Source organism: Bradyrhizobium elkanii WSM2783, from assembly GCF_000472865.1.
Taxonomy (GTDB): domain Bacteria; phylum Pseudomonadota; class Alphaproteobacteria; order Rhizobiales; family Xanthobacteraceae; genus Bradyrhizobium; species Bradyrhizobium elkanii_A.
On record NZ_AXAP01000044.1, the window covers coordinates 1 to 57,671 of the forward strand.

The following is a 57,671-nucleotide window of genomic DNA, read 5'->3' on the forward strand; positions in this document are numbered from 1 at the left end:
CACCCGCGTCCACCGCATCTCACCGCAACGTTCGTGACGATCGCGACCCGCCCCTCATTCGGGTGAGACGCGCGGAGTTAAATCACTGATTTGCCCGACGGCGAAAGCGGAATGTTTTTCGCGGCGTGAGTGGACAGGGCAAATCAGATTGAAATCGTTGAACAAATTTCCCTGACCGGAAATTCGCTCTTGCCGATTCCCATTCGCCGGCGATTTCGGCCAAACTCGTTCCCTGAAACACATCGAAAGTTCGGCGCAACCGTGGACCATAAGCCCGACGATGAGCGATTAGTCGCAGACGAAGGTCGCAGCCTGCTGGGCCTCGTAGCGGCGGCCCTCGTCGTTGGGGCCGTCACCGGATGTGTCGGGGCGAACTTCCGCCTCTTGCTCGAGCAGGCCGATCGCTTGCGCGATGCGGTAATCGCCTGGGCGCATGGCCACGGCGTCTTGGGATTCCTGATTGTCGTGGGCGCATGCGCTGGTGCCACCTTGCTCGCGGCGTGGATGGTGCGGCGGTTCTCGCCGCACGCGTCGGGCAGCGGTATTCCGCATGTGGAAGCCGTCCTGCACGGGCAGGTCCCGCCGGCTCCGTTTGGCCTGGTGCCGGTGAAATTCATCGGCGGTATCCTGGCAATCGGCTCCGGCCTGGCGCTAGGCCGCGAGGGGCCGACCGTGCAGATGGGCGCAGGCATCGCGGTCTTCACCGCGCGCATCTGCCGGCTCTGCTGGGCGGACGCACGCGTACTGCTGGCCGCGGGTGCCGGCGCTGGCCTGGCGACGGCCTTCAATGCGCCGATCGCTGGGCTCGCCTTCATACTCGAGGAGCTGATGCACAAATTCGACCGCCGCGTCGCTGTCGCGGCCCTCGCCACGCTGGCAACGGCGATCCCGGTTGCACGGCTGTTTATCGGCGACGCGCCCGATTTCCAGATCATTCCGCTGAACACTCCGAGCGCGGTATCCGCGCCGCTGTTCCTTGCGCTGGGGGCCGTCGCGGGCCTGCTCGCCGTTGCTTACAATCGCACGCTGCTTGCGTTCATCGCAGCTAGCGACCGGTTCGCGCGGCTGCCGATCGAGCTCCGAGCCGGATTGATCGGCGCAAGCGTCGGCATATTGGCCTGGTTTGCGCCCGAGCTGGTCGGGGGCGGAGATCAGATCACGCAGCGCACGCTGATCGGCCAGGATAGTCTTGCGATCGTCGCCTCCGCATTCCTGATCCGCTTCGGGCTGGGCGCGATATCATACGCCGCCGGCACGCCCGGCGGACTCTTCGCCCCTCTGCTGGTGCTGGGAGCCCAGTCGGGGCTGCTGTTCGGAGCAGCCTGCCGCCTTGTATTTCCGGAACTCGCGATCGAGCCGCATGCATTTGCGCTAGTGGGCATGGCCGCCTTCTTCGCGGGCGTGGTACGGGCGCCGGTGACCGGCATCGTTCTCGTCGCCGAGATGACGGGCAACGTGACGATGCTGCTGCCGATGCTCGGCGCCTGCTTCGTAGCGATGCTGCTGCCTCCGCTGCTGCACAATCCACCGATCTACGATTCCTTGCGCGAACGGACACTGCGCCTCGAGCAGCAGATCAGACGGGAATGAGCGGGTGGAGGGCGGTCGCGGAAATGCCTCCGTCATTCCGGAGCGATGCGATAGCATCGAGCCCGGAATCCATTTCACCACCAGCTCATGCGGCCCGATGGATTCTCTGATGTGCAATTGCACATCAGAGCTCGCGCCAAGAGGCGCGCCCCGGAATGACAGCAGTGTCAGTCGTGTGCTGCATCCACTGCCGCGAGCCGTTCGGCCTCGGCGATATCCTCGACCGTGTTCGCATTGAAGAAGGGGTCGAGCGGCTCGGTCGGCCAGCTCACGGTGGCGAGCCTGTAGCGGGCGGTCCAGCGGTCGATCTTCCTGACGTCCTCGACGACAAGGGCGTGGCGGAGTTCGTCGCGCAGCGACACGCTCCATAGTCCGATCACCGGATGCGACTGATCGCCCGAGGCCGCTACGGCGAGTTGCGCGTTCTCCTTCACCAGCGCGTCGTGCAGGCGCGAGACCAGGTCGCGCGGCAAGAACGGGCAGTCGCCGGCGGCGCTCAGGATCAGCGATACACCGGGCCGGTTTGCCGCCATCCAGTCCAGCGCCGCCAGGATGCCGGCGAGGGGCCCTGGGAAATCGGCGACGCTGTCGGCGATGACGGGCAATCCGAACGCGGCGAAGCGGGCGGGATCGCCATTGGCGTTGAGGATGAGGCCGTCGCATTGCGGCGCCAGCCGTTCGATGACGCGCTCCAAAATGGTGCGGCCGCCGATCGTGCGCATCGGCTTGTCGCCGCCGCCCATCCGCCGCGAGAGGCCGCCGGCCAACAGGACGCCTGGAATGCTAGTCGTCACGCGCTTCGCCCTTGCGCTTGTGCTTGGCGGATTCTTCCTCGACATAGTCGAGGTTCTGGTCGAACACGATGCGCTCCTGGCCTGACAGCGCGATGAAACGCTTGCCGCGCGTGCGTCCGATCAGTGTCAGGCCGACCTGCCGCGCGAGTTCGACGCCCCAGGCGGTGAAGCCCGAGCGTGACACCAGAATTGGAATGCCCATCCGCACCGTCTTGATCACCATCTCCGAGGTCAGCCGCCCCGTGGTGTAGAGGATCTTGTCGCCGGGGTCGACGCCGTGGCGATAGATCCAGCCTGCGATCTTGTCGACGGCATTGTGCCGGCCGACATCCTCGGTGTAGCAGATCGGCGTGCCCTCCTTGCACAAGACGCAGCCATGGATCGCGCCGGCTTCGAGATAGAGCGAGGGCATGGTGTTGATCGCATGCGTCATCTGGTAGAGCCAGGAGGTGCGCAATTCCGCCTTCGGCAGCGCCACGCTCTCGACCGCCTCCAGGAGATCGCCGAAAGCCGTGCCCTGGGCGCAGCCCGAGGTCTGGGTGCGCTTCTTCAGCTTCTGCTCGAAATTGGTATGATGCTCGGTGCGCACGACCACCACCTGCAGATCGTCGTGATATTCGACCTCGGTGACGACGTCGTCGTATTTGAGCATGTTCTGGTTGAGGAGATAGCCGAGCGCGAGATATTCGGGGTAGTCGCCGATCGTCATCATGGTGACGATCTCCTGCGCGTTCAGGTACAGCGTCAGCGGGCGCTCCATCGGCACCTTGATCTCGACGCTGGCGCCGGTCTGGTCTGTCCCGGTCACGCGCTCCGTCAGGCGCGGGTCGTCCGGGTTGGGGACGATCAGGGGAACGGGCGGTTTATCGATCCTCATCATGGCGATCAGGTTAGCATGACTTTCCCTGCCATCCGATATAAAGCACGAGACGACATTGCCTAGGGCATGATGCCATTTGGTTGGATCGGAAGCGAGTTCACTTCACCTCTCCCGCTTGCGGGGGAGGTCGGCGCACCCGGATCGGCGCTTCGCGCCGTCCGAGTACAGGCTCCGCGCCGGGTGGGGGCTCTCTCCACACGCTCGGACAGCGTGAATTGTGGAGAGAGCCCCCACCCCAGCCCTTCCCCGCAAGCGGGAGAGGGAGCGCAGCGCGCATCGCGGACGCAGTTCGACCTGATCTCGTCATGCTCTAGCTAGCCGATTCCGGCAGGTATTCGGAGAATGGAATGAAAGTGATCGGACTCGCAGGCTGGAGCGGCGCCGGCAAGACCACCTTGCTGTCGCGCGTGATTCCGCATCTGCTGGGGCAGGGCCTGCGCGTGTCCGTGATAAAGCATGCCCATCACGAGTTCGACGTCGACGTGCCCGGCAAGGATTCCTGGGTGCACCGCCAGGCGGGCGCGACCGAGGTGCTGGTCTCCTCAAGCCGGCGCTGGGCCTTGATGCATGAGCTGCGCGGCGCCGGCGAGCCGCGGCTGGCCGAGCTGCTCGCCAAGATGTCGCAGGTCGATCTCGTCGTGGTCGAAGGCTTCAAGCGCGAGCCGCTGCGCAAGATCGAGGTGCATCGTGCCGTCAACAACAAGCCGCTGCTGTTCCCCGATGATCCCGGCATTGTCGGGATCGCGACGGATGCGACGATTGAAACCCGGCTGCCGACCGCCCACCTCGATGATGTCACCGCCGTTGCCGCCATGATGCAGCGCGCCGCTGTTGCGGTGGACGAAATCCTGGCGAAGAGCGAGACCTGAAATGGCGCAACTGTCCGACGATTGCTTTGCCTTCAGCGGGCCGATGATGTCGGTCGGTGAGGCCGTGCGCCTGATCGCGACTCGGGTGACGGCGATAGCCGATATCGAGACCGTCGCGCTCGCGGAGGCCGACGGGCGCATCCTCGCCAATGAGATTTTAGCGCCGTTGCCGCTGCCGCCTTTCACCAATTCCGCCGTCGATGGCTATGCGGTCGCAAGCCGCGATCTTCCCACAGGTTCGGAACAGGCGTTTCCCATCAGCGGACGGGTGCAGGCGGGCGCCGCGGCGAATGCGCCGATCGAGCGCGGTCATGCTGTGCGCATCTTCACGGGCGCGCCGATGCCTGACGGTGCCGACACCGTGTTCATGCAGGAGGACGTCCGCGTCGAGGGCGACAAGGTCGTGTTGCCCGCCGGCCTGAAGCCGGGCGCCAATGTGCGGCCGGCCGGCGAGGACATCCCGCTCGGCCACGCCGCGTTGCAGGTTGGAAAGCGGCTGCAGCCGCAGCATGTCGCGCTGGCCGCCGCGTTCGGTCTTGTCAGGCTCGAGGTGATCAGGCGGATCCGCGTCGCGGTGTTCTCGACCGGCGATGAGCTGGTTTCTCCCGGCGAGCGCCGCGCCGGGCCGCAGCTTTTCGATTCCAATCGCGTCATGCTGATGGCGATGCTGCGGCGACTTGGCTGCGAGGTCAGTGACCTCGGCATTCTGCGCGACGAGCCTGCGAGCCTCGCACGCGCGCTGAAGGACGTCGCAGGCCAGCACGATCTGATCCTCACCACCGGCGGCGTCTCAACTGGTGAGGAGGATCACGTCAAGGCCGGCGTCGAGAGCGTCGGCCGCCTGGTGCTGTGGCGGATGGCGATCAAGCCGGGGCGTCCGGTCGCGATGGGCATCATCGGCGGCACGCCGTTCATCGGCCTGCCGGGCAATCCCGTCGCGAGCTTCGTCACCTTCGTTCACGTGGTGCGGCCAACCATCCTGGCGCTGTCCGGCGGCGCGCCGGAGCCGCTGGTGCCGATGCCGGTGCGGGCCGGCTTCACCTACAAGAAGAAGGTCGGGCGCCGCGAATATGTCCGCGTCAATCTGCGTAAAGCGCCGGATGGTATGCTCGAAGCGATCAAGTTTCCGCGCGAGGGCGCGGGGCTGTTGTCGTCGCTGGTCGACACCGATGGCCTGGTCGAGCTTGGCGAACACATCACACACGTCGAGCCCGGCCAGACCGTCGGATTCCTGTCCTATGCAAGCCTGATCTGAAGCCTTCGCGTAGCGATTGACGCTGTGCGAATGCTTCGCCATGGTCGGAAACATGACGACGACAAAACTCGATCTCACCGGTCTCAAATGTCCGCTGCCCGCGCTCAAGACGCGCAAGGCACTGAAGGCGGTCAAGCCGGGTGATTTTCTCGAAGTGCTCTGCACCGATCCATTGTCGGTGATCGATATCCCGAACCTGATCCGCGAGACCGGCGACAAGGTCGAGATCACCGAGCGGAGCGAGAGCCGCATCGTGTTTTTGATCGAGAAGACAAATGGGACGATAGAGAAAATCAATGATGCCTCGTCCGCATCGCAACAATAGCCGTGCGCTGCAATAATCGCTCTGGTTGATACCTACCTTTTTCCTATCGACACATTTTAGCCCTTCTGTCCCAATTGAACCTCTCCGCGGTGTCGCGGAGATCAACGACGCTCGGGCTACACACGAGCGACTCCGGGCGGGGCACGTCTTCATTTATCAGGTTGGCGCCGTCACTGAGCATATTGTGTCGCGTCGGGGGTTGGGAATTCCGAAAAGCGCTTGATGATCTCTGGCGCACAGAAAGAAGTCGTGGAGCGGCAGCGCCGGTTTCCGCGACGACAATTTGGTTGGGTCAACGAAAGCGAGCACGCTCGATTGAAGAGCGGCCGCAGGGAGGATCGGATGACGACGATTAGCAGCACCGGCAATGTGGCCGGCGCGGGGCTTGGTTTCCTCGACAAGGAGCACACGATTGCGACGGCCGGCTTCAACCGTTGGCTGGTGCCGCCGGCCGCACTCTGCATCCATCTGTGCATCGGCATGGCTTACGGCTTCTCGGTGTTCTGGCTGCCGCTCTCGCGCGCGATCGGATTGAATGCGCCGAAGGCCTGCCCCGACATCTCGCTGTGGCAGGAATTGTTCACCACCACCTGCGACTGGAAGGTGGCGAGCCTGGGGTGGATGTACACCCTGTTCTTCGTGCTGCTCGGCGTCTCCGCCGCGATCTGGGGCGGCTGGCTCGAACGCGTCGGTCCGCGCAAGGCCGGCTTCGTCGCGGCACTGTGCTGGGCCGGCGGACTCGTGATCGGCGCGCTCGGCGTCTACATCCATCAGCTCTGGCTGATGTGGCTGGGCGCCGGCGTGATCGGCGGAGTCGGCCTCGGGCTCGGCTATATCTCGCCGGTGTCGACATTGGTGAAATGGTTTCCCGATCGCCGCGGCATGGCGACCGGCATGGCCATCATGGGGTTCGGCGGCGGCGCCATGATCGGCGCGCCGCTTGCGAACCTCTTGATGAACTATTTCAAGACACCGACCTCGGTCGGCGTCTGGGAAACCTTCCTGGCGATGGGCGTGATCTATTTCGTGTTCATGATGATCGGCGCCTTCCGCTATCGCATTCCGCCGACAGGCTGGCAGCCTGAGGGCTGGACGCCGCCGGCCAAGGCCAACAAGATGATCTCGACCAACAACGTCCATCTCAAGGACGCGCACAAGACCCCGCAATTCTGGCTGATCTGGTGGGTGCTCTGCCTCAACGTGTCAGCAGGCATCGGCGTGATCGGCATGGCCTCGCCGATGCTGCAGGAGATCTTTGGCGGCAAATTGATCGGGCTGCCTACCATGGGCTTCAACCAGCTTGATGCGTCGCAGAAGGCGCAGATCGCCGGCATCGCGGCAGGCTTCGCCGGGCTCCTGTCGCTGTTCAACATCGGCGGCCGTTTCTTCTGGGCGTCGCTGTCGGACAAGATCGGGCGCAAGAACACTTACTATACGTTCTTCCTGCTCGGCATTGCGCTCTATGCGCTGGCGCCGACCTTCGCGGCGATGGGCTCGAAACTTCTGTTCGTGCTCGGCTTCGGCATCATCCTGTCGATGTATGGCGGCGGCTTTGCGACCGTGCCGGCGTATCTCGCCGACATGTTCGGAACGCAGTTCGTGGGCGCCATTCACGGCCGGCTGCTGACGGCGTGGTCGACCGCCGGCATCATCGGCCCGGTCGTCGTGAACTATATCCGCGAGTTCCAACTCGCTGCCGGCGTTCCGCGCGACCAGCTCTACAACACCACGATGTACATCCTCTGCGCCATGCTGATCGCGGGCCTGATCTGCAACTACCTGGTCAAGCCGGTCGATGCGAAGTGGCACATGAGCGAGGCGGAAGTGGCAAAACTGCAGGCGGCGAGCGCGAGTGCGGATGCGGCCGGTCCGCATGGTTCCTACGGCATCGGGTTCGGCGGACTGGATGCCAAGGCCGCGCTGTTCTGGGCCTTTGTCGGCATTCCCCTGGCTTGGGGCGTCTGGAAGACGCTGGAGAGCGCGGTCAAGATCTTCTGATCGAGCTTGGCGCCGCGGGCGATGCTTCTCGCTCGCGGCGCCTTTTGCCGTCCATTCATTTCAACGAATAGAACAAGGAATTTTCTCGATGTTTCGTATCGGAACTGGCGCCGTCGCCGCGCTGTTGATTACGAGTCTGCTGACTACGGCTTCGGCCCAACCCGCGCCTTCCGCGCCTGCTGCTTCGAGCGAGGCGAAGCCTTCCAGGGCGAAGCTGACGGCGCAAAAGCTAAAGGACATGAAGGCGAAATGGAGCGCCAACAGGGGCAAGCTGAAGGCGTGCCGGCAGGAGGTCAAAGCCAAGGGATTGGCGGGAGACGACCGCTGGTTCTACATCGAGGACTGCATGGGCAAGACGTGAGGATAGGCTTGCCGCTGGGAAACGGGGCTGGGGGGCATGCGTGGCGGCATGCCCTTAAATGCTTCTTCGGACGCGATAATTTTCTCTTGGCATTGGTCTTGGCATCTGGCATGCCAAAGATTAGAGTTGATCTAAAGAGCGGTAAAAACGAGATGCTTCAATGACTGTCCATGAGGTGCATGAGGTTCGCGCGTTCGAGCACCCTGGCGCCGGGCGGCGCAAGGCCAAGGCGACGCCGAAGGGACGCCAGATCGATCCGACGGCCGCGCATGACGTCGAGCAGTTGCTCGGCGACCGGCCGCGCCGGCGCGATCTGTTGATCGAATTCCTGCACCTGATCCAGGACAAGTATCACCAGATCTCCGCCGCGCATCTCGCTGCGCTCGCGGACGAGATGAAATTGTCGTTCGCGGAAGTGTTCGAGACCGCGACGTTCTACGCGCATTTCGACGTGGTGAAGGAAGGTCAGCCGGATGTCGCGCCGCTTACCATCCGCGTCTGCGACTCGCTCACCTGCGCGATGCTCGGCGGCGAAAAGCTGCTGGAGCAATTGCAGGACTCGGCCGGTCCCGGCGTCCGCGTGGTGCGCGCGCCCTGCGTCGGCCGCTGCGACACCGCGCCGGTCGCGGAAGTCGGCCACAACTTCGTCGATCAGGCGACGGTCGAGAGCGTGCTGGCGACGGCGAAGGCTGGCGAGACGCACGCGCATCTGCCTGATTATGTCGGCTACAACGCCTATGTTGCCGGCGGTGGCTACCGATTGCTGAACCGGCTGCGCGCGGGCGAAGTGTCGAACGACGAGATCCTGAAGGCGCTCGACAACGCCTCGCTGCGCGGACTCGGCGGCGCGGGATTCCCCACCGGGCGCAAATGGCGCGCGGTGCTCGGCGAACCCGGGCCGCGGCTGATGGCGGTCAATGGCGACGAGGGCGAGCCCGGCACGATCAAGGATCGCTATTATCTCGAGACCGATCCGCATCGCTTCCTCGAGGGCATGCTGATCGGCGCCCACGTGGTCGAAGCCGCCGACGTCTACGTCTACATCCGCGACGAATATCCGGCGGTGCGCGAAATCCTCGCGCGCGAGATCGCAAAGCTTCCGGCCGGCGGTCCACGCCTGCATCTGCGTCGCGGCGCCGGCGCTTACATCTGCGGCGAGGAATCCTCGCTGCTCGAGAGCATCGAGGGCAAGCGCGGATTGCCGCGGCACAAGCCGCCTTATCCGTTCCAGGTCGGGCTGTTCGGCCTGCCGACGCTGATCAACAATGTCGAGACATTGTGGTGGGTGCGCGACATCGTCGAGAAGGGCGCCGACTGGTGGAAGAGCCACGGCCGCAACGACCGTCAGGGTCTGCGCAGCTTCTCGGTCTCGGGCCGCGTGAAAAATCCCGGCGTGAAGCTGGCGCCGGCCGGCATCACCGTGCGCGAGCTGATCGACGAATATTGCGGCGGCATGGCCGATGGCCACACGTTCCATGCGTATCTGCCGGGCGGCGCCTCCGGCGGCATCCTGCCGGCGACGATGGACGATATCCCGCTCGACTTCGGCACATTGGAAAAATACGGCTGCTTCATCGGCTCGGCCGCGATCGTGATCCTGTCGCAAGCGGACAGCGTGAAGGCGGCGGCGCTCAATCTGATGCGCTTCTTCGAGGATGAGAGCTGCGGGCAATGCACGCCTTGCCGCGTCGGCACGCAGAAGGCGGCGATGTTAATGGAACGGCCGGTGTGGAACCGGGCGCTGCTCGAGGAACTGGGCCAGGCGATGCGCGATGCGTCGATCTGCGGTCTCGGCCAGGCCGCCTCGAATCCCCTGACCTCCGTGATTAAATACTTCCCCGACGAGTTCAAGGAAGCTGCGGAATGACGACGATCCAGTTCGAACTCGACGGCAAGCAGGTCGAAGCGAAAGCAGGCGAGACCATCTGGCAGGTGGCAAAACGCCAGGGCCAGGAGATCCCGCATCTCTGCTATTCGCCGGCGCCGGACTATCGCCCCGACGGCAATTGCCGCGCCTGCATGGTCGAGATCGAAGGCGAGCGCGTGCTCGCCGCCTCCTGCAAGCGCACGCCGTCTGTCGGCATGAAGGTGAAGACGGCCTCTAGCCGCGCCGTTGCCGCGCAGAAGATGGTGATGGAGCTTCTGGTCGCCGACCAGCCGGCGCGCGAGACCTCGCACGATCCTGATTCAAAGTTCTGGCACTGGGCGGAGAAGACCGGCGTCACCGAGAGCCGCTTCCCGGCGGCGGAGCGCTGGGAGGGCGATGCCAGCCACCCGGCGATGCGCGTCAATCTCGATGCCTGCATCCAGTGCGGTCTGTGCGTGCGCGCCTGCCGCGAGGTGCAGGTCAACGACGTCATCGGCATGGCCTATCGCAATGCCGATGCCAAGATCGTGTTCGACTTCGACGATCCGATGGGAGAATCGACCTGCGTCGCCTGCGGCGAATGCGTGCAGGCCTGCCCGACCGGCGCGCTGATGCCCGCCGTGATGCTCGACGAGAAGCAGACCCGCGTTACTTATCCCGACCGCAAGGTGGATTCGCTCTGTCCGTTCTGCGGCGTCGGCTGCCAGGTGACCTATCAGGTCAAGGACGAGAAGGTGATCTATGCCGAAGGCCGCGACGGGCCGGCCAATCACAACCGGCTCTGCGTCAAGGGCCGCTTCGGCTTCGACTATATCCACCATCCGCATCGCCTGACGAAACCGCTGGTACGATTGCCGAACGCCAGGAAGGACGCCAACGACCAGGTCGATCCGGCCAATCCGTTCACGCATTTCCGCGAGGCGAGCTGGGAAGAGGCGCTCGATATCGCCGCGCGCGGCCTCGTCAAGATCCGTGACGAGAAGGGCGTGAAGGCGCTCGCCGGCTTCGGTTCTGCGAAGGGATCGAACGAGGAAGCCTATCTGTTTCAGAAGCTCGTGCGCACCGGCTTCGGCTCCAACAATGTCGATCACTGCACGCGGCTGTGCCACGCGTCATCAGTGGCGGCGCTGACGGAGGGCCTGAATTCCGGCGCGGTGTCGGCGCCGTTCTCGGCGGCAATGGATGCCGAGGTGATCATCGTGATCGGCGCCAATCCGACCGTGAACCATCCGGTAGCCGCGACCTATATCAAGAACGCGGCCAAGCGCGGCGCGAAATTGATCGTGATGGATCCGCGGCTGCAGTCGCTGTCGCGCCATGCCGATAAGCATCTCGCCTTCAAGCCGGGAAGCGACGTCGCGATGCTGAACGCGATGATCAACACGATCATCACCGAGGGCCTGACCGACGAGCAGTACATCGCCGGCTACACCGAAGGTTTCGACGAGCTGAAGGCCAAGATCGTGGACTTCACGCCGGAGAAGATGGAGCCGATCTGCGGCATCCCGGCCGAGACCCTGCGCGAGGTGGCGCGGCTCTACGCCCGCGCGAAATCTTCGATCATCTTCTGGGGCATGGGCATCAGCCAGCATGTCCATGGCACCGACAACGCGCGCTGCCTGATCGCGCTGGCACTGATCACCGGCCAGGTCGGCCGTCCCGGCACCGGCCTGCATCCGCTGCGCGGCCAGAACAACGTGCAGGGCGCGTCCGACGCCGGCCTGATCCCGATGTTCCTGCCGGACTACCAGCCTGTCGGCCGCGTCGATCTGCGCGGCAAGTTCGAGGAGCTCTGGCAGAAGAGCCTCGACCCGGTCCGCGGCCTGACCGTGGTCGAGATCATGAACGCGATCCATGCCGGCGAGATCAACGGCATGTATATCGAGGGCGAAAATCCCGCGATGTCCGATCCCGATCTGCAGCACGCGCGCGAGGCGCTTGCCATGCTCGATCACCTCGTGGTGCAGGATCTCTTCGTCACGGAGACCGCGTTCCATGCCGACGTGATCCTGCCGGCTTCGGCATTCGCGGAGAAGTCAGGCACCTTCACCAACACCGACCGGCGCGTGCAGCTCGCGCGCGAGGTGATCAAGCCGCCGGGCGACGCGCGGCAGGATCTCTGGATCATCCAGGAGATCGGAAAGCGCATGGGCCTGCCGTGGAACTACAGCGGTCCGGCTGATGTCTTTGCCGAGATGGCCGAACTGATGCCTTCGCTGAAGAACATCACCTGGGAACGCCTGGTGCGCGAGGGCGCGGTGACCTATCCGGTCGACGACCCAGATAAGCCCGGCAATGAGATCATCTTCACCACCGGTTTCCCGACCGAAAGCGGCCGCGGCAAGATCGTGCCGGCGCATGTCATCCCGCCGGATGAACTGCCCGATGCCGAATATCCGATGGTGCTGTCGACCGGCCGCGTGCTGGAGCACTGGCACACGGGATCGATGACCCGCCGCGCATCCGTGCTCGACCAGATCGAGCCGGAGGCGGTCGCCTTCATGTCGCCGAAGGACATGCGGCGCATGCAGCTCTGGCCCGGCGATTTCATCCGGCTCCAGACCCGCCGCGGCGCCGTCGAGGTGAAGGTGCGCTCCGACCGCGACGTGCCTGTCAACATGGTGTTCATGCCGTTCTGCTACGCGGAAGCTGCGGCCAACCTCTTGACCAATCCGGCGCTCGATCCGTTCGGCAAGATTCCGGAATTCAAGTTCTGCGCCGTGCGCGCGGAAAAGGCCGAGCTCCGCTCGGCCGCGGAGTAGGCACTGCCGCCTTTATGCCGCTTCTATGCGGGATGGCGGCTGCGCAGCAGCGAAATGACACGATGGGCCAAGTGCGGACATCTGGCCGCAGCACGATTGGCCGATGGATTGATCTATCTCAAGGCTCTTTCCGAAACGCGGGCCCAGCTTATCTTCGCAAGGCAGCGACAATCGGGAGGTGAAGCATGTACCGGCATATTCTCATTCCGACAGATGGGTCGGAGCTGGCGGAGCATGGGGTGGCGCATGGGCTGGCGTTGGCGAAATCCCTTGGAGCCAAGGTATCTGTAATCTTCGTTGTGGAACCGTTTTCGGAGATGTCAGGGCGGTTCCTTGAAGCCGTCGCAAGATATGCTGAGCTGCGCAAGGAGCAGGCCACGAGCGCGTTGGATCGCGCGGCAAATGCGGCCAAGGAGGCCGGTGTTTCCTGCGAGACGATTCAAGCAGAGAACGGGCAACCGCATCAAGCCATCATCGCAGCAGCCGAGGACAAAGGCTGCGATCTCATCGTCATGTCATCGCATGGACGCAGCGGGCTTTCCGTGCTTCTCATCGGCAGTGTGACCAACAAGGTGCTGGCGCATGCGAAAACGCCCGTACTGGTTTGTCAGTAGCGACAAGTCGCCGGGGCGCTGCAGCGGCCGCACATTCTCTCCGAGAAAGTGGGACTACTGATCAGCGCCTACGCACGATCTCTGCGCAAACGCTGAAGAGGCCTGCCTGTATATCCGTTCTGAGTCATTCGCGTCGATTGAGCGATGCCGCAAGCGCGTCCGGTCTACCCTTAGCAGCAGGCGCCTTGGCGGCCGCCTCTGGCCACGAACGCACCGCCGCGGGACCCCGCGGCCTTACTTCGAGGCTTTGGTGATCTTGTGCTCCAAGTGGCCGGTCTCATGATCACGGCGGAGCTGGCTCAATGATGTCTCGTTCAGCTTAAGTAGAACCTCGCGGAGCTTCTCTGTGTCAGGATAGCCAGCCGCGAAACTCTGACCGTACACCTTGCGCAACGTGCGAATGAGGGTGTTTCCGTGTTTGGCGCTGATTTCTCCGTCCTTGTTGCGGTGGCGGTTGTCGAGAGTTGCCTTGCTCATGCTGCCCTCCATTGTGTCCGCGCCAACAGCATCCACCCGCCGAGACCAAAGCGCAACAACGCGTGCGCGGGAAATACACTTTGCGCTGCATAGCTTTTGGTGGCCGTGGGCGATTGGCTCGCGGAGTGCTTGCTTGACTCGTCCCGCTTCCGTTCAACGCGACCACGGATACTAAAGGCATGTTCGGGACGTGTTAGGTCAACGTTGCTGACGCGCTGTTAGACCGCGAGTCGCTCTGCCACAGCGCTCGTTTTTGCTTTCACCAGCCTGGGCCGGGAGCAACAGGATGCATTGCATTACGGCAAGCTCCACGCTAGAGCAGCCGTAACTTCTAGAGGTAAACACATGTCATATGCCTATAAGCTGAATGAAGACGTTCACCACCAGCCCCAAGGTCCGCGAGGACGTGCCTCAACTGAGGCGCCAATGATTTATACCATCGTTCAACTTATGCCCATTGAGGCAGATGGACGTCTTAGATACCGCATCAAGAGCAAGTCGGAGAATATCGAGCGAGTCGTTACGGAAGATCAGCTTTCGTATTCTCAGTGATTTAGCGTGCTTGATGACGGTAGGAGCCTAGTCGTGCTGAATGATCGAGAAAATATCCTGCGTGCGCTCCGCGAGAAGCCGCTCAAAGTGTACGAGGTCATGAAACGCGCCAATGTCGTGAATGAAGAAGCTTGCCAATCCCTCCTGTTGAAAATGCGAGACGAAGGCCTGGTGAAGTTCGATATCAACAAAGGGCGATGGCGCATCGGATGATTTGTGAAATCGCGGGCGACCGTCCAGCGTTGATCACAGAAGACTCGCTGCGGCGATTAGGAACACGTTCAGACTTGAAGGACTGAGCGTCCCGCAGCACCCGATGGCGGCAGATCAGCCCCGACGATTCTTCCTTGCCTTCTTTCCGAATGCGGCTTTCGCAGGCGACGCGTTTGCCGGCTGCCGCTGTCCAGCATGGCCGGACTTGTTCCGGTGTTTCTTTTTCTTCCCGAAACCCGGCTCGCTGGCAAATTTCGACCCGCTTTCGCGGTGAGGCTTGCCGCGTTGCTTCGGTCCTGTCGCGTCACGAGAATTGTCGCTTCGACGAGCATTGTGATCGAAGTCGCCGGCTTCGCGCCGAGGCGAGTGTGACTGCTTTTCCAAAGGTGCCTGATCTGGGGGAGTGTCTGCCAGCGGCTCGATGCGGATGTTGTCTTCCTTATCCGGACGTCGGATCTTGGCGGCGAAGGATCCTGCGACCCGCTCGGAAATTTCGAACTCGGTGGTGGTGTCCAGAATCCGGATGGCGCCAATGTCACGCTTGTCGATGCCGCCACGACGGCAAATCATCGGCAAGAGCCAGCGCGCTTCTGCATTCTTTTTTCGTCCGATAGCGGCCCGGAACCATACGCTGGCCTCCGCCATGCCGTGACGCGACGATGATCTTCCCGTTTTCGATCGAGGCCCGGTGGGGCGTTCATCGCCGCGCGATGTCCGGATGTGTTCTCGACCGCGGTCGTCACGAGGTCGGCTGCGATCCTGGCCGGGATCGAGAATGTCTTCGGGCGAAGGAAGCCGCGCGCGATAAAGCCGCGCGAGCGCCGCGGCGATATACTCGGCCGACCGCTCGGCAAGCAATGCCCGCGCCAGCACCAGATCGTCGGCGGTCGTCTCCTCGGTGAAAACGGCATCCGTGAGCATACGTTCATGATCGAGCCTGCGGATTTCATCGGCCTGGGGAGCCGTGCCCCAGACGACGTCAATGCCGGCCAGATTCAGCAGCAGTTCCGCGCGTCGTTTTCGGGCGGGCGGCACCAGCAGGATGCTCACGCCCTTGCGGCCCGCACGACCGGTGCGGCCCGAGCGGTGCTGCATGACCTCCGCGTCCTTTGGCAGATCCGCATGAATGACGAGGTCGAGGCTCGGTAGGTCGATACCGCGCGCCGCCACGTCGGTTGCCACGCAGACGCGGGAACGTCCGTCGCGCAACGCCTGCAGCGCCAGGGTTCGCTCGTTCTGCGTCATTTCACCGGAGAGAGCGACCACGGAAAATCCACGCTCGAGCAGCGCCGCCTGCAAATGCCTGACCGCATCTCTCGTGTTGCAAAACACAAGTGCGCTCGGCGATTCGAAAAAGCGCAATACGTTGACGACCGCGTGCTCGACATCATCAGGAGCAATCCGGATGGCGCGGTACTCGATATCGGCATGACCGCCTTCGTCGCCCGCGACCTCGATCCGAGAGGCCTGTTGCTGGTACTGTTTTGCCAGCGCAACGATGCCGCGCGGAAAAGTCGCCGAGAACAGCAACGTGCGGCGCGTGTCCGGCGTGGTCTTGAGGATGAATTCCATATCCTCGCGAAAACCGAGATTGAGCATTTCATCGGCCTCGTCGAGGACGACAGCCTTCAATTCCGAGATGTCGAGATGGCCGCGCCGCAAGTGATCGCACAATCGGCCGGGCGTCCCGACCACGATGTGAGCGCCCGCGGCAAGCTCGCGCTGTTCGCGGCGCGGATCCATGCCGCCGACGCAGGAGACGACGCGCGCATCCGCGTATTGATAAAGCCATGCGAGTTCGCGATGGACCTGCAAGGCGAGTTCGCGCGTTGGCGCGACGATCAAGGCAAGCGGCGCGGCCGCCCGCTGAAACCGCTCGACGCTGCCCAAAAGATCCTTTGCAATTGCCAGCCCGTAAGCGACGGTCTTGCCCGAGCCGGTTTGGGCCGAAACGAGAAGGTCCCGGTCGACAGCTTCTGCCGCAAGCACGGCGATCTGGACAGGGGTCGGCCGATCGTAGCTGCGCTCGGCTAAAGCTCGGGCGAGCGGCGGACTTGTGGTCGGGAATGACACGAGATGGAAACCTTTGTTGGCTCAGGCGCAGAACGTCGAGCCGAGTGACTTGAAGCTGCGTGCCCGGCAGACGGCACAGCCGCACGCGCGGCGATCTGATTCAGATGCTTTACGCCAAGAGAAGCCAGATCGCTACCCCAGGATGAGGTTGACGGTCAGGGATGAGCCGGCGCGACTTCCGCTCCGGGTCATTTTCGACCGACTCTATCGGCTTTGCCTGCGATGTGATGTCCGTTTGTCCCCAAAGCAACCAATGCCGGGACTTAGCCAAGAACTAGCGTTTGGCTGGATGCCTGTGCTTCAAACTTTCCCTACACAACTTGCTACGACCGCTTCGCTCGCTGGTGGCGCACCGGTGCGGCGGGCAAAGTATCCCGCACGCCAGACCATTCTTCGTCGCCGAGTTCGGCGATCGCCTTCCTGACCTCCGCCTTGGCGGCGTCGTTCAACTGAACGATCGGGAGACGCGTATTCGGCTGGATCAGCCCAAGCAGCGACAGCGCATACTTCAGCGCCGCTGGATGCTCGGTGGCGAGCAGCCCGGCAATCGGGACCAGGGGGCTGAACAGATACCCGGCCGATTGCGGTCGTCCTTCCTTGAGGCTTGCAAGAACCGCCTGGCACAGTTCCGGTACGAGGTTCGCGACTGCCGAGATGCAGCCGTGTCCGCCGGCGGCCATGAACGGCAGCGCGGTCAAGTCATCGCCTGACAGCAGGCGGAAATGCGGCGGCAGCGACGTGCGTATGCGGACCAGGCGTCCGACATCGCCGCTGCTGTCGCGCAATCCGATGAACTGCTCGGATTCAGCTAGGCGCTCAAGCGTTGCGCCGGAGAGTTCGCGAAGGGTGCGCGAGGGAACGTCGTGCAGGATGACCGGAAGTCCGGTCGCCTCGGCAATGGCGCGGAAATGCGCGTAGATGCCCGCCTGCATCGGCTTGTTGTAACAGGGGACCACCGAGAGCACGGCATCGGCGCCGGCGGCCTCCGCCTGCCGCGTCAGTTCGACGGCGCGGTCTGTTGCGTTGGATCCGGCGCCGGCGATGACGTTGATACGGCCATGCGCGACCTCGACGGCGCGGCGAACGAGGCCAGCCTTCTCTATCGTCGTCAGGGTCGGCGCCTCGCCCGTGGTCTCGCCGACCACGATCGCACTGGCGTCGGCTGCGATCTGACGCTCGCATAGTTGCACAAAGGCGTCGAAATCGACTTCGCCATCTTCGTCGAACGGCGTCGGAAGGTCGGGGATGTAGCCCGCGAGCCAGTCCTGTTTCATGTGTCGTCCTTCGGAATAGGAACCGCATTCAATATCTGGCGGCGCGTGAGCGCGTGCCGGGGAGTGGAGCATTGCTGCGCGGTGCCAATCCGCGCCACAGCCAGTTGTTGACCTTGGGCTTTCTGATGCGCGGCGGCGCCGTATCGATTTCGATTTCGACGGCGCTTGCAAATGCCCGCTTCAGGCGCGGATCCTCGATCCGCTCAAGATACTGACGTAAAGCGGCATCGGCGGCGTCGTTCTGCCGTGGAATGGCGCTGCAGAGGTCGGCACTGATCTTGCGGAAGAAGCTGAAACTCGGCTGCTCCTCGGAGCTGTGGCCGCCGCGATCAATCTCGGCGGCTATCGCCATCACGTTCAACCGATCGGCATTATCGAGCGTTACGGCAAAGCGCAGAAGCGCCAGTTGCCAGGCGCGCAGCAGTCTGCTGTGCCATTCAACCGGATCCTGCGATTCCATTGGTAACGCCTTCCCAGCCGCGCAAATGCTTCGCGGTTCACGCCGCTCTTTCCATTTGCACGAAACCCTGCCGGTGAGCGGCAAGCACGAGGCCGCGTTGGCACCTCACGCCTGCCTCGATCCGGAAGCCCATCTGCTCCAGCCTCCTTCGGATGTTGAGGCAGAATTCGCCTTCACGAGAGTCGATCAGGATCGCAATGGTGGCGTTCGTGCTGAGGAACTGCGAGACTTCCAGGAGCGCCGCCTCGATCGCCGCCAGGGATTTATCTCCCGTGAGCAGGCCGATGCTGTGCTGTCTCCTGGGCAGCCGGCAGGTTGCGGTTGTCGCGATCTGAACGAAGCCGCGCCTGCGCAGCGAAAGATAGAGCTCCATGGCTCCACTTCCCGCGATGATCGTGCGGTGCAGGTTGGACAGGTGCGTCAGTGTGATCATCGTATCGACGACCTGGTCGCGGTCGGCAACTAAACAAGGCTGCATCATCTGACTCCTCCTGAATATAGGCCGCGAATCGGATCAGGCGACGCGTCGCGCGGCTGTTGCTTGTGACGGCGCGGCGGAGGAACTTCTGTTCATGTCAAGTTCGAATTCGCGCGACAGTTCGACGATGGTTTCTGGATGATGCCCGTTCTCGAACAGCGCGTATTTGACTGCCTGGGAGCGATTGACGAACAGCCCGCCGTAGAGACCGTTCTGTTCCTGGGCGACCCACTGGCCGCGCCGGTTCCGTCCGATAAAGACGATAGGCGAAGCAGAGCTACACGATGGAGGTTCGTCGAGTTTGATGTTCACGAGTTTCATTTTTGTGATTCCTTCACGAGACTTGGTAACGCGTTCAATATCTTTGCGGGTGGATATGAAATCGAGGAGGGCGGGTAATCGATCTCATAAGAGACCTATAAGATCGCGAGGACTGTCGCGGGATCACCGGCCGGTTGCCGAGGCGAGCGCGCAAAGCGCGGCATAGGCTGCCATCTCGTCCCAATGGTTGAGATCGGCATCCATGAATTGCTCCCGCCGTATCAGGGCGATGACGGCACAGAGCACGGTGGACATCCAGAGCAGCGCGATGAAGCTGCGGCCAAAGCCGATGCTCCCGAACAGCGCGAAACCGCTCAGGATCAGCAACCGAAACACAAATCGAACCAGGACCTGGGCCGATTTCAGCTTTTGCGGCAGGTTTGGCAGTGGCTGCACGGCGCTGCTCGCTCAGGCGAAATTGTCGCTCAGCATCGGCTGGTAGAAGCCGTCGGCATGACGTTCGACGCTCGGCACGCTGGGCCGGCTCGACGGTGCGGCGATCTGCTGTGCCTCGACGAAGGCGCAGAGGATGGCGAGCGCCAGGTCGGCGTGATGGGTCTCGATCGATTGATCGAGCCAGTCCGGCAGTTCGCGCTCGCGCGATAGCGCGCAGTACCATTCGCCGTCGTCATAGGCGAGGCGACGAACCTGCCATTGCGGCAGTTCGAGGTCGAGCAGCGCCAGCGCTGCATCGGTCCACGCGCCCAGTTTGATCAGTGCCTCGACGCGCGCCGTCTTGTCGCGTTGCCCCTGCGAGGGAAAGCGTCGGCAATAGTCGCGGATGAGGTCGGACATCAGTTCGACTGTCACGCTACCGGCGTCCCGCAGCCGAAGGCCGAAGTCGGCGGTCAAGGGTTCTGAAAGCAGTGACATGGCGAGACCTATCAATCATGCGGTTTGACGAAATGCCGCAGGTCAAACGTGGTCAAAACGCCATTTGAAAACGAGATGGGGCGGCGGCCGGAAATATAGGGATTTCATAAAGATGGACGGGGCGCGCGATGCCGAACCTCACGCGTCGTCCCGACAAACGCCAGGACCCAGATCACCATTCTGTGTTTGGAAGCGTGCTGTGGCGGCCCCACCTCTTCGATACCGATACCGGGGGTTGTGGGTCCCGGCTAGGCCAAGGGCTCGTCGCGGCGTGCAAGCCTGAGAAGCGGATCTTTATAAGATTCCTATAACGACGCCGCAGCCTACATCTCGAAAACCTATGCGGCGGGTGGCACCTCACCTCGGAACCAAAACGGGCCTTTGTCGGCCCGTATGCATAGGAGCCTCCAATGCTTGATCTCGTCATGCTGGTGCTCGCCGCGGCATTTTTCGCAGCCGGCATAGGCTACGCCTACGCCTGCGAACGGCTGTGAGGGGGCGCGCCATGATTTTCGACTATTCGCTCGCCGGCCTCGTCTCGCTCGGCCTTCTCTTCTACCTCACCTATGCGCTGCTGCGCCCTGAGCGGTTTTGATCAGCGCCATGTTCATGCTCGGCCAGCTTCTCGTGGCAGATGCGGCGCTGACCATCCTGCTCGTCGGCGTGCTTGCCGTGCTGCTGCGATCAAAGCCCATTCGAAAGGTTTAATGCCATGACCGCCATCGGCTGGTTTCAGATTATTCTCTTTTGCGCCGTCGTCGTCGCGCTGGTCAAGCCGCTCGGCTGGTACATGACGCGCGTCTTCAACGGCGAGGCGACTTTCCTGTCGCCGGTGCTGCGCCCGGTGGAGCGCGGGTTCTACTGGATCAGCGGCGTCGACGAAAGTCGCGAACAGCACTGGCTGACCTATACGGTCGCGATGCTTCTGTTTCATATCGGCGGCTTCCTGATCATCTACGGCGTGATGCGGCTGCAGGCCGTGTTGCCGTTCAATCCGGCGGACCAGGCCGCCGTTGCCCCGGATCTGTCGTTCAACACCGCGGTCTCCTTTCTCACCAACACCAACTGGCAGAACTACGGCGGTGAAAGCACGGTGTCGTACCTGGTCCAGATGCTCGGCCTGACGCACCAGAACTTCCTCTCGGCTGCGACCGGCATGGTGCTCGCTGTGGCGTTGATCCGCGGCTTCGCCCGCGCCTCTGTACGCACGATCGGCAATTTCTGGGTCGATATCACCCGCTGCACGCTCTACATCCTGCTGCCGATCTGCATCGTCTATTCGCTGTTCCTGGTGTCGCAGGGCATGCCGCAGACGCTCGGGCCCTATGTCGACGCAACCACGCTCGAAGGCGCCAAGCAGACGATCGCCGTCGGTCCCGTAGCGTCGCAGGTCGCGATCAAGATGCTCGGCACCAATGGCGGCGGCTTCTTCAACGCCAACGCCGCGCACCCCTTCGAGAATCCGACCGCGCTGTCGAACTTCGTGCAGATGCTCTCGATCTTCGTGATCGGCGCCGCGTTCACCAACGTGTTCGGCCGCATGGTCGGCAACCAGCGCCAGGGCTGGGCGATCCTCGCCGTGATGGGCGTGCTGTTCATCGCCGGCGTTTTTGTCTGCTACTGGTCCGAGGCCAACGGCACCACCGCGCTGCAGGCGCTGGGTCTGTCCGGCGGCAATATGGAAGGCAAGGAAATCCGCTTCGGCATCGTCGCGTCCTCGCTGTTCGCCGTGGTCACCACCGCGGCGTCCTGCGGCGCCGTCAATGCCATGCATGACAGCTTCACCGCGCTCGGCGGCATGATCCCGCTGATCAACATGCAACTCGGCGAAATCATCGTCGGCGGCGTCGGCGCCGGTCTTTATGGCATGCTGCTGTTCGTCGTGCTGGCGATCTTCGTCGCCGGCCTGATGGTCGGCCGTACGCCGGAATATGTCGGCAAGAAGATCGAGGCGCGCGAGGTCAAGATGGCGATGCTCGCGATCCTGGTGCTGCCGCTGATGTATCTCGGCTGGACCGCCGTCGCCGTGGTGCTGCCGTCCGCGGTTGCTTCGATGGCCAATGCCGGCCCGCACGGCTTCACCGAGGTGCTCTATGCCTTCACCTCGGCGACCGGCAATAACGGCTCGGCCTTTGCAGGTCTCACCGGCAACACCTTCTTCTACAACCTCACGCTCGCCAGCGCGATGTTCGTCGGCCGCTTCTTCATGATCGTGCCGGCAATGGCGATTGCGGGTTCGCTGGCGCAGAAGAAGTCGGTCCCGCCGTCGGCCGGCACGTTCCCGACCACCGGCGGCCTGTTCGTCGGTCTCGTCGTCGGCGTGATCCTGATCATCGGCGGCCTCACCTTCTTCCCGGCGCTGGCGCTCGGACCGATCGTCGAGCATCTCGCCATGAACGCCAACACCCTGTTCTGATCGAATTGATTGGAGTCACATCCATGGAAACCATGAAACTGCAAAAGCAGGTGAGGGCGTCGACCATGCTCGACCCCAAAATCCTGGTACCTGCGATCAAATCGTCCTTCATCAAGCTCGATCCGCGGCTGATGGCGAAGAACCCCGTGATGTTCGTGGTCGAGATCGTCGCCGCGCTCACCACGGTGATCTTCCTGCGTGACCTCGTCACCGGCGCGGAGAACATCGGCTTCACTTTCCAGATCATCCTGTGGCTCTGGTTCACGGTGCTGTTCGCCAATTTCGCCGAAGCCGTCGCCGAGGGCCGCGGCAAGGCGCAGGCGGATTCGCTGAAGAAGACCCGCACCGAGAGCCAGGCCAAGCTGCTGGAAGGTTCGGGGCGGAACTATCGTCTCGTTCCCGGCACCACGCTCAAGGTCGGTGACATCGTGCTGGTCGAGGCCGGCGACATCATCCCGTCCGACGGCGAGGTGATCGAAGGCGTGGCCTCGGTCAATGAAGCCGCGATCACCGGCGAGTCCGCGCCCGTGATCCGTGAATCCGGTGGCGACCGTTCGGCGGTGACCGGCGGCACGCAGGTGCTGTCGGACTGGATCCGCGTCCGCATCACCGCGGCGCAGGGCTCGACCTTCATCGACCGCATGATCCGGCTGGTCGAAGGCGCCGAGCGGCAGAAGACGCCGAACGAGATTGCGCTGAACATCCTGCTGGCCGGCCTCACCATCATCTTCGTGTTCGCGACCGTGACGATCCCGAGCTACGCGGCCTATGCCGGCGGCTCGATCTCGGTCGTGGTGCTGGTGGCGCTATTCGTGACGCTGATCCCGACCACGATCGGCGCGCTGCTCTCGGCGATCGGCATCGCCGGCATGGACCGCCTGGTGCGCTTCAACGTGCTGGCAATGTCCGGCCGCGCGGTGGAAGCCGCCGGCGACGTCGACACGCTGTTGCTCGACAAAACCGGCACCATCACGCTCGGCAACCGCCAGGCGACCGCGTTCCGCCCCGTGCGTGGCGTCACCGAGCAGGAGCTTGCCGATGCCGCGCAGCTCGCCTCGCTCGCCGACGAGACGCCGGAAGGCCGTTCCATCGTCGTGCTGGCCAAGGAGAAATACGGCATCCGCAGCCGCGACATGCATGAGCTCGCCGCGACCTTCGTGCCGTTCACCGCGCAGACCCGCATGAGCGGCATCGATGCCGGCTCGTCCGCGGTCCGCAAGGGCGCGGTGGATGCGATCCTCAACTATATCGGCGGCGGCACCGCGCAGTCGCTGGCGAGCGGCAATGCCGTCCGCGCCCTCCAGGCCAATGTCAACACCGACGCCGCGCGCGAACTGCAGAGCATTGCCGACGAGATCGCCAAGGAAGGCGGCACGCCGCTCGCCGTGGCCAAGGACGGCCGGCTGCTCGGCGTCATCCACCTCAAGGATATCGTCAAGGGCGGCATCCGCGAGCGCTTCGCCGAGCTGCGTCGCATGGGCATCCGCACCGTGATGATCACCGGCGACAACCCGATGACCGCGGCGGCGATCGCGGCGGAAGCCGGCGTCGACGACTTCCTGGCGCAGGCCACGCCCGAGGACAAGCTCAAGCTGATTCGCGACGAGCAGGCCAAGGGCAAGCTGGTGGCGATGTGCGGCGACGGCACCAACGACGCGCCGGCACTCGCGCAAGCCGACGTCGGCGTCGCCATGAACACCGGCACCCAGGCCGCGCGCGAAGCCGGCAACATGGTCGATCTCGACTCCAACCCGACCAAGCTGATCGAGGTGGTCGAGATCGGCAAGCAGCTCCTGATGACCCGCGGTGCGCTGACGACGTTTTCGATCGCCAATGATGTCGCGAAATATTTCGCAATCATCCCGGCGATGTTCCTGGCGTTCTATCCGCAGCTCGGCGTGCTCAATATCATGGGCCTTTCGAGCCCGCAGAGCGCGATCCTGTCGGCGATCATCTTCAACGCCCTGATCATCATCGCGTTGATCCCGCTGGCGCTGAAGGGCGTGGCCTATCGCGCCATCGGCGCCGGCGCGCTGCTCCGCCGCAACCTGATGATCTACGGTATCGGCGGCATCATCATCCCCTTCATCGGCATCAAGGCGATCGACCTCGCGGTCGCAGCCTTGCACCTGGCTTAATGGACACCGTGATTGCGAGGAGCGAAGCGACGAAGCAATCCACGATCTTGCCCCGCGGCCCGATGGATGGCTTCGCTTCGCTCGCAATGACGAGAATTAGGAGAGACAACATGCTTAGAGAAATTCGTCCAGCCATCGTCCTTCTGCTGTTGTTGACGGCCGTCACGGGCCTCGCCTATCCGCTCGCGATCACCGCCATCGCTGGCGTGATCTTTCCGTCAGAGGCGCAGGGCAGCCTGATCGAAAAGGACGGCAAGGTCATCGGCTCCGCCCTGATCGGTCAGGAGTTCAAGGAGGACAAATACTTCCACGGCCGGCCGTCGGCGACGCTGGCGCCGGATCCGAACGATTCCTCCAAGACGGTGCCCGCGCCCTACAACGCGGCGAACTCCGGCGGCTCCAACCTCGGCCCGACCAGCAAGGCGCTGAACGACCGTATCAAGGAGGATGTCGAGAAGCTGAAGGCGGAAAATTCGTCCCAACCGGTGCCGATCGACCTCGTCACCACCTCGGGAAGCGGCCTCGATCCCGACATTTCGCCGGAGGCGGCGCTCTTCCAGGTGCCGCGGGTGGCAAAAGCGCGCAACCTGCAGGAAGCGCAGGTCCGCCAGCTCGTCGAAGCCAACACCAAGGGCCGTTTCATCGGCGTGCTCGGCGAGCCGCGGGTGAATGTCCTGGCGCTTAACCTCGCTTTGGACGGCGCTTCGAAATAAAGGCGGCTAGGCCGAATGACGTGACGCGACTATATTTGCTCTATGGCAAATGAGCATCGCGACCCTGAGAAGCGACCCTCGCCGGACGCGCTCCTGGAAGCCGCCCAGCGAGAGAACGATGCGTCCGGGCGGCTGAAGATTTTCGTCGGCGCCGCTCCCGGCGTCGGCAAGACCTACGAGATGCTGCAGAGCGCGCATGCCAAGCTCAAGGGTGGCGCCGATGTGGTGGTGGGTGTTGTCGAGACCCACGGCCGGGCTGAGACCGAGGCGCTGCTGCAGGGGCTCGAAGTAATCCCGCGCAAGCGGATCAGTTACAAGGACCAGGTGCTCGAGGAGATGGACCTGGATGCGCTGATCGCGCGCCGGCCGCAGCTTGCCATCGTCGACGAGCTCGCCCACACCAACGCGCCCGGCAGCCGGCATCCGAAGCGCTATCTCGACGTCGAGGAACTGCTCTCCCACGGCATCGACGTCTACACCGCCGTCAACGTCCAGCACATCGAAAGCCTCAACGACGTCGTCGCCCAGATCACGCATGTGCGGGTGCGCGAGACCGTCCCGGATTCGATCTTCGACCGCGCGGATGCAATCGAATTGATCGACCTGCCGCCCGACGATTTGATCCAGCGATTGAAGGAGGGCAAGGTCTATGTGCCCAAGCAGGCGGAGCGGGCGCTTCAGCATTATTTCTCGCCCGGCAACCTGACCGCGCTGCGCGAACTGGCGCTGCGGCGGACGGCCGAGCGGGTCGACGAGCAGCTGCTCAACCACATGCAGGCCAATGCCATCGCCGGTCCCTGGGCCGCGGGCGAGCGCATCCTGGTCTGCGTCAGCGAGGATCCACGCGCCGCCGGCCTCGTGCGCTACGCCAAGCGGCTTGCCGATCGCCTGCACGCGCCCTGGACCGCGATCAGCATCGAAACCCGGCGCAGCCTGCAGCTCTCTGACGAGCAGCGTGACCGGCTCGCCGATACGATGCGGCTTGCCGAATCGCTTGGCGGCGAGGCGCTGACGATCCCCGCCGTGCATCGCCGCATCGCCGATGATCTGATCAGTTTCGCGCAGTCCAGCAACGTCACGCATGTCGTGATCGGCAAGTCGTCGCGCTCGCGGTGGTTCGAGATCCTGCGCGGCTCCGTGGTGCACGATCTGGTGCGGCGCGCAGGCAATATCAGCGTGCACGTGATCGCCGGCGAGGATCTGCCTACCGGCCTCGACAAAGGGCCGGCGGTGCAGACGGCGGCGCGAACCGAGCCGTTCAACCTCAGGCCTTATTTGTACTCGCTCCTGATCGTCGGCCTCGGGCTCGGCGCTGCCGAACTTGTTCACCCCCGCTTCGGTGTCGAGAACGTCGATCTGGTGTTCCTCACCGCCGTCGTCGTGGTGGCCGTGCGCTATGGCCTGTGGCCGTCGCTGCTCACCAGCGTCGTGGCCTCGCTGTGCTACAATTTCTTCTTCCTGCCGCCGGTCTACACCTTCACGATCACCGACCCGACCAATATCGCGGCGTTCTTCTTCTTCATGCTGATCGCGCTGCTCGTCTCCAACGTCGCGGCGCGGGTGCGGGTGCAGGCCGATACCGCGATCAGCCGCGTGCGCATGACCGAGTGGCTTTACGCCTTCAGCCGCAAGCTCGCGGGCACCGCGACCCTGGACGACGTATTATGGGCGACCGCCTACCAGATCGCGCTGATGCTGAAGGTGCGCGTGGTGCTGCTGCTGCCGGAAGAGGGCTTGCTCGTCGTCAAGGCCGGCTATCCGCCGGAAGACCAGCTCGACGACGCCGATCTTGCGGCCGCGAACTGGGCCTGGTCGAACGATCGGCCGGCCGGCCGCGGCTCGGACACGTTGCCGGGCGCCAAGCGCCTGTTTTTGCCGATGCGGACCGGCCGCGGCCTGATCGGCGCCATCGGCATCGACAATGACAAGACCGGCCCGCTGCTGACGCCGGACCAGCGGCGGCTGCTGAATGCGCTGGTCGACCAGGGCGCGCTCGCGATCGAGCGCGTGCTGCTGGTCGAGGACATGGACAAGGTCAAGCGCACCGTCGAATCCGAGCGCCTGCGCTCAGCGCTCCTGACCTCGATCTCGCACGACCTGAAGACCCCATTGGCCTCGGTACTCGGCGCCGCCTCGACCATGCGCGATCTCGGCGGCAACCTCACGGATGCGCAGAAGCACGATTTGCTCGCGACCGTGATCGACGAGTCCGAACGGCTGAACCGCTTCATCGCCAATCTGCTCGACATGACCAAGCTCGAATCCGGCGCCATCGTGCCGAACACGGCGCGGCATGATGTCGGCGAAATTGTCGGCAGCGCGCTGCGCCGCGCCGGCAAGATCCTGGTGCGGCACAAGGTTTCGCTCGATCTCGCCGCCGATCTGCCGATGCTGGAGCTCGACGCGGTGCTGTTCGAACAGGTGCTGTTCAACCTGCTCGACAACGCGGCCAAATACGCTCCTGCCGACACCACGATCTCGATCCGCGGCCGGCGGGATCGTGATTCGATCGTGCTGCAGGTCATGGACGAGGGCAGCGGCATTCCGCCGACCGAACTCGAAAGCATCTTCGACAAGTTCTACCGTGTGCAGAAGGGCGATCATGTCCGCCCCGGCACTGGCCTCGGTCTTGCGATCTCCCGCGGATTCGTCGAAGCCATGCATGGCACGATCTCGGCCGCCAACCGCACCGACCGGAGTGGCGCCGTGCTCACCATCCGCCTGCCGATCCCGGCGGCTACCGCTGCGCTGGATACCGCTGCATGAACGCGACACCGATCAAGGTCCTGGTCATCGATGACGAGCCGCCGATCCGCAAATTGTTGCGGATGGGGCTGAACACGCAAGGGTACGAAATTCTCGAGGCCCCCAACGGCAAGGCCGGACTGGAGATGCTCGCGCAGGGGCCCGCGCTGATCATCCTCGATCTGGGCCTGCCTGATATCCAGGGCCACGACCTCCTACGCATGATCCGCGCGCGCAACGAAAGCGTGCCGATCGTGGTGCTATCGAGCCGCGGCGACGAGGCGGGCAAGGTGCAGGCGCTCGACCTCGGCGCCGACGATTATCTAACCAAGCCGTTCGGCATGGATGAGCTCTTGGCACGACTGCGCGCGGCGCTGCGCCATCAGTTGCAGGTGCAGGGTGAACGGCCGGTGTTTCGCACCGGTGATCTCTCGGTTGACCTCGTGCGCCGCATCGTCAAGGTCGGCGATCGCGAGGTGAAATTGTCGCCAAAGGAATATGAGCTGCTTCGTGTGCTGGTGCAGCACGCGGGCAAGGTGCTCACACATCGTTTCCTGTTGAAGGAATTGTGGGACGAACTCACCGATGCGCAATATCTTCGCGTCTATGTGCGTCAGCTTCGGCAGAAGATCGAGGCTGATCCCGAGCGTCCGCAATTCGTGCTGACAGAGACTGGGATAGGCTATCGCTTGCGCGCGGCGGACTGAGGCGAGTTGCAGAGGCGGAACTTTTTCGGAGTGAGGAAATTAATCTCCCTCAACCGGGAGGAATGCCAATGGCACGAAAATATTCCAGGAAAGCATCCGGCGACGTCAGGCGCGCGATGAAGAAGCGCAAGGCCGGCACGTTGAAGAGCGGCCGCTCAGGCCGCAAGGTCAAGAGCCGCAAACAGGCGATCGCGATCGGACTTTCGGAAGCGCGCGCCAAAGGCAGGAAGGTGCCGAAGAAGGCGTCGAAGAAGAAAGCTTCCAAAAAGAAAACGACGAAGAAGCGGAAGAGCAGCAAGAAGCGGAAGACGAAGCGCTAACTTAAGCTCCCGCCGCTCTACCTGTTTGCTCCGTCGTCGTCCCTGCGAAAGCAGGGACCCATAACCACAGGGAAGGGTTGTGGTGCGAGCAAGCAGTTGGAGCGGAGCACATAACAACTCCCTGTGGTTATGGGTCCCGGGGCAAGCCCGGGACGACACCGGAATTGTGGAGACGGCGCCATTCCAAACCGCGACCATTTCAATGGCTGCCTGGCTCGACGGTCGCTATGACTACCCCGCCTTGCGTGCACGCGCGGTCGAGCGATGCGCTTTTCGCGCTGCGCGGCGGCGGGAGGGCTGGCGGCGGGCGGTGGAATGGCTGCGCTTTTTGGCTGCCGAGCGGCCCTTCAGGCTCTGCTTCAGCGCATCCATCAGGCTGACGACGTTGCTCGGCCGCTCCTCGGGCTCCGGGGCCTCAATCGGCTTGCCGGCCGCCTTGCGTCGCACCAGTGCCTTCAGTGCATCCTCATAGTCGTCCTTGAATTTCGAGGGGTCGAAATGCGCCGCCTTGCTGTCGAGGATGTGGCCGGCGAGCTCGACCATATCCTTGGTGATCTTCGGCGTCTTGATGTCGTCGAAATAATCGGCCTCGTCGCGCAGCTCGTAGGGATAACGCAAGGTGGTGCCGAGCAGGCCCTTGCCGAGCGGCTCGATCGCCATGACGTGCTCGCGGTTGGTCAGCACGATCCGCGCCAGCGCGACGCGGTCCTGGTCCTTCATCGCGTCACGGATCACAGCGAAAGCGTCGGCGCCGGCCTTGCCGTCGGGCGCGATGTAATAGGGGTGGTTGAGATAACGCTTGTCGATCTCGTCCTTGGGCACGAAGCTTTCGATGTCGATTGTGTGGTTGCTCTCGATCTGGACGGATTCGAGCTCCTCCGGTTCGATCTCGACATATTTCCCTTTCCGTAGCTCATAGCCGCGCGCCTTCTGGTCGGCTTCGACGATGTCGCCGGTTTCGGCGTCCACCATCTGCTGCTTCAAGCGGTTGCCGGTCTCCTTGTTGATCATGTGGAAGCGGGTTTTCGCGACCGACGTCGAGGCCGGATACAGCAGCACCGGGCACGCCACTAGCGACAGCTTCAAGGTGCCTTTCCAATAGGCGCGAGGGGCCATTTCATTCTCCGGATATCTTGGAGTATGGGAACTTCAACCGATGCGAGGGGTTTTGGTTCCTGGTATATACCGCCGCAAGGCGGCGACCATTTGCGTGAGGTGCACCCGTGCTGCAGAGAAACCTGTCCACCTATCGCAAGAAACGCGACTTCTCCAAGACCGACGAGCCCTCCGGCGAGGTCAAGGTTGCGCCGTCCAAACAGCGCCGCTTTGTGATCCAGAAGCATGACGCCACGCGGCTGCATTACGACCTCCGACTCGAAATGGACGGGGTGTTCAAGTCGTGGGCGGTGACCAAGGGTCCCTCGCTTGATCCGCACGACAAGCGGCTTGCGGTGGAGGTCGAGGACCATCCGCTCGACTATGGCGATTTCGAAGGCACCATTCCGGAAGGCCAGTATGGCGGCGGCACGGTGATGCTGTGGGATCGCGGCTATTGGGAATCGGACGATCCCGCAGCCGGGTTCAAGAAAGGCGATCTGAAGTTCACCCTGGATGGCGACAAGCTGCATGGAAGCTGGGTGCTGGTGCGGATGCGCGGTGATCGTTTCGGCGGCAAGCGCACCAATTGGCTGCTGATCAAGCATCGTGACGAATACGCCAGCGAGGACGGGGAAAGCATCCTCGATGAGGACCGATCCGTCGCCTCCGGCCGCACCATGGAGCAGATCGCGGCCGGCAAGGGCAGGGCGCCGAAGCCGTTCATGCTGGCGAAGAATGGTCGCGCGAAGGCGAAGGCCGATGCGGTCTGGCAGTCCAATCGGGAGGAGACCGGCGCGGCGCGTCCGAGGACGAAAGCGCCGGCGCCCAAAACGCTGGCGTCGAAGTCGCGCGCTTCCGCCAAAGCCAAAGCAAAGAAGATCGAGCCAAAGAAGGTCGAGGCGATGCCGGACTTCGTTGCACCGGAGCTCTGCACGTCCGTCGATCGTCCACCCGGCGGTGCGGGCTGGTGCCACGAGATCAAGCTCGATGGCTACCGCGTGCAATTGCGGGTCGAGGACGGCGAGGCCACGCTCAAAACCCGCAAGGGTCTGGACTGGACCGACAAGTTCGGTGCGATCGCGAAAGAAGGCGGCAAGCTGCCTGATGTGATTGTTGACGGCGAGATCGTCGGGTTGGATAAGAACGCCATACCGAATTTCTCGACGCTGCAGGCGGCGATCTCGGACGGCAAGACCGATGATCTGATCTTCTATGCCTTCGACCTGCTGTTCGCCGAGAATGAGGATCTGCGCGCGCTGCCGCTGGCCGAGCGCAAGGCGCGGCTGAAGCGGCTCCTGGAAGCACGAAAAGGCAAGGGCAAGTTGATCCATTATGTCGAGCATTTCGAGAGCGGTGGCGATGCGGTGCTGGAGTCGGCCTGCAAATTGGAGCTTGAGGGCATCGTCTCCAAGAAGTTGGACGCGCCCTATCGCTCCGGCCGCTCCGAGCTGTGGACCAAGGCGAAATGCCGTGCTGGTCACGAGGTCGTGCTGGGCGGCTGGAAGACCACCAGCGGAAAATTCCGCTCGCTGATGGCCGGCGTCTATCGCGGCGATCATCTCGCATTCGTCGGCATTGTCGGCACCGGCTTTGGCCAGGACAAGGTCCGCCGGCTGTTGCCCGTGCTGAAGGCGCATGAATCCGACGAGAGCCCGTTCGGCGGCGAGAATGCGCCGCGCAAGGCGCGCGATATCCATTGGCTGAAGCCAGACCTCGTCGCCGAGATCGAATTTGCCGGCTGGACCGAGGGCGGCAATATCCGGCAGGCTGCGTTCAAGGGACTGCGGCAGGACAAGCCGGCCAAGGAGGTGGAGGCCGAAGAGCCGGCCAAGACCGAGATCGCCGAGCCGAAGCCGGGCAGGGCCGCGGCGAAGGCTGCGAAATCGGCTGCGGATAAATCCTCTGTTGTCATGGGCGTCGTGATCTCCAAGCCCGACAAGGAGCTGTGGCCCGACGCCTTCGACGGCGAGGGCGTGACCAAGCTCGATCTCGCGCGCTATTTCGAGACGGTCGGCGAATGGATGATCGTCCATCTCAAGGGCAGGCCGTGCTCGATCGTGCGCGCGCCTGATGGCATCAATGGCGAAAAGTTCTTCCAGCGCCATGCGATGCAGGGCATGTCGAACCTCTTGGAGCTCGCAAAGGTCTCCGGCGACCGCAAGCCCTATGTGCAGATCGATCGCATCGAGGGACTGGCGGCGGTTGCGCAGATCGGCGGGCTCGAACTGCATCCCTGGAATTGCGCGCCCGATATCTACGATACGCCGGGGCGACTGGTGTTCGATCTCGATCCCGCGCCGAACGTCGAATTCGCAGACGTCATCGAGGCCGCCAAGGACATGCGCCAGCGGCTCTCAGCGGTCGGCCTCGAGAGCTTCTGCAAAACCACCGGCGGCAAGGGCCTGCATGTCGTGGCGCCATTGCTGTATGGCGCAAAGGACCGCGTGACCTGGAAGGAGGCCAAAGCGTTCGCGCAGGCGATCTGCCAGTGGATGGCCGATGACGACCCCGAGCAATATCTGCTCAACATGTCGAAGAAGCTGCGCAAGGGAAAGATCTTCCTCGACTATCTGCGCAACGACCGGATGTCGACTGCGGTCGCTCCGCTGTCGCCACGCGCACGCGAAGGTGCCACCGTCTCGATGCCGCTGACTTGGGCGCAGGTGCGCGGCGATCTCGATCCGAAGAAGTACACGGTGCGCACCGTGCCGTCGCTGCTCGCGCGGAGCAAGGCCTGGGATGGCTATGACGATGCCGCCACGTCGATCAAGGCGGCGATGAAGAAGCTGGCAGCGAAGAAGTAGCGATGAGGTAGGTGGGCAAAGCGCAGCGTGCCCACCATTTCTTGCGGAGTGTGGATGGCGGGCACGCTGCGCTTTGCCTACCCTGCAGCCACCGTCGTCATGCCCCGCGAAGGCGGGGCATCCAGTATGCGGCGGCCTCTCGGCTTATGCATCGACGTCTCCGGAATACTGGATCACCCGCTTTCGCGGGTCATGACAGCGGAGAAACAGCGTCAGATCCTCCCGAGCAATAGCAGGATCAGCAGGATGACGATCACGAGTCCGAGCCCGCCGCCGCCGTAGTAGCCGGTGCCATAGAACGGCCCGCCGCCTACGCCGCTGAAGCCGCCCAGCAGCAGGATGATCAGAATGATGAGTATGATCGTTCCAATTGACATATAAGTCTCTCCTCAGCCCGGAGGGCCTGGTTGCCGCTTCTGCCCTTCTTGAGGAAAACGAACCTAATTCATGAAGGTTCCGGCTCTCCCGCCGCACGTATCGGCCTTCTGTTTAGCTGACGTGGCACTACATGCAGTTGATCAGAGGAGGAATTTTGCAATGTCTGCTCCATTGGTCGTTTCGATTCCGCATAGCCTTGGCCGCGAGGAAGCCATGCGTCGCCTGAAGACGGGACTCTCGCGCGCTGCGAACAGCGTGCCGGTGCTCAAGGTCGATGAGGAGCGCTGGGAGGACAATCGCATGGTCTTTCGCGTGCGCGCGCTCGGACAGGCCGCAACCGGTCACGTCGATGTCAACGAAGATAATGTCAATGTGGAAGTGACATTACCCTGGCTGCTGCAACGCTTTGCCGAAGTCGCGCAAACCGCGATCCGCAATCGGGGCCGTCTGCTGCTGACCAAACGCAATTGAAGCGCGGCGTATCCGCAGTGAACGCTGCGCTCCCTCTCCCGCTTGCGGGAGAGGTGGCGTCCCTTATTCAGGCGCGGACGCGCTTTCGGGTTGGCTTTAAGACGGCGGCGACTTTCGCCTTGAGGACGGCAACAGGCATATGCCTGAAGAGCGTGGAGAGCTGCAGCTCGTTCTCGCCGGCGTCGGTGACATAACCTTTAATCGTGACCGCGCCGTCGAAAGCCTCTGCTTTCGGCCAGACACGGCCGACTTCGGTGAAAGGCGCGAAGGACTTTGCAACGGCGACGATGACTGCATCCCGTTCCCATTGTCGCGCAAAGGCGATGATGTGATCGCGGTGTGCTCCACTCGTCTCCAGCGGCAGATAGTTGCCTTGCGTGAACACGTCGGGGAATTCGCTGCGAAGCCGCAGCAGGTGCCGGGTCCAGGCGAGCTTCAACCGACCGTCGGGCCATTGCTGGACAAGCTGCGCCCAGTCCGGCTCTTCCAACACGGCAAGCGCGGATGTGCGCGCGGCGAAGTCGACCGGACGGCGATTGTCAGGATCGACGAGGGAAAAATCCCAGAACTCGGTGCCCTGGTAGAAGTCCGGCACGCCGGGAAGCGTCGCCTTCAGCGTGAGCTGGCTCAGCGAATTCAGCGCGCCCAATAGCGACACCCGCCGTGCCAGGGCTTCCAGCGCGTTCAGGAAGTCGGCCGAGCGGGAACGGTCCAGGATACGCTCGAGGAACGTCTTGACCCCGGCCTCATAGACCTCATGCGGATTGAGCCAGCTCGTCTCCTGCTTGCCTTCGCGCGACGCTTTCAGCGCATAGGCCTGCATGCGCTCGAGGAAGCGGGGATCATCAGGTTGCCATGCGCCGAGCATTGCCTGGTAGAGCATGTATTCCGATGTCGCCGATGGTGCGCGAAATTCGCCTTCGACCACAAGGTGCGGCGCGTTGAGGACTTTCCAGCGCGATACCGCGCTGGTCCACTCACCGGGAATTTCAGCCAGCGCCAGGATGCGGGCACGAGCATCCTCGCCGCGCTTGGTGTCGTGGGTCGCGGTCGCGGTTATGCCGTGTGGCCCTTCATTGGCGCGCCTCTGCATCATCTGGTGAAATGCGTCGACCGACAGCGCTTTCGCGGCCGGATCGCCGCCGACTTCGTTCAGCGCGAGCAGGCGATGATAGCGGTAGAAGGTGGTGTCCTCCAATGACTTTGCCATCATCGGACCGGTGAATTGCTGCACCTTCTGCGCAAAGCGGCGGACGCGCGGCGCGCTGTGAGTGGCGCGGCCGGGCTCGATCAGGTCCATGGTCAGCGCGTCCTGGAGGAAATCGAAAATGCCTTCGTCGGCGGCGAACCAGTCGCCGCGCGCCCGCTCGATCGTGTGGGCGATCAAGGCTCGATCATGCGGCGTCGGGCCGGAGGCAGTGAGATAAGTGCGATAGACCGGGAAGTGCAGCACATAGAGCTCGAGCGCCTGCCGCAGGCTGTCGGCGGAAAAATCGCGCGTCGAGTAGTGGCCGTTCGCGATCCGCGCGAGCAGCCGCCACAGCACCGTGAACTCGCTGGTGAGCAGCGTCTCGAGCACGCGGCGCTTAGCTTCTTTCAGCACCGGCGCGAGCCTCGGCGAGCGGTTGCTGATCTGCCGCCAGATCTCGTCGAGCGGCGCCAGGCCCTTGCCGTCGACCAGGACTTGGGCGATCGCGTTCATCCATTCATAGCCGGTGGTGCCGTGAACGCCGGCAAGCGCGGGCAGCTTCTCATGCTCGCCGAGGATCTTTTCGATCACAAGATAGAACGGCCTGCCGCCGCCTTGCGCATGGCGGATCAGGCGGCGCAGCCGCTGGCAATATTGCGCGGGATCACACAAGCCGTCGATATGATCGAGCCGCAATCCCTGCAGCTTGCCTTCGGCGATCAATCGCTGCACGAGCAGGTGGATCGCCTCGAATGTGGCGGCATCCTCGACGCGGATGCCGGCGAGATTGTTGATGTCGAAGAAACGGCGATAGTTGATGTCGCTGGAGGCGAGCCGCCAATGGCCGAGCTTGTAGTGCTGGCGTTCGAGCAGATGATGCAGCGCGAGCGTTTGCGCCGGGCGGCCCTCGCCGGCGCGGTAGGCCGATAGCCCGCGCGCGATGATCTCGGCGGCATCTGCGATTGCCGTCAGTTCCGCCTTGAACCCCGGGGCTTCCTTCCGATTGGGATGCCGCAGTCCCGTGTAGCGCGACGCCAGCGCGAGGATGCCCTTGCCGGCATCGCTCTCGGCGGCGTCAGCCTCGCGCACGATCGTTCGCAGCACCTCGCCATAGCGCTCGGGTGCGATCGGCAGGCGGTGCTCGAAATACCAGGCGGAGAAGCTGCCCTCGCCGGCATCGTAGCGCAGCTCGATCTCGCCGCGCTCCAGCGCTTGCCCATAGGACGAACCTAGGATCGGCAGCAGCACGCCGCCGCGGGCGCGGTAGGGCAATTGCTCCCAGTCGATGTCGAAGGAGGCGGCGTGCGGCGAGGTGGGGCCCCACTCGAGCACGTCGAGCCACCAGGGATTGTCGTCGAAATGCACGCCAACATGATTGGGCACGAAGTCCAGGATCAGCCCGATATCGTGCTGCTTGAGCGCCGCATTTAAGCGCTCGAAACCGGCTTCGCCGCCGAGTTCCGGATTGAACTTGGTGTGATCGACGATGTCATAGCCGTGGGTCGAACCCTTGCGCGCCTTCATGAAGGGCGAGGCATAAAGATGCGTGATGCCGAGCGCCTTCAGATAAGGCACGACTTCGGCGGCGGCATCGAAGTCGAAATCGGCGGTGAGCTGCAACCGATAGGTCGCGATCGGAATCGCGGGGGGCATTCTTCTATCCGATGTGCCAGCACACCGACCAAGCGGGGATGTTATCGCCCAACGCGCTGCCCCAGATCAAAGTTCCCGTGGGCCGGTCTTTTGGCGTTGCAATCTCTCGGTTGCCGAGATTGGCGGTCAGCGACAGTTGCCTGCCGTCGCCCATGCGCCAATGCGCCGTCAGCAGGTCGGCCTCCGCCTGCGCGTCGCCGAAGCTGGCGCCGGCAAGCCGTGGCATGATTTCGCGGCGGCGCATCGCAAGCAGGCTCCTGACCAGCGCCAGCCGTGTCCGTCCCGGCTCGCGGTCGCGCTCCGTCCAATCCAGCACGGCCGACTGAAAGGTCGATTGCTGCAGCGGATCGGGAACCTCGTCGCCATATTTGGCATAGGCCCAGGCATATTCCTCACGCCGGCCCTTGCGGACGGCGTTGGCGAGATCGCCGTGGAAATCGCAGAAGAACGGAAACGGCGCCTTCGAGCCCCATTCCTCGCCCATGAACAGCATCGGCGTCATCGGCGCCAGCAGCGTGATCGCCAGCGCGGCCTCGATGGCTTTTGGATCGGCGAAGCTCTCGAGACGGTCGCCGAAGGGGCGATTGCCGATCTGGTCGTGGTTCTGCAGGAAGTTGACGAAAGAGGTCGGCGACAGCGCGCCGCTCGGCTCGCCGCGGCGGATGCCGCCCCAGAACGTCGAGACCTCTCCCTGGTAGACGTAGCCGGACGAGAGCGCGCGGGCGAGATCGTCACGCGGCGAGCGCTGGTAGTCGCCGTAATAGCCTTGCGCCTCCCCGGTCAGCATCACGTGCCAGACGTGATGATAGTCGTCGTTCCACTGCCCGCGATATTTGCCGCGCGGCGGGTCTTCGGTAGCATCGAGCAGGCTCGCACGATTGTCGCTGTTCTCGAGCACCAGGTTGATGTGCCGGCCGGCCTCCGCCGCAAGCCTGCCGACAGCGATGCTGAGATCATGCAGGATCGGAATTTCGCCTGTTTCCACGATGGTGTTGACGGCGTCGAGCCGCAGGCCGTCGAAGCGGTAGTCACGCAGCCAATGCACCGCGTTCCCGATCGCGAAGTCGCGCACTTGCTTGACGCGATAATCGATGGCGCTGCCCCAGGGCGTGTGCGCGTCGGTGAAGAAGCTGGGCGCGTAGCGGCCGAGATAATTTCCTTCGGGGCCGAAATGGTTGTAGACGACATCAAGCATCACCATCAGCCCGCGCTGATGGGCGGCGTCGATCAGCGCCTTCAAATCCTCCGGCCGGCCATAGGCGCTGTCGGGCGCGTACCACAGGACGCCGTCATAGCCCCAGTTGCGTGTTCCTGCGAAATCGGCGAGCGGCATCAATTCGAGCTCGGTGATGCCGCTCTCCACGAGATGGTCGAGCCTGTCGATGATCGCGCGATAGGTGCCTTCGGGTGTGAAGGTGCCGACATGCGCTTCGAGGACAACCGCCTCATGCCACGGCCGCCCGCGCCAGTCGGTGGCGCGCCATTGGAAAGCGTCGTGATCGATCACCTCGCTCGGGCCGAAGACGTCGTCGGGCTGGAACGCGGAAGCCGGGTCGGGGACGTCGACCTCATCATCGATGCGAAACTTGTAGCGCGCGCCAGCGGCGACTCCAGGGATTTCGACCTTGAACCAGCCATCGTCGCCGCGGCTCAGCGCATGCGGCTTGTCGAGCAGCACGTCGACGCGCTTGGCCGCCGGCGCCCACAGGCGGAACAGCGCGCCGTCCTTCGTCAGCAGGGGACCGAAATGCCGCTCATTCATGCCGAGCCCGCAAAGGCGAGCACCGAGCGGGAAGGCGCCTTGATGTCGGCGCCCGACGCGAAATCAACGGGCATCTGCTTGTTCTCGGTGGTGTTGAGCACCTGGCGCCAGTTCCTGTACTCGGGCATCACAGGCATCTTGAACGCGATCTCTTCCGGTGCGGCATTCAGCACAATAAAGATCGGCGCCTGCCCTTGTTCCATCGGTCCGAGCACATAAGAGAGAAAACGCCCTTCCGGGAAATTCCAGTCGGACTCCTTCATCTCTTCCGCCGCCGGCGTCAGCCACAGCACGCCGTAGGAGCCGTCGGCGCGGCGGCCATCCAGCCAGCGCTGCGAGCGAAGCTGGGCGAACTTGCGGCGCAGCTCGGTCAAATGGCCGACGAAATCGGTGAAGTCCTCGACCTCGTCGCCGAAATTGTCCCAATTGACCCAGCCGACCTCGTTGTCCTGGCAGTACGCATTGTTGTTGCCATCCTGCGAATTGCCGACCTCGTCGCCGGCGAGCAAGAGCGGCGTGCCCTGCGCCAATAGCAGGCAGGCGAGCTGGTTCTTCCGCAACTGGCGGCGCAGCGCGATGATGTCGGGATCGTCGGTCGGACCCTCGACGCCGCAATTGTTGCTGTGATTGTCGTTGGAGCCGTCGCGATTGTCCTCGCCATTGGCTTCATTGTGCTTCTGGTTGTAGCTGAAGAGGTCCATCAGCGTGAAGCCGTCATGCACGGTGATGTGATTGACGCTAGCGCGCGTCGCGCGATTGTCGTGATTGAACAGGTCCGATGAGGCCGTCATGCGGCGTGAGACTTCGCCGATCAGGCTGCCTTCGCCGCTCCAATAGCGCCGCATCGCGCTGCGATAGCGGTCGTTCCATTCCGACCATTGCGAGGGGAACGCGCCGACCTGGTAGCCGCCAAGGCCGAGGTCCCAGGGTTCGGCGACGAGCTTGACGGTGGAGAGCACCGGATCCTGCCTGACCGCGGTGAGGAAGGACGCGGCGCGGTCATAGCCGTTCGGTACGCGCGCCAGCGTGGTCGCGAGATCGAAGCGGAAGCCGTCGACGTGGCACACCTCGACCCAGTAGCGCAGCGAGTCCATCACCATCTGCAGCACGCGCGGATGGGTGAGCCTGACCGAATTGCCGCAGCCGGTGAAGTCGTCATAGTAGCGCGGATTGTCCGGCTTCAGCCAGTAATAGGAGGCGTTGTCGATGCCGCGGAACGACAGCGTCGGGCCCATATGGTTGCCCTCGGCGGTGTGGTTGTAGACGACGTCGAGCATCACCTCGATGCCGGCATCGTGCAGTCGCGCCACAGTGGTGCGGAAGGAATCGAGCGCATTGTCCTGCGCGTAGCGCGGCTCCGGCGCGAAGAAGGCGAGCGTGTTGTAGCCCCAATAATTGGCGAGCTTCTTCTCGACCAGGATGCGGTCGTCGATCAGGCCGTGGATCGGCAACAGTTCGATCGTGGTGACGCCGAGCCGCCTCAGATGATTGATCATCGCGGGCGAGGACAGTCCGCCATAGGTGCCGCGCAGGTTCGGCGCGACGTCCTCGCGCTTCTGCGTCAGTCCCTTGACATGAGCCTCGTAGATGATCGTGTCTTCCCAGGGGATGTGGGGACGGATTTCGCGGCGGCCCCAGTTGAAGGTCTCATCGACCACGACCGCCTTCGGCATGCCGCGGGCATTGTCGCGCCGGTCAAAGGAAAGGTCCTCGCGCGCGCTGCCGGTGCGGTAGGCGAAATGTGCATCGCTCCACACCAGCCGCCCCGCGAGCCGCTTGGCATAGGGATCGAGCAGGAGCTTGTTGGCGTTGAACCGGTGGCCGCGCTCCGGCGCGTAGGGGCCGTAGACGCGATAGCCGTAGAGCTGGCCCGGCGAGACGTCGTTGAGATAGCCGTGCCAGACGTCCTCGGTGCGCTCCGGGAGTTCGATGCGTTCGAGCTCGCGCCGGCCCTGGCTGTCGAACAGGCACAGCTCGACCTTCTCCGCATTCGCGGAGAACAACGCAAAATTGGTACCCCTTCCGTCCCAACTGGCGCCCAGCCGGGACGACGTTCCCCCAGTCAGTCGCATACGTCAGCTTTCAGGTACGAGGAAGATCGCAGCCAGCGGCGGAATGGTCAGGCTGAGCTCGGGCACAATGCCTTCATGCGTGACCACCTCACCGATATTGCCGACATTGCTGCCGCCATAGTGGGAGGAATCCGAATTCAGCACCTCGCGCCATTTCCCGGCAAAGGGAACACGAATGCGATAATCGTGATAGACGTTCGGCGAGAAGTTGACCACCACCAGGCAGCGCGAACGCGCGCTGTTGCCCTTGCGGATCCAGGCGAACACGTTGTGGTCGGCGTCATCGGTGATGACCCATTCGAAGCCGGCCGGATCGCAATCCAGTTCATGCAGCGCGGGGAGCGCGCGATAGAGCCGGTTGAGATCGCGGATCAGCGCCTGCACGCCGGCATATTTCGGTTGCGCGAGCAGATGCCAGTCGAGTGAATGTTCGTGAGCCCACTCGCGCTCCTGGCCGAACTCGCAGCCCATGAACAACAGCTTCTTGCCGGGATGGCCGAACATGAAGCTGTAATAGGCGCGCAAATTCGCGAAGCGCTGCCAGTCGTCGCCGGGCATGCGGCCCAGGATCGAGCGTTTGCCGTGCACGACCTCGTCATGCGAGAGCGGCAGGATGAAGTTCTCGGAAAAGGCGTAGTGCAGGCCGAACAGGATGTCGCCGTGGTGATACTTGCGGTGGACAGGCTCCTTGCCGATGTAGCGCAAGGTGTCGTGCATCCAGCCCATGTTCCACTTGTAGCCGAAGCCGAGCCCGCCGAATTCGACCGGGCGCGACACCTGCGGCCAGGCGGTCGATTCTTCCGCCGCGGTCGTCGCCTGCGGAAAGCGCCCGAACAGTTCGGTGTTGAAGCGGCGCAGAAAGTCGATCGCCTCCAAATTCTCGCGGCCACCATATTTGTTCGGGATCCAGCCGCCCGGCGGACGGCTGTAATCGAGATAGAGCATGGAGGCGACCGCATCGACGCGCAGTCCGTCGATGCCATAGCGGTCGAGCCAGAACAGCGCGTTCGAGACCAGGAAATTGGTCACCTCGGTGCGCCCGTAATTGTAGATCAGCGTGCCCCAGTCGAGATGGCGACCCTGCAGCGGGTTGGCGTGCTCATAGAGCGCGGTGCCGTCGAAATGGCCGAGGCCGTGCGGATCGTCCGGGAAGTGTCCGGGCACCCAGTCGAGCAGCACCCCTAACCCTTCGCGATGACAGGCATCGACGAGCGCAGCGAAGTCGGCCGGCGAGCCGAACCGGCTGGTCGGCGCGAACAGGCCGGTCGGCTGATAGCCCCAGGAGCCGTCGAATGGATGCTCGCTGACGGGAAGGAATTCGAGATGGGTGAAGCCCATGTCGCGCGCATAGGCCGGAAGCTGCTCGGCGAGCTCGCGATAGGTCAGCCACTCATTGTTGCCTTTGCGGCGCCATGAGCCGAGATGGACCTCGTAGATCGAGATCGGCGCGCCAATGCCGTTGATGCCTGGTGGCGCTGCCTGCGGATGCGGAATGTGGTCGAGGTCGACCACGATCGAGGCGGTCTTCGGGCGCAGCTCGGCGCCGAATGCCACCGGATCGGACTTCAGCGGCAGATGTTGGCCATTGGGGCCGATGATGTCGAATTTGTAGTGGTCGCCGGCGCGGGCATGCGGGATGAACAATTCCCAATAGCCAGGGCCGCGGACCCGCATCGGATGCCGCCGCGCATCCCAGAAGTTGAAATCGCCGACCACGCTGACCCGCCGCGCGTTCGGCGCCAGCACCACGAAGGCGACGCCCTCCACGCCGTCGAGCGTCATCGGATGCGCACCGAGCTTGTCGTAGATGCGCTGGTGGGTGCCTTCGCCGAGCAAATAGAGATCGAAGTCGCTCAACACCGGCGGGAAGCGATAGGGGTCGTCGAGATCGACGACATGGTCGCCGAAGCGGGCGCGGAGCTGGTATCGGCGCGAGCCGTTCGGCAGCGCGCCGGCGAACAGGCCAGCATCATGAATGCGCGCGAGCGGCGCGGTTTCGCCATGCTCGCCGATCGCCTCGACATTGGAGGCTTCCGGCAGGAAGGCGCGCACCACGCTCTGGTCGCCCTCGGAGTGGAGCCCGAGATAGCGGAAGGGGTCGGAATGGCGGCCCTCGATGATCGCGTAGGCTTCAGCAGGCAATCTGGTCATTGCGGCTCATGCGGTTGTTGCGCCAGGATACGGAGCATCCCGGTCAGCGGGACGCGCAGCCAGTCGGGCCGGTGCGCCAGCTCATATTCGATCTCGTAGAATGCTTTCTCAAGCAGGAAGAAGTTGAGCATCCGCTCCGCGGCTTCCGGATCGGCCGGCCACAAGGGCTGGCCCGCCATGGTCTCGCGATAGACGGCCAGGAACGTCGCGGTAGCCCGATCCCGCCAGTCGGCGAGCGCCAGCGCGAGCTTGCTTTGTTCGTCGGGTGCGACCTTGAGCGCCCTATCGAGCGCAGCGGTGACGGAGTAGTCGATCGAGCGGACTAGCCCGGCGACATCGCGCGCCGCCGGCGCCTTGCGCCGCCGCTCAGCGATGCTCCGCCGCGGCTCGCCCTCGAAATCGATGATGAAGATGTCGTCCTTGACGATCAGCATCTGGCCGAGATGGAAGTCGCCGTGATGGCGGATGTTTAGGCCGTCGATGTCTCCGGGCAGCAGCGCCTTCAGCCGGGCCGGCAAGCTATCCTGCTGCGCCAGAAACTGAGCCACCAGCGGGCGATCGGCCTCTTTCAGCGTATCCCGTCGCTGCGTCAGTGTCTCGAAAACGCGATCGGCACGGGCCAGGATGTCGTCGATCCAGCGCTGCACGTCTTCCGGCCTGGTCGGCTCCGGCACGAACTCGGGCAGGTCGCGGTTGCTCGCCAGCGCAATGTGCAGTTCGGCGACCCGTTTTCCCGTCTGCGCCATGTAGCGCAGATAGGAGATCTGCTGTTCGCTTTGCTTCGTCTCATGATTGGTCGCGAGCAGCCGCTGCTCCTCGACGAAGCGGTCGAGATAGGCTGATGTGACGGTCCATGCCTCGCCCTGGTTGGTGACAAAGGCGTGAACGATGCCGATCGCACTGTGCTTCTCACCCTCGACGAGCTCGACCGTGCCGAGCAGCGCCGGCGTGTTGGCGAAGCCCGCGACGTCGGTGAGGAAGCGTCCCATCTCGATCTCCGGATTGATGCCGGGCTCGAGCTTGCGGTAGATTTTGACGACGTAATCCTCGTCGACCAGCGCCGTGCTATTGGACTGCTCGGTCTCCACCGCGCGGATGCGCTGGGGCTGTTTGATCGGCTTGTCCGTGAAGCGGCTGGTCGGGCGGAATTCGAGGCGCAGCGCGATGCCGAGCTCCTCGTCCTCGACCGTCAGCGACTGCGCCAGATTGCGGAGCAACAGCGCGATGAAGATCTCGTCGGTCGCAACATCGAGCAGCGTGCCCTCGCGCGCGCCTTGCCGTACCGCGGCTAGGGCGCGCGGATTGTAGCGCTCGCGGTCGAAGCGCACCCATTCGATCCGGATCGGCAGCACGTAGCGTGAGGTGGCGCCGCGCCGAGTCGTCTCGAAGAAAGCGAGCCAGGGGCGGTTGTCGCCGATATCGCAGAAGGGAATCGCGGAGACGAGCTGCGGCTGGATTGCCTTCGACAAACTCTCCGGATACCAGCGCGCCCGCGACAGGTGGCCCGGCAGCACGTCGCGCTCGAACACACCGCGGGCACGCGCCAGCGACACCCAGGTCGAGTTCAGCGGCACGACCAGCGTCTCGAATTCCGGCACCGCGCGCCGCGGGATGGCGATGGACTTGTCCGGCTCCTGGAGCTGGAACCAGTAGAAGCCATACGGCGCGAGCGTGACCATGTAGGGCAGTTCGCCGATCGTCGGGAAACGCGTTCGGCCGAGCATCTCCAGGGGAATGCGTCCCTTGAAGGCGGAAAGGTCGAGCTCGGTCGCCTGCGCCGAGCGCGACAAATTGGCGACGCAGAGAATAACCTCGTCCTGATACTGCCTGACATAGGCGAGCACCGAGCGGTTCTCGGGGCGGATGAAGGTCATGGAGCCGCGGCCGAAGGCCAGCGTCGACTTGCGCACCGCGATCAGGCGTTTGGTGGCGCTGAGCAGCGACGACAGGCTGCGCGACTGCGCTTCCACGTTCACGGCCTCGTAGCCGTAGACGGGGTCCATGATCATGGGTGCGTAGAGCCGCGCCGGGTCGGCGCGGGAGAAGCCGCCATTGCGGTCCGGGCTCCATTGCATCGGCGTGCGGACGCCGTTGCGGTCGCCGAGATAGATGTTGTCGCCCATCCCGATCTCGTCGCCGTAATAGATGATCGGCGTGCCCGGGAACGAGAGCAGGAGCGAGTTCATCAATTCGATCTTGCGCCGGTCATTGTCCATCAATGGCGCGAGGCGGCGGCGAATGCCGACATTGATGCGGGCGCGGGGATCGTTGGCATAGGTCGACCACAGATAGTCGCGCTCGACATCGGTGACCATTTCCAGCGTCAGCTCGTCATGGTTGCGGAGGAACAGCGCCCATTGGCAACTGGCCGGGATGTCGGGCGTCTGCCGCAGGATGTCGGTGATCGGAAAGCGGTCCTCCTGCGCGATCGCCATGTAGATGCGCGGCATCAGCGGGAAATGATACGCCATGTGGCATTCGTCTTCCCGGCCGAAATATTCCTGCACGTCCTCCGGCCATTGATTGGCTTCGGCGAGCAGGATCTTGCCCTTGGCGTAGGTGTCGAGCTCGCGCCGCAGCAGTTTGATGATGGCGTGAGTCTCGGGCAGGTTCTCGTTGTTGGTGCCTTCGCGCTCGCAGAGATAGGGAATGGCGTCGAGCCGGAAACCGTCGACGCCGGTGTCGAGCCAGCGCTTCATCACCTGCACGATGGCGCGCACCACGCGCGGGTTGTCGAAGTTCAGGTCCGGCTGGTGCGAGAAGAAGCGGTGCCAGTAGAACTGGCCCGCTTCGGGGTCCCAGGTCCAGTTCGACTTCTCGGTATCGGTGAAGATGATCCGCGTGCCCTGGTATTTCTGGTCGGTGTCGCTCCAGACATACCAGTTGCGTGCGCTCGAGCCGGGATGGCTGCGGCGCGCGCGCTTGAACCAGGCGTGCTGGTCAGAGGTGTGGTTGACGACGAGCTCGGTGATGACACGAAGGCCGCGCTTCTTGGCTTCATGGATGAAGCGCTTGAAGTCCTTCATCGTTCCGAAATCGGGATTGATGTCGCCATAGTCGGCGATGTCGTAGCCGTCATCACGCCCCGGGGACGGATAGAATGGCAACAACCACAGCGTGGTGACGCCGAGATCCTGCAGATAGCCGAGCTTCTCGGTCAGCCCCGCGAAATCGCCGATGCCGTCATTGTTGCTGTCGGCGAAGGCCTTGACGTGGAGCTGGTAGATGATGGCGTCCTTGTACCAGAGCTCGTCCGCCGTCTCGGTGGCCACCAGTTCCTTTGTCTCGACCGCTGAAAGCACGTTCATGGCACCGCCCCCTTCAGGCCAGGCAGCGGAACAGCACCGCCGGATCGCGCATCGGGTCAATCCGCACCCGGATGCCGCCCCAGTCGAGTGCATGGCGTTCGCCCGTGATCAGGTTCTCGACCGCAGCGACGTGGCGGCGCTCATCGCCGGTGCCCGTCTGGACATCGCCGAGCGGCAGCCAGACTTCGTGGGCGTCGCGCGACAATGCAATTGCGACCGCAACCGTGTTGCTCCCGTCGACGGATTCCTTGACGAACCCGATTACGTTGCCGTCCTCGATGGGCAGGAAACGCAGATTGCTGGTCTGCTGCAACGCTGCGTTGGCGCGGCGCGCCAGGTTGAGGGCACGGATATAGGGCTTGATGTTGCCGGGCTTGTCCCAGTCACGCACCTTGATCTCGTATTTCTCGGAATCGAGATATTCCTCCCGCCCGGGGATCGGCTCGTGCTCCAGCAGCTCGAAACCGTTGTAGATGCCGTAGGTGCCGGACAGCGTCGCCGCCAGCGCCACGCGCGACTTGAACATCCAGGGTTCGCCGCCCTGCAGATGGAAGGGCAGGATATCGGGCGTGTTGACGAAGAAATTCGGTCGGTAGAAGTCGCGCTCCGGATAACGGGTGAGCTCGATCAGGTATTGCTCCAGCTCCCAGCGCTGGGTGCGCCAGGTGAAATAGGTATAGGACTGGGTGAAGCCGAGTTTTGCCAATCCCTTCATCAGCTTCGGCCGGGTGAAGGCTTCGGCGAGGAAGATCACGTCGGGATGGTGCAACTGCACCTGGTGGATCAGCCATTCCCAGAACGGGAACGGCTTGGTGTGGGGATTGTCGACGCGGAAGATCTTCACGCCCTGGTCGACCCAGAACAGGATCACGTCCCGCAGCGCATTCCACAGCGAGCCTGAATCCTCGCAGCCGAAATCCGGGTTGACGATGTCCTCATATTTCTTCGGCGGATTCTCCGCATAGCGCATCGAACCGTCGGGGCGCTTCTTGAACCATTGCGGATGTTCCTTCAGCCAGGGATGGTCCGGCGAACATTGCACCGCGAAGTCGAGCGCGACTTCCATGTTGTGCTCTCTGCATGCCGCGACGAAGGCGCGGAAGTCCTGCAACGTGCCCAATTCCGGATGGATGGCGTCGTGGCCGCCTTCGGCCGAGCCGATCGCGTAGGGGCTGCCGGGATCGCCTTCCTTGGCGGTGACCGCATTGTTGCGTCCCTTGCGGTTGATCTTGCCGATCGGATGGATCGGCGTGAAGTAGACCACGTCGAACCCCATCGCCGCGACGTCAGGCAACCGGTCGATGCAGTCGCGGAAGGTGCCGTGCTGTCCCTCGACTTTGCCCTGGCTGCGCGGGATCATCTCATACCAGGAGCCGAAGCGCGCCCGCGGCCGGTCGGCGACGAACGGGAAGAGCTGTGAGCGCGTCAGGTCGGGTCGCGACTGGCTTTCGGCCATCGCGTCCTGCAATTCAGGTGTGAGCAGGGCAGCCGGATCGCCGGTCTGGAGATAGGTCTCGCACTGCTTGAGGATGATGGCCGCAGCCGCTCGTCCGCCGGCCTGCGCCTTGGTCAGCATGCCCGCGCCTTCGATGGCATCGAGCGTCACATCGGTGCCGGCCTTCTGCTTCAGCTCAAAGCCGTGCCGCCAGGTGGCGAATTCGTCGGTCCAGGCCTCGATCGCATAGAAATAACGGCCGGGCGTGTCGGGGACGAAGGAGCCAAACCAGCGATCGTTCCCGTGCATGGTCATCGGCTCGCGCCGCCATTCGTGGTCGAGCTCGCCGCGCCAGATCAGTTCTGCAGCGACGATGTCATGCCCGTCGCGATAGACGTCGGCCCAGACCTCAACGGGCTCCCCCACGATGCGTTTCACGGGGTAGCGGCCGCCATCGATCAGCGGATAGACGTCTTCGATATGGAAAGTGCCGGCGGCACTCTCGACAGTTTGAGCGGTTTTGTTCACGGTGATGCCGCCATTGACAAGGAAATGACGCCCCCGTTGCGTGAAGGATACGCTCCGGACTGATATAGAAAGCCGCTCATGGGACATTGGTTCCCATGGAACGCCTCGAAGGACAGCGAGTTAAACGTCATCTATCCCCTTCCCGCATCTACATAATTTCGTGACCCACTCTCCCGGGTCATGTGCAAAGCGCGTGCCGAATGGACCCCTACGCCAAAGCCAGAGACCTTGGAATTACGACCGAATATATCGACGGTCAGGGCCACCGCCGTGTGACAGACGCGGCTGCGTTGAAAACGATCCTCGACGCCTTGCCGCCGCGCGAGCCACGCCGGTGGATCGATCAGCCGGTTGTCGTGCGGCGCGGCCGCCCGGCGCCCTCGGAGCTTTCGATCGACGCCAAGTTGCCGGTCGGATGGACGATTTCGGCTGGTGGCAAAATGATGGCGAAGGGTGAGGCGGGCGACCGGACGATATCCTGGCCGCAGGATTTGCCGGTCGGGGTGTACCAGCTCCGCCTGAACGATGCTGCCGGATCGACCGAAGAGCTGCCGCTGATTGTCGCACCGGAACGTGCCTTTGGCGGCGATTTCGACCGCTGCTGGCTGCTTGCGGTCCAGCTCTACAGCGTGCGTTCCGCGCGCAATTGGGGCATGGGCGATTTCACCGATCTGCGGGGCTTGATCGAACTCGCCCATCAATTGGGTGCCGGTGGTGTCGGACTTAACCCGCTGCATGCGCTGTTCGATGACCGCCCCAGTGATTGTAGCCCCTATTCGCCGAACAGCCGGCTGTTCCTCAACGCGCTCTATATCGACGTCGAGAAGCTGCCGGAATTCCGCGTCGATCCCAGCGCGAAGGACAAGCTCGCGCAACTGCGCGCCGGGGACATCGTCGACTATCGTGCGGTTGCGGCGTCAAAATGGCAGGCGCTGCGCTCCGCGTTTGCGAGCTTCAAGGCGAGCCCGACGCTCGAGCGCCGTCAGGACTTCGAACGCTTCAGGAGCGAGCGCGGGCCGCTCTTGTCGCGCTTCGCGTGTTTCGAGGTGTTGCGGAAAAAGTTCAACCAGCCCTGGTGGGAATGGCCCGAAGAATGGCGGCGGCCGGACGACGGCAAGTGCAGCCGCCTGCGCAAGGGCGCCGATTTCGGCGAGATCGAATTCGTCGAGTTCGTGCAATGGAACGCTGACCGGCAGCTTGCGGCATGCAAGGCGCTGGCGCACCAGCTCGGCATGAAGGTTGGGCTTTATCTCGATGTCGCCGTCGGCGTGCAGTCCGACGGCTTCGATGCCTGGAACGAGCAGGACGCGATCTCGCGCCTGCTCGGCGTCGGCGCGCCGCCGGACCCGCTCAACACCGCCGGGCAGGATTGGGGTCTTGCCGGCTTCAACGCCGCTGGCCTCGAAATGCGTTTCTTCGAGCCGTATCGGGAAATGCTGCGTGCCTCGATGCGCCATGCCGGCGCGATCAGGCTGGATCATGTGCTCGGCTTGAAGCGGCTTTATCTGGTGCCGCAGGGCTTCGGTCCGGAGAATGGCGCCTATGTGCAGATGCCGTTCGAGGCGATGCTGGCCGCAACCGCGCAGGAGAGCGTGGCGCATCGGTGCGTCGTGATCGGCGAGGATCTCGGCACCGTGCCGGACGGTTTTCGTGAGCAGATGAACGACTGGGGCATCTGGTCCTATCTCGTGATGATGTTCGAGCGCGACGACACCGGGGCGTTTCGCGGCACCGACCGTTACGCCGCCAATGCGCTCGTCACCTTCAACACCCATGATCTTGCGACCTATGCCGGCTGGCGCTCGTTCAGCGATTTGAAGCTGAAGCGTTCGCTCGGCATCGATCCGGGCGAAAGCGACCAGGCGCGCTGGCATGCGCTGGGCATGCTGGACGAGGTGCTGCGCCAGAATGGCATCGACCGCCATGATCTTTATTCGGTCGCTACTTTCCTCTCCCGGACCAGGTCCCGCCTGCTGACGATCTCGCTGGAGGACCTGCTCGGCCTGGTCGACCAGCCGAACATCCCCGGCACCGTCGACGAACATCCGAACTGGCGGCGGCGGCTGCCGGTGTCGATCGAGCATATTGCTTCCGCCATCGATGTCGAAGCACTGAAGAACGCCACGCGCGCACGGTCGTCCGCATAAACCTGGAGCATGATCCGCAAAAGTGGGAACCGGTTTTCCCTCGCGACTAAGGCGCGGCGTTTGCGCGGAGATCATGCTCAAACAAGAGAGGAGCAGTCGCCACCGTGTCTTGCAGGATCGAGGATTACGGACTGATCGGCGATTGTGAGACGGCGGCGCTTGTCGGCCGCGACGGATCGATCGACTGGCTGTGCTGGCCCGCCTTCGATTGCGATGCCTGTTTCGCGGCGCTGCTCGGCAACAACAGGCATGGCCGCTGGTTGATCGCGCCAGCTGGGACCATCATCAAGACGTCCCGCCGTTACCGCGACAACACGCTGATCCTGGAGACGCGGTTCGAGACCGAAAGCGGCGTCGTCGAGCTGATCGATTTCATGCCGCCGCGCGGCAATGCGTCCGACGTCGTCCGGCTGGTGCATGGCGTGAAGGGCACCGTCGCCTTGCGGATGGAGCTGATCATCCGTTTCGGCTTGGGCGCGGATATTCCCTGGGTCAAGAAGAGCGAGGACGGATCGGCGCTGCTGGCGATCGCGGGGCAGGACATGATCGTGCTCCGCTCGCCGGTCGAGACCCACGGACATAACATGACCACGGTGGCCGAATTCACGGTCGGCGAAGGCGAGAGCTTGCCTTTCGTGATGACCTATGGACCCTCGCATCTGCCGGTTCCCGGGCCGATCGATCCCGCCCAAGCCTTGCAGGACACCGAAGCGTTCTGGACCGAATGGTCGAGCCGCTGCACCTATGAGGGGTTTGGTCGCAACCTCGTACTGCGCTCGCTGATCACGCTGAAGGCACTGACCTTCGCGCCGACCGGCGGCATCGTCGCGGCGCCCACGACCTCGCTGCCGGAAAAACTCGGCGGCCAGCGTAACTGGGACTACCGCTACTGCTGGCTGCGGGATGCGACCTTCACGCTGCTGGCGCTGATGAACTCGGGCTACACCGAGGAAGCGCTGGCCTGGCACAATTGGTTGTTGCGCGCGGCCGCGGGGGCGCCGGCCAACATGCAGATCATGTACGGCATCATGGGCCAGCGGCGGCTTCTGGAGTGGGAAGCGGTCTGGCTGCCCGGCTATGAGGGCGCGCAGCCGGTGCGCATCGGCAACGCCGCGCATGCGCAGTTGCAGCTCGACGTCTACGGCGAATTGATCGACGCCTTCCACCAGGCGCGCGTCGCGAAGTTGCAGCTCGACGATGCGAGCTGGTCGCTGGAATGCGCTGTGCTCGAACACCTTGCGGAAGAATGGGACCGACCGGACCACGGAATCTGGGAACGTCGTGGCGCGGGCAAGCACTATGTCTTTTCGAAGGTGATGACCTGGGTCGCCTTCGACCGCGGCATCAAGAGTGTCGAACAATTCGGCCTCAAGGCGCCGCTCGACAAATGGCGGATGCTGCGCGAGACAATCCACCGCGACATCTGCGCCAGGGGATTCGACCCCGAGCTCAATTCGTTCGTCGAATCCTATGGTTCGACACTGCTTGACGCCAGCCTGCTGCTGCTGCCGGCGGTCGGGTTCCTGCCGCCGACCGATCCGCGAATCCTCGGCACCTTGGCCGCGACCGAGCAACACCTGATCCGCGACGGCTTCGTGATGCGGCACGACCCGCGCGAAGTCTCCGAGGAGAAGCAGCCGATCGAAGGCGCCTTCCTCGCCTGCACGCTTTGGCTTGCCGACGCCTATGTGCTCGCGGGCGAGGTCGGGAAGGCGCAAACGCTGTTCGATCGCGTGATCGCGCTTGCCAATGACCTCGGCCTGCTCGCCGAAGAGTACGACGCCGTCGCCGGCCGCCAGACCGGCAATTTCCCGCAGGCGCTGACTCATATCGCGCTGATCAACACCGCGCACAATCTCAGCGACGCCAAGCGGGCGGCCGAGAAGCCGGCCGTGCAGCGGTCGAAATAGCCTGCCGCCCGGACCCGCGCGAAGGAACCGGCGGGGTCAACGATCATTGTCTGCAAATATCTGGTTGGAGGATCGGCAATGGCTCGCCTGTTCGCCGCAGCGCTGCTTGCATGTCTGATGTCGGGGCAGGCATTCGCTGCCGGCCTTGATGCCGCGGCGATCAACAAGGCCGGGTACCGGGCTCGCCCCGCGTCCGAGGAAAAGGCCGACGCGACAATCATCAAGGCCCAGGTGCTGCTCGAGCGCGCGCTGTTCTCGCCCGGAGAGATCGACGGCAAGTTTGCCGAGAATACGCGCAAGGCGCTACAGGCGTTCGCGGAAGCTAAGGGCCTGACGTTCCAAAAGACGCTCACCCCGGAGATCTGGGCAAAGCTGAACGAGACTGCCCAAGGCGACATCATCACGAGCTACACGATCTCCGAAAAGGATGTGAAAGGACCGTTTATCAGGAGCATTCCCGCCAAGTTGGAGGCGATGAAATCGCTGCCGGCGCTCGGCTACAAGAATGCGCGCGAGGCGCTTGCGGAGAAATTCCACATGAGCGAGGGGCTGCTGGCCCAGCTCAACCCCGGCAAGAAGTTCGACCGCGCCGGCGAGACCATTCTTGTCGTCAACGGTCGCGATCCCCAGCTGAAGCTGAACGTGGCGCGGATCGAGGTCGACAAGTCGCGGCAGACCGTCAAGGCCTTCGACGGCGGCGGCGCGCTGGTCGCCTTCTTTCCGGCAACCGTCGGCAGCGAGGACAAGCCGACGCCGAGCGGCACGCTCAAGGTGATCTCGTCCGACGCCAATCCCTTCTACCGCTACAACCCGGCGTACAAGTTCAAGGGCGTGCACGCCAAGCGGCCGTTCGTCATCAAGCCCGGCCCGAACAATCCGGTCGGGCTATATTGGATCGGGCTTTCAGGGGAGGGTTACGGAATCCATGGTTCGCCTGAACCATCGAAGATCAGCAAATCGGAATCCCACGGCTGCGTCCGTCTGACCAACTGGGACGCAACGCTGCTTGGGACGAGCGTCAAGAAAGAGACGCCGGTGGATTTTGTCGAGGGCGCGGGGAGCAAGGAGAGCTGACGGGACGGCGGTGCATTCGCCGTCACGCGGTCTCGTTATAGTTCAGCACCATCTCGATCGCCTTGGCGAAGCCGTCATGCTCGTTGCTGTCGGTTACGAACTTCGCCTGGCTCTTGACCTCGTCGCTGGCGTTGCCCATCGCGAACTGAACGCCGCTCCTCGCAAACATCGGCAAATCGTTGCGCATGTCGCCGATGGTTGCCACCGCCTCGGTCGGAATGCCCAATCGTTTTGCCATTGCCTCGACAAAGGTGCCCTTGTCGTGGCCGGGCGGGGTGACGTCGAGATAATAGGTTTGCGAGCGGACGGCGGTCGCCTCGGTGCCGACGGCCTCTTGCATCGAGCTTTCGCAGCGCGCGAGCAGCGGGGCGTCGGAAGAGGCGCCGACGATCTTGCAGGCCTGGTCGAGATAGGGCGTGAAATCCGTCACGATGGTCGCCTCGTGCCTGATGGTGTGCCGCTCGTGCGCGACATATTCGCCGTCGAGATTGGCCGTCAGCCAGCGGTCGTTGGTGAACAGCCAGATGTCGACGCCGAATTCGCGGAGCAGATCGATGGCCCGCCGCGCGGTCGCCGGCGGGATCAGGTGCTGCTCGATCGGCTTAAGCTGCGGATCGATGATCGAGCTGCCGTTGAAGGCACCGACCGGCAGCGTGATCGCCAGCGGCTCGATCAAAAATCCCATGCCGATCGAGGGGCGGCTGGAGACGATGGTGAAGCCGATACCCGCCGCATGCAGCTTGTGGGCGGCGGCTCGCGCGGCGTCGGTCAAAACCTTGTCCTTGGTCAGCAGCGTACCGTCGACGTCGGAAACGAGCAGGGCGATGCGGGTCATGGGGCTACTTCATTTGGCGGATGATGGCGTCGACGATGGTCTCGATCGTCGCGTCGATCGAGACGGTGATCGGGTGTTCGCTCAGGGCCGGCGGCTCCAGGGTCTGGAACTGGCTGGCGAGGAGGCCCGGCGGCATGAAATGGCCCTTGCGATGGGCGAGCCGGCTCGCGATTAGCGCCTCGGTCCCGTCGAGGAAGACGATGCCGACGTCACTGCGTCCATGCAGGAGGATGTCGCGGTAGGCGCGCTTCAGCGCCGAGCAGGCGACCACCAGGCGCTCGCCGGCCTTGCAGACGCGGTCGATCTCATCGGCGATTGCCTGCAGCCAGGGGCGGCGATCGTCATCGGTGAGCGGCTGGCCTGCGCTCATTTTCGCGACATTGCTTGCGGGGTGAAAGCGATCACCGTCCTCGAAACGCCAGCCGAGCCGCCCCGCGAGCGTCTCGCCGATCGTGCTCTTGCCTGAGCCGGAGACGCCCATCACGACGAGGGCGCAGAGGGTTGCCGGATCAGCCACTAAAATTCTCCGGCCGCGCCGCCTCGTCGATCAACCAGACCGTCTCGCCAATCGATTGCGCGCGGTTCGCCGGCAGGTTCTCGCCGGCGAAGACGCGGGTCAGGATTGCGCGCTTCTCCTTGCCCGCGGCCTCGAACAGCATTTCGCGGCAGCAAGCCAGCGTCGGCAGGGTCAGGCTGACGCGCGGCACGAACGGTTCGACATTGGCCTTGGGCACGCCGACCGCCCAATGGTCGATCACCTCGATCGCTGGGTAGTTCGGAAACAGCGAGGCGGTGTGTCCATCCGGCCCGACACCCATCAGCACCAGATCGAACAGCGGACGGGCGGCGTCCAGATCTTCCGCGCCGTAGAACGATTTCAGCTCGCGCGCATAGCGCTCCGCCGCTTCATCGGGGCTGGCGGCATAGGTCGGGATCGGATGGATGTGGGGGGCGGGCGCGTAGCGATCCAGGAATGTCGCGCGCGCCATCGCCATGTTGTTCCTGGGATCGTCAGGCGGCACGAAGCGCTCGTCGCCGATGAACCAGTGCACGCGGTCCCACGGGATCCTGGCGCGGTACGGCTCGGTCGCAAGCAACCGGTAGAGCGCTTTCGGGCTCGATCCGCCGGTCAGGCAGATCGCGATCCGGCCGCTGTTCGTGGCCATCCGCGCCAGCACGCGTTCGGCTGCGGCGTTCGCCAGCGCTGCGGGATCGGCGACGGTGGTGATCTGGCGGCGGCCGACGGCGGTCATGGTCAGCCGAGCTTTCGCCAGCTACGGCCGTCGCGGGTCAGAAGCGCGTTGGCGGCCTCAGGACCCTCGCAGCCGGCCTTGTAGGGCTGCAGGCCGGCGCCGCCAGCCTTCTTCCAGGCATCGAGGAAGGGTTGCACGGCCTGCCAGCCGGCCTCGACGCTGTCGGCGCGCTGGAACAGGATGTTGTCGCCGATCATGCAGTCATAGATCAGCGTCTCATAGCCGGTGGACGGCTCGGCCTTGAAGTAATCCTTGTAGCGGAACTTCATCTCGACGCCGTCGATGTTGATGGTCGGGCCGGGAACCTTGGTGTTGAACTGCAGCTCGATGCCCTCGGTCGGCTCGGTCGAGATCACGAGGTAGTTCTGCGAGAGCTGGTCGATCGGCGTGTCGCGGAACATTGCGAACGGCGCCTGCTTGAACTTGATGGCGATCTCGGTGCGCTTGGCGGCTAGGGCCTTGCCGGTGCGCAGATAGAACGGCACGCCGGCCCAGCGCCAATTGTCGATGATCAGCTTGAGCGCGGCATAGGTCTCGGTGGCGCTGCCGGGCTTGACGTCCGTGGTCTTGCAATAGTCCTCGATCACGGTGTCGCCGATCTTGCCGCCGCGATACTGCCCCCGCACCGAATTGTGCAGCGCTTCCTCTTCGCTCTGGATCTGGATCGCGGCCAGCACATTGGCCTTCTCGGTGCGCACCGAATGCGCGTCAAAGCGGATCGGCGGCTCCATTGCGACCAGCGACATCAGTTGGAACAGATGGTTCGGCACCATGTCGCGCAGCGCGCCAGTCGAATCATAGAAGCTGCCGCGATGGCCGACGCCGAGCTTCTCATCGACGGTGATCTGCACATGATCGATATGGTTGCGATTCCAGATCGGCTCGAACATGCCGTTGGCAAAGCGCAGCACCAGGATGTTCTGGACGGTTTCCTTGCCGAGGTAGTGATCGATCCGGTAGATCTGATGCTCGTCGACCAGCTTCAGCAACTCGGTATTGAGGTGCCTTGCCGAGTCAAGGTCTGTACCGAACGGCTTTTCGATCACGATCCGCCGCCAATAGCCGTTTTCGGCCAGCATGCCCGTGCGGGCTAATTGCTTGGTGATCGGCAGGAAGGCGCCCGGCGGAGTGGCCAAATAGAACAGCCGGTTGCCGCCGGTGCCGCGCGCCGCTTCCCGTTCCTTGAGTTCGCTCGCCATCCTGTCGAAGGAGGCGGGATCCTTCGGGTCGGCTTCGACCGCGGTCACGCATTCGAAGAGGCGTTTGGCGACGGTCTCATCCACCGGACGGGTCGCGAACTGGCGCAATCCCTTCATCAGGCTCGCGTTCAATTCCTCGTTCGACATGCCGCCGCGGGCGACGCCGACGATGCAGAATCTGTCGGGCAACAGATTGGTCGCGGCGAGATTATAGAGGGCAGGGATCACCAGCCGGTGCGCGAGGTCGCCTGTGACGCCGAAGATGATGAAGGAGCAAGGGTCGGGTTTCTTTTGCGCGTGACCGTTCGTCATCATTAGGCCTTCCCTAGCTCTTCTTCGCGCTTTGTGGCGGCTCCCGGTGGCCGCCGAAACCGGCGCGCATGGCGGAGAGGATCTTCTCGGCGAAGGTGTGGTCCTTGCGCGAGCGGAAGCGGGCAAACAGCGCCGCCGTCAGCACTTCCGCGGGCACCGCCTCGTCGATCGCGGCATTGACGGTCCAGCGGCCTTCGCCGGAATCCTCGACGAAGCCGGAATAATTATCGAGGGTGGCGTTCTCGGCGAGCGCGATGGCGGTGAGATCGAGCAGCCAGGACGGGATCACGCTGCCGCGGCGCCAGACCTCGGCTATATCGGCGATCTCGAGATCGAAGCGGTGATCCGGCGGGAGCGCCTCGCTGCTCGCATTCTTGAGGATGTCGAAGCCCTCGGCATAGGCCTGCATCAGGCCGTATTCGATGCCGTTATGGATCATCTTGACGAAATGCCCGGCGCCGACCGGGCCGGCATGGATGTAGCCCTGCTCGATACGGGGATCGCGGCCCTCGCGGTGCGGCGTGCGCGGAATGTCGCCGAGGCCGGGTGCAAGCGCGCTGAAGATCGGGTCGAGCCGGTCGACGACGGATTTCTCGCCGCCGATCATCATGCAGTAGCCGCGCTCGATGCCCCAGATGCCGCCGGAGGTGCCGACGTCGACATAGTTCAGGCCGCGCTCCTTCAGCGCCTTGCCGCGGCGGACGTCGTCCTGCCAGAACGTGTTGCCGCCGTCGATGATGGTATCGCCCGGCTGCATCAGCTTGGACAGCGCCTCGATTGTCGCCTCGGTGATCTTGCCGGCCGGCAGCATCACCCAGGCGGTGCGCGGCTGCTCCAGCTTGAGCACGAATTCCTCTAGCGAGGCGGAGCCTAAGGCATCGTCGGCGGCGAGCGCGGCGACCGCCTTCGGATCCTTGTCGTAGACCACGGCGGTATGGCCGTGGGCCATCAGCCGGCGGACGATGTTGCCACCCATCCGCCCCAAGCCGATCATGCCGAGCTGCATGTTCTCATGTC

Annotated in this window: 45 protein-coding genes; 22 read left to right on the plus strand and 23 right to left on the minus strand. The window is 63.6% G+C overall.

Features of this window, described 5'->3' with window-relative positions:
• Positions 1-261 precede the first annotated feature (261 nt).
• Positions 262-1,590, plus strand: coding sequence for a H(+)/Cl(-) exchange transporter ClcA (clcA, locus tag YY7_RS53245; RefSeq protein ID WP_080663912.1), 1,329 nt, complete (start codon positions 262-264; stop codon positions 1,588-1,590).
• 167 nt (positions 1,591-1,757) lie between these two features.
• Here clcA and mobA read toward each other — a convergent pair whose 3' ends face one another.
• Complete coding sequence (mobA, locus tag YY7_RS0130465; RefSeq protein ID WP_051397011.1) at positions 1,758-2,429, minus strand: molybdenum cofactor guanylyltransferase MobA; 672 nt, start codon at positions 2,427-2,429, stop codon at positions 1,758-1,760.
• Positions 2,374-3,264, minus strand: coding sequence for a formate dehydrogenase accessory sulfurtransferase FdhD (locus YY7_RS0130470; RefSeq protein ID WP_028166538.1), 891 nt, complete (start codon positions 3,262-3,264; stop codon positions 2,374-2,376). The genes mobA and YY7_RS0130470 overlap by 56 nt, the downstream gene beginning before the upstream one ends.
• 347 nt (positions 3,265-3,611) lie before the next feature.
• Between YY7_RS0130470 and mobB the strand changes: the two genes are divergently transcribed.
• From mobB to YY7_RS0130510, 8 genes are all read left to right on the plus strand, one after another.
• Positions 3,612-4,133, plus strand: coding sequence for a molybdopterin-guanine dinucleotide biosynthesis protein B (gene mobB, locus YY7_RS0130475; RefSeq protein WP_028166539.1), 522 nt, complete (start codon positions 3,612-3,614; stop codon positions 4,131-4,133).
• 1 nt (position 4,134) lies between these two features.
• Positions 4,135-5,388 (plus strand): molybdopterin molybdotransferase MoeA, encoded by a 1,254-nt coding sequence (locus YY7_RS0130480; protein WP_028166540.1) that lies wholly within the window; start codon positions 4,135-4,137, stop codon positions 5,386-5,388.
• A gap of 52 nt (positions 5,389-5,440) precedes the next feature.
• Positions 5,441-5,713 (plus strand): sulfurtransferase TusA family protein, encoded by a 273-nt coding sequence (locus YY7_RS0130485; RefSeq protein ID WP_028166541.1) that lies wholly within the window; start codon positions 5,441-5,443, stop codon positions 5,711-5,713.
• 342 nt (positions 5,714-6,055) lie between these two features.
• On the plus strand, positions 6,056-7,711 hold the full coding sequence (locus tag YY7_RS0130490; RefSeq protein ID WP_028166542.1) for an OFA family MFS transporter: 1,656 nt from the start codon (positions 6,056-6,058) through the stop codon (positions 7,709-7,711).
• 88 nt (positions 7,712-7,799) lie between these two features.
• Positions 7,800-8,072 carry a hypothetical protein gene (locus YY7_RS0130495; RefSeq protein WP_028166543.1) on the plus strand — a complete coding sequence of 91 codons (273 nt, stop codon included), beginning with the start codon at positions 7,800-7,802 and terminating at the stop codon, positions 8,070-8,072.
• Positions 8,073-8,232: 160 nt separating this feature from the next.
• Positions 8,233-9,939: an NADH-ubiquinone oxidoreductase-F iron-sulfur binding region domain-containing protein gene (locus tag YY7_RS0130500; protein WP_028166544.1), complete on the plus strand. Its 1,707-nt coding sequence runs from the start codon at positions 8,233-8,235 to the stop codon at positions 9,937-9,939.
• Positions 9,936-12,701 carry a formate dehydrogenase subunit alpha gene (fdhF, locus tag YY7_RS0130505; protein WP_028166545.1) on the plus strand — a complete coding sequence of 922 codons (2,766 nt, stop codon included), beginning with the start codon at positions 9,936-9,938 and terminating at the stop codon, positions 12,699-12,701. Before YY7_RS0130500 ends, fdhF begins: the two co-directional genes overlap by 4 nt.
• Positions 12,702-12,886: 185 nt before the next feature.
• Positions 12,887-13,315: a universal stress protein gene (locus tag YY7_RS0130510; protein ID WP_028166546.1), complete on the plus strand. Its 429-nt coding sequence runs from the start codon at positions 12,887-12,889 to the stop codon at positions 13,313-13,315.
• A 234-nt stretch (positions 13,316-13,549) separates the two neighbouring features.
• Here the strand turns inward: YY7_RS0130510 and YY7_RS0130515 are convergent, their stop codons facing one another.
• The gene (locus tag YY7_RS0130515) at positions 13,550-13,792 is read right to left on the minus strand and encodes a hypothetical protein (protein WP_028166547.1); all 243 of its coding nucleotides are present in this window, start codon (positions 13,790-13,792) and stop codon (positions 13,550-13,552) included.
• 585 nt (positions 13,793-14,377) lie between these two features.
• Between YY7_RS0130515 and YY7_RS53250 the strand changes: the two genes are divergently transcribed.
• Positions 14,378-14,557, plus strand: coding sequence for a hypothetical protein (locus tag YY7_RS53250; RefSeq protein ID WP_035691301.1), 180 nt, complete (start codon positions 14,378-14,380; stop codon positions 14,555-14,557).
• A gap of 114 nt (positions 14,558-14,671) precedes the next feature.
• Here YY7_RS53250 and YY7_RS0130525 read toward each other — a convergent pair whose 3' ends face one another.
• From YY7_RS0130525 to YY7_RS0130555, 7 genes are all read right to left on the minus strand, one after another.
• Entirely contained in the window at positions 14,672-16,630 is a 1,959-nt protein-coding gene (locus tag YY7_RS0130525; protein WP_028166548.1) for a DEAD/DEAH box helicase, read from the minus strand.
• Between the two features lie 323 nt (positions 16,631-16,953).
• Positions 16,954-17,904, minus strand: a complete 951-nt coding sequence (gene dapA, locus YY7_RS53255) for a 4-hydroxy-tetrahydrodipicolinate synthase (protein ID WP_051397012.1) — start codon at positions 17,902-17,904, stop codon at positions 16,954-16,956.
• 28 nt (positions 17,905-17,932) lie between these two features.
• Positions 17,933-18,448 carry a hypothetical protein gene (locus tag YY7_RS0130535; protein ID WP_155255378.1) on the minus strand — a complete coding sequence of 172 codons (516 nt, stop codon included), beginning with the start codon at positions 18,446-18,448 and terminating at the stop codon, positions 17,933-17,935.
• A complete protein-coding gene (locus YY7_RS0130540) occupies positions 18,402-18,845 on the minus strand; it encodes a hypothetical protein (RefSeq protein WP_028166550.1) in 444 nt (147 codons plus the stop codon). The genes YY7_RS0130535 and YY7_RS0130540 overlap by 47 nt, the downstream gene beginning before the upstream one ends.
• Positions 18,846-18,878: 33 nt before the next feature.
• On the minus strand, positions 18,879-19,148 hold the full coding sequence (locus YY7_RS53260; protein WP_035691316.1) for a hypothetical protein: 270 nt from the start codon (positions 19,146-19,148) through the stop codon (positions 18,879-18,881).
• A gap of 138 nt (positions 19,149-19,286) precedes the next feature.
• Positions 19,287-19,559: a hypothetical protein gene (locus tag YY7_RS0130550; protein WP_245287463.1), complete on the minus strand. Its 273-nt coding sequence runs from the start codon at positions 19,557-19,559 to the stop codon at positions 19,287-19,289.
• Positions 19,560-19,571: 12 nt separating this feature from the next.
• Complete coding sequence (locus YY7_RS0130555) at positions 19,572-20,036, minus strand: hypothetical protein (RefSeq protein ID WP_035691303.1); 465 nt, start codon at positions 20,034-20,036, stop codon at positions 19,572-19,574.
• A 505-nt stretch (positions 20,037-20,541) separates the two neighbouring features.
• Between YY7_RS0130555 and YY7_RS53265 the strand changes: the two genes are divergently transcribed.
• The 7 genes from YY7_RS53265 to YY7_RS0130600 all read left to right on the plus strand — a co-directional run bounded on the left by YY7_RS53265 (position 20,542) and on the right by YY7_RS0130600 (position 29,075).
• Positions 20,542-20,631, plus strand: coding sequence for a K(+)-transporting ATPase subunit F (locus YY7_RS53265; protein ID WP_016846764.1), 90 nt, complete (start codon positions 20,542-20,544; stop codon positions 20,629-20,631).
• A gap of 117 nt (positions 20,632-20,748) precedes the next feature.
• Entirely contained in the window at positions 20,749-22,452 is a 1,704-nt protein-coding gene (gene kdpA / locus YY7_RS0130575) for a potassium-transporting ATPase subunit KdpA (protein WP_028166553.1), read from the plus strand.
• Between the two features lie 23 nt (positions 22,453-22,475).
• Complete coding sequence (gene kdpB / locus YY7_RS0130580) at positions 22,476-24,590, plus strand: potassium-transporting ATPase subunit KdpB (protein ID WP_028166554.1); 2,115 nt, start codon at positions 22,476-22,478, stop codon at positions 24,588-24,590.
• A 110-nt stretch (positions 24,591-24,700) separates the two neighbouring features.
• Positions 24,701-25,303 (plus strand): K(+)-transporting ATPase subunit C, encoded by a 603-nt coding sequence (locus tag YY7_RS0130585; protein ID WP_028166555.1) that lies wholly within the window; start codon positions 24,701-24,703, stop codon positions 25,301-25,303.
• Between the two features lie 42 nt (positions 25,304-25,345).
• Positions 25,346-28,069 carry a sensor histidine kinase gene (locus tag YY7_RS0130590; RefSeq protein WP_028166556.1) on the plus strand — a complete coding sequence of 908 codons (2,724 nt, stop codon included), beginning with the start codon at positions 25,346-25,348 and terminating at the stop codon, positions 28,067-28,069.
• Positions 28,066-28,755: a response regulator gene (locus YY7_RS0130595; protein ID WP_028166557.1), complete on the plus strand. Its 690-nt coding sequence runs from the start codon at positions 28,066-28,068 to the stop codon at positions 28,753-28,755. The genes YY7_RS0130590 and YY7_RS0130595 overlap by 4 nt, the downstream gene beginning before the upstream one ends.
• Positions 28,756-28,823: 68 nt before the next feature.
• A complete protein-coding gene (locus YY7_RS0130600) occupies positions 28,824-29,075 on the plus strand; it encodes a DUF6496 domain-containing protein (RefSeq protein WP_028166558.1) in 252 nt (83 codons plus the stop codon).
• A 231-nt stretch (positions 29,076-29,306) separates the two neighbouring features.
• Here YY7_RS0130600 and YY7_RS0130605 read toward each other — a convergent pair whose 3' ends face one another.
• A complete protein-coding gene (locus YY7_RS0130605) occupies positions 29,307-30,191 on the minus strand; it encodes a Ku protein (RefSeq protein ID WP_028166559.1) in 885 nt (294 codons plus the stop codon).
• A gap of 110 nt (positions 30,192-30,301) precedes the next feature.
• Between YY7_RS0130605 and ligD the strand changes: the two genes are divergently transcribed.
• On the plus strand, positions 30,302-32,977 hold the full coding sequence (gene ligD, locus YY7_RS0130610) for a DNA ligase D (protein ID WP_028166560.1): 2,676 nt from the start codon (positions 30,302-30,304) through the stop codon (positions 32,975-32,977).
• 212 nt (positions 32,978-33,189) lie between these two features.
• On the opposite strand, the gene YY7_RS58640 is transcribed toward ligD, so the two are convergent.
• Positions 33,190-33,354, minus strand: a complete 165-nt coding sequence (locus tag YY7_RS58640) for a DUF3309 family protein (protein WP_080663914.1) — start codon at positions 33,352-33,354, stop codon at positions 33,190-33,192.
• Positions 33,355-33,514: 160 nt separating this feature from the next.
• On the opposite strand from YY7_RS58640, the gene YY7_RS0130620 reads away from it, so the two are divergent.
• Complete coding sequence (locus YY7_RS0130620; protein ID WP_028166561.1) at positions 33,515-33,826, plus strand: polyhydroxyalkanoic acid system family protein; 312 nt, start codon at positions 33,515-33,517, stop codon at positions 33,824-33,826.
• A 67-nt stretch (positions 33,827-33,893) separates the two neighbouring features.
• Here YY7_RS0130620 and treY read toward each other — a convergent pair whose 3' ends face one another.
• Genes treY through YY7_RS0130650 form a run of 6 tightly spaced genes read right to left on the minus strand, consistent with a single transcriptional unit; the run spans position 33,894 to position 47,924 of the window.
• Positions 33,894-36,668, minus strand: a complete 2,775-nt coding sequence (gene treY / locus YY7_RS0130625) for a malto-oligosyltrehalose synthase (RefSeq protein WP_028166562.1) — start codon at positions 36,666-36,668, stop codon at positions 33,894-33,896.
• A gap of 4 nt (positions 36,669-36,672) precedes the next feature.
• Positions 36,673-38,430, minus strand: a complete 1,758-nt coding sequence (treZ, locus tag YY7_RS0130630; protein WP_028166563.1) for a malto-oligosyltrehalose trehalohydrolase — start codon at positions 38,428-38,430, stop codon at positions 36,673-36,675.
• On the minus strand, positions 38,427-40,502 hold the full coding sequence (gene glgX, locus YY7_RS0130635) for a glycogen debranching protein GlgX (protein WP_028166564.1): 2,076 nt from the start codon (positions 40,500-40,502) through the stop codon (positions 38,427-38,429). Before glgX ends, treZ begins: the two co-directional genes overlap by 4 nt.
• A gap of 3 nt (positions 40,503-40,505) precedes the next feature.
• On the minus strand, positions 40,506-42,653 hold the full coding sequence (gene glgB, locus YY7_RS0130640) for a 1,4-alpha-glucan branching protein GlgB (RefSeq protein WP_028166565.1): 2,148 nt from the start codon (positions 42,651-42,653) through the stop codon (positions 40,506-40,508).
• Positions 42,650-45,961 carry a maltose alpha-D-glucosyltransferase gene (gene treS, locus YY7_RS0130645; protein ID WP_028166566.1) on the minus strand — a complete coding sequence of 1,104 codons (3,312 nt, stop codon included), beginning with the start codon at positions 45,959-45,961 and terminating at the stop codon, positions 42,650-42,652. Before treS ends, glgB begins: the two co-directional genes overlap by 4 nt.
• Before the next feature lie 13 nt (positions 45,962-45,974).
• Positions 45,975-47,924: an alpha-1,4-glucan--maltose-1-phosphate maltosyltransferase gene (locus YY7_RS0130650; RefSeq protein WP_028166567.1), complete on the minus strand. Its 1,950-nt coding sequence runs from the start codon at positions 47,922-47,924 to the stop codon at positions 45,975-45,977.
• Between the two features lie 200 nt (positions 47,925-48,124).
• Here YY7_RS0130650 and malQ point away from each other — a divergent pair, with 200 nt between their 5' ends.
• The 3 genes from malQ to YY7_RS0130665 all read left to right on the plus strand — a co-directional run bounded on the left by malQ (position 48,125) and on the right by YY7_RS0130665 (position 53,055).
• Complete coding sequence (gene malQ, locus YY7_RS0130655) at positions 48,125-50,071, plus strand: 4-alpha-glucanotransferase (protein ID WP_028166568.1); 1,947 nt, start codon at positions 48,125-48,127, stop codon at positions 50,069-50,071.
• A gap of 104 nt (positions 50,072-50,175) precedes the next feature.
• A complete protein-coding gene (locus YY7_RS0130660; protein ID WP_028166569.1) occupies positions 50,176-51,981 on the plus strand; it encodes a glycoside hydrolase family 15 protein in 1,806 nt (601 codons plus the stop codon).
• A gap of 78 nt (positions 51,982-52,059) precedes the next feature.
• Complete coding sequence (locus YY7_RS0130665) at positions 52,060-53,055, plus strand: L,D-transpeptidase family protein (RefSeq protein WP_028166570.1); 996 nt, start codon at positions 52,060-52,062, stop codon at positions 53,053-53,055.
• A 22-nt stretch (positions 53,056-53,077) separates the two neighbouring features.
• Here YY7_RS0130665 and YY7_RS0130670 read toward each other — a convergent pair whose 3' ends face one another.
• Genes YY7_RS0130670 through gnd form a run of 5 tightly spaced genes read right to left on the minus strand, consistent with a single transcriptional unit; the run spans position 53,078 to position 57,660 of the window.
• Positions 53,078-53,890 carry a Cof-type HAD-IIB family hydrolase gene (locus tag YY7_RS0130670; protein ID WP_028166571.1) on the minus strand — a complete coding sequence of 271 codons (813 nt, stop codon included), beginning with the start codon at positions 53,888-53,890 and terminating at the stop codon, positions 53,078-53,080.
• A gap of 4 nt (positions 53,891-53,894) precedes the next feature.
• A complete protein-coding gene (locus tag YY7_RS0130675) occupies positions 53,895-54,371 on the minus strand; it encodes a gluconokinase (RefSeq protein ID WP_051397014.1) in 477 nt (158 codons plus the stop codon).
• A gap of 28 nt (positions 54,372-54,399) precedes the next feature.
• On the minus strand, positions 54,400-55,143 hold the full coding sequence (gene pgl, locus YY7_RS0130680; protein WP_028166573.1) for a 6-phosphogluconolactonase: 744 nt from the start codon (positions 55,141-55,143) through the stop codon (positions 54,400-54,402).
• A 2-nt stretch (positions 55,144-55,145) separates the two neighbouring features.
• Positions 55,146-56,657, minus strand: coding sequence for a glucose-6-phosphate dehydrogenase (gene zwf / locus YY7_RS0130685; RefSeq protein WP_028166574.1), 1,512 nt, complete (start codon positions 56,655-56,657; stop codon positions 55,146-55,148).
• A 10-nt stretch (positions 56,658-56,667) separates the two neighbouring features.
• Positions 56,668-57,660 carry a phosphogluconate dehydrogenase (NAD(+)-dependent, decarboxylating) gene (gene gnd / locus YY7_RS0130690; RefSeq protein WP_028166575.1) on the minus strand — a complete coding sequence of 331 codons (993 nt, stop codon included), beginning with the start codon at positions 57,658-57,660 and terminating at the stop codon, positions 56,668-56,670.
• Positions 57,661-57,671 lie beyond the last annotated feature (11 nt).

Bases quoted from the DNA above. Each gene is read 5' to 3' on its own strand.
- YY7_RS0130605 (WP_028166559.1), bottom strand. From the start codon at position 30,191: ATGGCCCCTCGCGCCTATTGGAAAGGCACCTTGAAGCTGTCGCTAGTG.
- YY7_RS0130675 (WP_051397014.1), bottom strand. From the start codon at position 54,371: ATGGGCGTCTCCGGCTCAGGCAAGAGCACGATCGGCGAGACGCTCGCG.
- YY7_RS0130555 (WP_035691303.1), bottom strand. From the start codon at position 20,036: ATGTCACTGCTTTCAGAACCCTTGACCGCCGACTTCGGCCTTCGGCTG.
- gnd (WP_028166575.1), bottom strand. From the start codon at position 57,660: ATGCAGCTCGGCATGATCGGCTTGGGGCGGATGGGTGGCAACATCGTC.
- mobB (WP_028166539.1), top strand. From the start codon at position 3,612: ATGAAAGTGATCGGACTCGCAGGCTGGAGCGGCGCCGGCAAGACCACC.
- YY7_RS0130585 (WP_028166555.1), top strand. From the start codon at position 24,701: ATGCTTAGAGAAATTCGTCCAGCCATCGTCCTTCTGCTGTTGTTGACG.
- YY7_RS0130620 (WP_028166561.1), top strand. From the start codon at position 33,515: ATGTCTGCTCCATTGGTCGTTTCGATTCCGCATAGCCTTGGCCGCGAG.
- YY7_RS0130600 (WP_028166558.1), top strand. From the start codon at position 28,824: ATGGCACGAAAATATTCCAGGAAAGCATCCGGCGACGTCAGGCGCGCG.
- YY7_RS0130515 (WP_028166547.1), bottom strand. From the start codon at position 13,792: ATGAGCAAGGCAACTCTCGACAACCGCCACCGCAACAAGGACGGAGAA.
- YY7_RS0130495 (WP_028166543.1), top strand. From the start codon at position 7,800: ATGTTTCGTATCGGAACTGGCGCCGTCGCCGCGCTGTTGATTACGAGT.
- glgX (WP_028166564.1), bottom strand. From the start codon at position 40,502: ATGCGACTGACTGGGGGAACGTCGTCCCGGCTGGGCGCCAGTTGGGAC.
- YY7_RS0130485 (WP_028166541.1), top strand. From the start codon at position 5,441: ATGACGACGACAAAACTCGATCTCACCGGTCTCAAATGTCCGCTGCCC.
- YY7_RS0130590 (WP_028166556.1), top strand. From the start codon at position 25,346: ATGGCAAATGAGCATCGCGACCCTGAGAAGCGACCCTCGCCGGACGCG.
- YY7_RS0130665 (WP_028166570.1), top strand. From the start codon at position 52,060: ATGGCTCGCCTGTTCGCCGCAGCGCTGCTTGCATGTCTGATGTCGGGG.
- mobA (WP_051397011.1), bottom strand. From the start codon at position 2,429: ATGTCGAGGAAGAATCCGCCAAGCACAAGCGCAAGGGCGAAGCGCGTG.
- dapA (WP_051397012.1), bottom strand. From the start codon at position 17,904: ATGAAACAGGACTGGCTCGCGGGCTACATCCCCGACCTTCCGACGCCG.
- YY7_RS0130500 (WP_028166544.1), top strand. From the start codon at position 8,233: ATGACTGTCCATGAGGTGCATGAGGTTCGCGCGTTCGAGCACCCTGGC.
- treS (WP_028166566.1), bottom strand. From the start codon at position 45,961: ATGAACGTGCTTTCAGCGGTCGAGACAAAGGAACTGGTGGCCACCGAG.
- glgB (WP_028166565.1), bottom strand. From the start codon at position 42,653: ATGACCAGATTGCCTGCTGAAGCCTACGCGATCATCGAGGGCCGCCAT.
- YY7_RS58640 (WP_080663914.1), bottom strand. From the start codon at position 33,354: ATGTCAATTGGAACGATCATACTCATCATTCTGATCATCCTGCTGCTG.
- treZ (WP_028166563.1), bottom strand. From the start codon at position 38,430: ATGAATGAGCGGCATTTCGGTCCCCTGCTGACGAAGGACGGCGCGCTG.
- pgl (WP_028166573.1), bottom strand. From the start codon at position 55,143: ATGACCGCCGTCGGCCGCCGCCAGATCACCACCGTCGCCGATCCCGCA.
- YY7_RS53265 (WP_016846764.1), top strand. From the start codon at position 20,542: ATGATTTTCGACTATTCGCTCGCCGGCCTCGTCTCGCTCGGCCTTCTC.
- YY7_RS0130490 (WP_028166542.1), top strand. From the start codon at position 6,056: ATGACGACGATTAGCAGCACCGGCAATGTGGCCGGCGCGGGGCTTGGT.
- zwf (WP_028166574.1), bottom strand. From the start codon at position 56,657: ATGATGACGAACGGTCACGCGCAAAAGAAACCCGACCCTTGCTCCTTC.
- kdpB (WP_028166554.1), top strand. From the start codon at position 22,476: ATGGAAACCATGAAACTGCAAAAGCAGGTGAGGGCGTCGACCATGCTC.
- YY7_RS0130510 (WP_028166546.1), top strand. From the start codon at position 12,887: ATGTACCGGCATATTCTCATTCCGACAGATGGGTCGGAGCTGGCGGAG.
- treY (WP_028166562.1), bottom strand. From the start codon at position 36,668: ATGCCCCCCGCGATTCCGATCGCGACCTATCGGTTGCAGCTCACCGCC.
- kdpA (WP_028166553.1), top strand. From the start codon at position 20,749: ATGACCGCCATCGGCTGGTTTCAGATTATTCTCTTTTGCGCCGTCGTC.
- YY7_RS0130595 (WP_028166557.1), top strand. From the start codon at position 28,066: ATGAACGCGACACCGATCAAGGTCCTGGTCATCGATGACGAGCCGCCG.
- fdhF (WP_028166545.1), top strand. From the start codon at position 9,936: ATGACGACGATCCAGTTCGAACTCGACGGCAAGCAGGTCGAAGCGAAA.
- YY7_RS0130540 (WP_028166550.1), bottom strand. From the start codon at position 18,845: ATGATGCAGCCTTGTTTAGTTGCCGACCGCGACCAGGTCGTCGATACG.
- YY7_RS0130670 (WP_028166571.1), bottom strand. From the start codon at position 53,890: ATGACCCGCATCGCCCTGCTCGTTTCCGACGTCGACGGTACGCTGCTG.
- YY7_RS0130470 (WP_028166538.1), bottom strand. From the start codon at position 3,264: ATGATGAGGATCGATAAACCGCCCGTTCCCCTGATCGTCCCCAACCCG.
- YY7_RS0130480 (WP_028166540.1), top strand. From the start codon at position 4,135: ATGGCGCAACTGTCCGACGATTGCTTTGCCTTCAGCGGGCCGATGATG.
- malQ (WP_028166568.1), top strand. From the start codon at position 48,125: ATGGACCCCTACGCCAAAGCCAGAGACCTTGGAATTACGACCGAATAT.